This is a genomic window from Methylophilus sp. Leaf414 (assembly GCF_001425425.1).
Classification (GTDB): Bacteria; Pseudomonadota; Gammaproteobacteria; order Burkholderiales; family Methylophilaceae; genus Methylophilus.
In genome coordinates this window covers 230,686-288,356 of the sequence record NZ_LMQQ01000002.1, presented here as the reverse complement: position 1 = coordinate 288,356, position 57,671 = coordinate 230,686, and the positions used below count along the sequence as shown (strand labels likewise).

General features: G+C 49.9%; 47 protein-coding genes and 1 riboswitch (1 of these 48 running past the window's edge). Of the genes, 20 read left to right on the top strand and 27 right to left on the bottom strand.

The genetic code is table 11. From position 1 onward, the window contains the following. Window positions 1-69 precede the first annotated feature (69 nt). A complete protein-coding gene (locus tag ASG24_RS05740; RefSeq protein ID WP_229008134.1) occupies window positions 70-2,508 on the top strand; it encodes a penicillin-binding protein 1A in 2,439 nt (812 codons plus the stop codon). Window positions 2,509-2,532: 24 nt separating this feature from the next. Then, the gene (locus ASG24_RS05735; RefSeq protein WP_055830433.1) at window positions 2,533-3,189 is read left to right on the top strand and encodes a hypothetical protein; all 657 of its coding nucleotides are present in this window, start codon (window positions 2,533-2,535) and stop codon (window positions 3,187-3,189) included. Between the two features lies 1 nt (window position 3,190). Here the strand turns inward: ASG24_RS05735 and ASG24_RS05730 are convergent, their stop codons facing one another. From ASG24_RS05730 to ASG24_RS05705, 6 genes are all read right to left on the bottom strand, one after another. Next, window positions 3,191-4,927 (bottom strand): TolC family protein, encoded by a 1,737-nt coding sequence (locus ASG24_RS05730; RefSeq protein ID WP_235562323.1) that lies wholly within the window; start codon window positions 4,925-4,927, stop codon window positions 3,191-3,193. After that, window positions 4,924-6,231 carry an HlyD family secretion protein gene (locus ASG24_RS05725; RefSeq protein ID WP_055868833.1) on the bottom strand — a complete coding sequence of 436 codons (1,308 nt, stop codon included), beginning with the start codon at window positions 6,229-6,231 and terminating at the stop codon, window positions 4,924-4,926. Before ASG24_RS05725 ends, ASG24_RS05730 begins: the two co-directional genes overlap by 4 nt. Then, complete coding sequence (locus ASG24_RS05720) at window positions 6,221-7,915, bottom strand: peptidase domain-containing ABC transporter (RefSeq protein WP_055868831.1); 1,695 nt, start codon at window positions 7,913-7,915, stop codon at window positions 6,221-6,223. The genes ASG24_RS05725 and ASG24_RS05720 overlap by 11 nt, the downstream gene beginning before the upstream one ends. Before the next feature lie 144 nt (window positions 7,916-8,059). Next, window positions 8,060-9,460 (bottom strand): ammonium transporter, encoded by a 1,401-nt coding sequence (locus ASG24_RS05715; RefSeq protein ID WP_055868829.1) that lies wholly within the window; start codon window positions 9,458-9,460, stop codon window positions 8,060-8,062. A gap of 15 nt (window positions 9,461-9,475) precedes the next feature. Next, window positions 9,476-9,814, bottom strand: a complete 339-nt coding sequence (gene glnK / locus ASG24_RS05710) for a P-II family nitrogen regulator (protein WP_018986930.1) — start codon at window positions 9,812-9,814, stop codon at window positions 9,476-9,478. A gap of 76 nt (window positions 9,815-9,890) precedes the next feature. Further along, window positions 9,891-10,862 carry a TorF family putative porin gene (locus ASG24_RS05705; protein WP_055868828.1) on the bottom strand — a complete coding sequence of 324 codons (972 nt, stop codon included), beginning with the start codon at window positions 10,860-10,862 and terminating at the stop codon, window positions 9,891-9,893. A 254-nt stretch (window positions 10,863-11,116) separates the two neighbouring features. On the opposite strand from ASG24_RS05705, the gene ASG24_RS05700 reads away from it, so the two are divergent. The 3 genes from ASG24_RS05700 to ASG24_RS05690 are packed head-to-tail and all read left to right on the top strand — an operon-like array spanning window position 11,117 to window position 13,425. Further along, window positions 11,117-11,365 (top strand): accessory factor UbiK family protein, encoded by a 249-nt coding sequence (locus ASG24_RS05700; protein ID WP_055868826.1) that lies wholly within the window; start codon window positions 11,117-11,119, stop codon window positions 11,363-11,365. Window positions 11,366-11,410: 45 nt separating this feature from the next. After that, on the top strand, window positions 11,411-12,910 hold the full coding sequence (locus ASG24_RS05695) for a YifB family Mg chelatase-like AAA ATPase (RefSeq protein ID WP_055868824.1): 1,500 nt from the start codon (window positions 11,411-11,413) through the stop codon (window positions 12,908-12,910). 11 nt (window positions 12,911-12,921) lie between these two features. Beyond that, window positions 12,922-13,425, top strand: a complete 504-nt coding sequence (locus ASG24_RS05690; RefSeq protein WP_055868822.1) for a DUF1993 family protein — start codon at window positions 12,922-12,924, stop codon at window positions 13,423-13,425. A gap of 4 nt (window positions 13,426-13,429) precedes the next feature. Here the strand turns inward: ASG24_RS05690 and ASG24_RS05685 are convergent, their stop codons facing one another. Continuing rightward, a complete protein-coding gene (locus ASG24_RS05685; RefSeq protein WP_235562322.1) occupies window positions 13,430-13,783 on the bottom strand; it encodes a hypothetical protein in 354 nt (117 codons plus the stop codon). Window positions 13,784-14,097: 314 nt separating this feature from the next. Between ASG24_RS05685 and ASG24_RS14745 the strand changes: the two genes are divergently transcribed. Then, the gene (locus ASG24_RS14745) at window positions 14,098-14,253 is read left to right on the top strand and encodes a hypothetical protein (RefSeq protein ID WP_200934447.1); all 156 of its coding nucleotides are present in this window, start codon (window positions 14,098-14,100) and stop codon (window positions 14,251-14,253) included. 352 nt (window positions 14,254-14,605) lie between these two features. Here ASG24_RS14745 and ASG24_RS05680 read toward each other — a convergent pair whose 3' ends face one another. From ASG24_RS05680 to ASG24_RS05655, 6 genes are read right to left on the bottom strand one after another with little or no spacing between them, the layout of a single operon-like run. Beyond that, window positions 14,606-18,709 carry a PilC/PilY family type IV pilus protein gene (locus tag ASG24_RS05680; protein ID WP_235562321.1) on the bottom strand — a complete coding sequence of 1,368 codons (4,104 nt, stop codon included), beginning with the start codon at window positions 18,707-18,709 and terminating at the stop codon, window positions 14,606-14,608. 10 nt (window positions 18,710-18,719) lie between these two features. Beyond that, window positions 18,720-19,409, bottom strand: coding sequence for a hypothetical protein (locus ASG24_RS05675; RefSeq protein ID WP_055868818.1), 690 nt, complete (start codon window positions 19,407-19,409; stop codon window positions 18,720-18,722). Further along, complete coding sequence (locus tag ASG24_RS05670; RefSeq protein WP_055868816.1) at window positions 19,399-20,547, bottom strand: PilW family protein; 1,149 nt, start codon at window positions 20,545-20,547, stop codon at window positions 19,399-19,401. The genes ASG24_RS05675 and ASG24_RS05670 overlap by 11 nt, the downstream gene beginning before the upstream one ends. Before the next feature lie 13 nt (window positions 20,548-20,560). After that, window positions 20,561-20,965, bottom strand: a complete 405-nt coding sequence (locus tag ASG24_RS05665) for a hypothetical protein (protein WP_055868814.1) — start codon at window positions 20,963-20,965, stop codon at window positions 20,561-20,563. Further along, window positions 20,959-21,489: a GspH/FimT family pseudopilin gene (locus ASG24_RS05660; RefSeq protein ID WP_055868813.1), complete on the bottom strand. Its 531-nt coding sequence runs from the start codon at window positions 21,487-21,489 to the stop codon at window positions 20,959-20,961. Before ASG24_RS05660 ends, ASG24_RS05665 begins: the two co-directional genes overlap by 7 nt. Window positions 21,490-21,491: 2 nt before the next feature. Continuing rightward, entirely contained in the window at window positions 21,492-21,905 is a 414-nt protein-coding gene (locus ASG24_RS05655) for a type IV pilin protein (protein ID WP_055868811.1), read from the bottom strand. A gap of 167 nt (window positions 21,906-22,072) precedes the next feature. Here ASG24_RS05655 and ASG24_RS14935 point away from each other — a divergent pair, with 167 nt between their 5' ends. Then, complete coding sequence (locus tag ASG24_RS14935; protein WP_156376524.1) at window positions 22,073-22,210, top strand: lipoprotein; 138 nt, start codon at window positions 22,073-22,075, stop codon at window positions 22,208-22,210. Further along, a complete protein-coding gene (gene lysA, locus ASG24_RS05650; RefSeq protein WP_055868810.1) occupies window positions 22,207-23,451 on the top strand; it encodes a diaminopimelate decarboxylase in 1,245 nt (414 codons plus the stop codon). The genes ASG24_RS14935 and lysA overlap by 4 nt, the downstream gene beginning before the upstream one ends. A gap of 112 nt (window positions 23,452-23,563) precedes the next feature. On the opposite strand, the gene purU is transcribed toward lysA, so the two are convergent. After that, window positions 23,564-24,418 carry a formyltetrahydrofolate deformylase gene (gene purU, locus ASG24_RS05645; protein WP_055868808.1) on the bottom strand — a complete coding sequence of 285 codons (855 nt, stop codon included), beginning with the start codon at window positions 24,416-24,418 and terminating at the stop codon, window positions 23,564-23,566. 104 nt (window positions 24,419-24,522) lie between these two features. On the opposite strand from purU, the gene ispH reads away from it, so the two are divergent. Continuing rightward, a complete protein-coding gene (ispH, locus tag ASG24_RS05640) occupies window positions 24,523-25,494 on the top strand; it encodes a 4-hydroxy-3-methylbut-2-enyl diphosphate reductase (protein WP_055868806.1) in 972 nt (323 codons plus the stop codon). A gap of 418 nt (window positions 25,495-25,912) precedes the next feature. On the opposite strand, the gene ASG24_RS05635 is transcribed toward ispH, so the two are convergent. Genes ASG24_RS05635 through ASG24_RS05625 form a run of 3 tightly spaced genes read right to left on the bottom strand, consistent with a single transcriptional unit; the run spans window position 25,913 to window position 31,543 of the window. Beyond that, the gene (locus tag ASG24_RS05635; protein ID WP_055868805.1) at window positions 25,913-28,999 is read right to left on the bottom strand and encodes an efflux RND transporter permease subunit; all 3,087 of its coding nucleotides are present in this window, start codon (window positions 28,997-28,999) and stop codon (window positions 25,913-25,915) included. Between the two features lie 46 nt (window positions 29,000-29,045). Continuing rightward, on the bottom strand, window positions 29,046-30,212 hold the full coding sequence (locus tag ASG24_RS05630; RefSeq protein WP_235562320.1) for an efflux RND transporter periplasmic adaptor subunit: 1,167 nt from the start codon (window positions 30,210-30,212) through the stop codon (window positions 29,046-29,048). A 2-nt stretch (window positions 30,213-30,214) separates the two neighbouring features. Next, on the bottom strand, window positions 30,215-31,543 hold the full coding sequence (locus tag ASG24_RS05625) for a TolC family protein (RefSeq protein WP_055868804.1): 1,329 nt from the start codon (window positions 31,541-31,543) through the stop codon (window positions 30,215-30,217). Between the two features lie 148 nt (window positions 31,544-31,691). Here ASG24_RS05625 and nudB point away from each other — a divergent pair, with 148 nt between their 5' ends. From nudB to ASG24_RS05610, 3 genes are all read left to right on the top strand, one after another. Next, complete coding sequence (gene nudB / locus ASG24_RS05620) at window positions 31,692-32,147, top strand: dihydroneopterin triphosphate diphosphatase (protein ID WP_055868803.1); 456 nt, start codon at window positions 31,692-31,694, stop codon at window positions 32,145-32,147. 116 nt (window positions 32,148-32,263) lie between these two features. Then, window positions 32,264-33,361: a quinolinate synthase NadA gene (gene nadA, locus ASG24_RS05615; RefSeq protein WP_055830473.1), complete on the top strand. Its 1,098-nt coding sequence runs from the start codon at window positions 32,264-32,266 to the stop codon at window positions 33,359-33,361. After that, window positions 33,361-33,789: an HIT family protein gene (locus tag ASG24_RS05610; protein ID WP_055868802.1), complete on the top strand. Its 429-nt coding sequence runs from the start codon at window positions 33,361-33,363 to the stop codon at window positions 33,787-33,789. The genes nadA and ASG24_RS05610 overlap by 1 nt, the downstream gene beginning before the upstream one ends. Window positions 33,790-34,149: 360 nt before the next feature. On the opposite strand, the gene ASG24_RS05605 is transcribed toward ASG24_RS05610, so the two are convergent. Genes ASG24_RS05605 through ASG24_RS05590 form a run of 4 tightly spaced genes read right to left on the bottom strand, consistent with a single transcriptional unit; the run spans window position 34,150 to window position 40,477 of the window. Further along, the gene (locus ASG24_RS05605; RefSeq protein WP_055868801.1) at window positions 34,150-37,221 is read right to left on the bottom strand and encodes an efflux RND transporter permease subunit; all 3,072 of its coding nucleotides are present in this window, start codon (window positions 37,219-37,221) and stop codon (window positions 34,150-34,152) included. Window positions 37,222-37,223: 2 nt separating this feature from the next. After that, window positions 37,224-38,384, bottom strand: coding sequence for an efflux RND transporter periplasmic adaptor subunit (locus tag ASG24_RS05600; RefSeq protein WP_055868800.1), 1,161 nt, complete (start codon window positions 38,382-38,384; stop codon window positions 37,224-37,226). Window position 38,385: 1 nt separating this feature from the next. Continuing rightward, window positions 38,386-39,828 carry an efflux transporter outer membrane subunit gene (locus ASG24_RS05595; RefSeq protein WP_055868798.1) on the bottom strand — a complete coding sequence of 481 codons (1,443 nt, stop codon included), beginning with the start codon at window positions 39,826-39,828 and terminating at the stop codon, window positions 38,386-38,388. Next, window positions 39,815-40,477, bottom strand: a complete 663-nt coding sequence (locus ASG24_RS05590; RefSeq protein WP_055869367.1) for a TetR/AcrR family transcriptional regulator — start codon at window positions 40,475-40,477, stop codon at window positions 39,815-39,817. Before ASG24_RS05590 ends, ASG24_RS05595 begins: the two co-directional genes overlap by 14 nt. A gap of 194 nt (window positions 40,478-40,671) precedes the next feature. Between ASG24_RS05590 and ASG24_RS05585 the strand changes: the two genes are divergently transcribed. Then, a complete protein-coding gene (locus ASG24_RS05585) occupies window positions 40,672-41,211 on the top strand; it encodes a YaeQ family protein (protein ID WP_055869362.1) in 540 nt (179 codons plus the stop codon). Window positions 41,212-41,258: 47 nt separating this feature from the next. On the opposite strand, the gene ASG24_RS05580 is transcribed toward ASG24_RS05585, so the two are convergent. The 3 genes from ASG24_RS05580 to thiC all read right to left on the bottom strand — a co-directional run bounded on the left by ASG24_RS05580 (window position 41,259) and on the right by thiC (window position 45,667). Next, a complete protein-coding gene (locus tag ASG24_RS05580; protein WP_055868796.1) occupies window positions 41,259-41,774 on the bottom strand; it encodes a hypothetical protein in 516 nt (171 codons plus the stop codon). A gap of 147 nt (window positions 41,775-41,921) precedes the next feature. Then, complete coding sequence (locus tag ASG24_RS05575) at window positions 41,922-43,577, bottom strand: hypothetical protein (protein WP_235562319.1); 1,656 nt, start codon at window positions 43,575-43,577, stop codon at window positions 41,922-41,924. A 164-nt stretch (window positions 43,578-43,741) separates the two neighbouring features. Continuing rightward, window positions 43,742-45,667, bottom strand: coding sequence for a phosphomethylpyrimidine synthase ThiC (gene thiC, locus ASG24_RS05570; protein WP_055868791.1), 1,926 nt, complete (start codon window positions 45,665-45,667; stop codon window positions 43,742-43,744). Between the two features lie 29 nt (window positions 45,668-45,696). Beyond that, a riboswitch (TPP riboswitch) is annotated at window positions 45,697-45,811 on the bottom strand. 149 nt (window positions 45,812-45,960) lie between these two features. Here thiC and ASG24_RS05565 point away from each other — a divergent pair. The 3 genes from ASG24_RS05565 to ASG24_RS05555 all read left to right on the top strand — a co-directional run bounded on the left by ASG24_RS05565 (window position 45,961) and on the right by ASG24_RS05555 (window position 51,276). Further along, window positions 45,961-46,368 (top strand): hypothetical protein, encoded by a 408-nt coding sequence (locus ASG24_RS05565; RefSeq protein WP_055868789.1) that lies wholly within the window; start codon window positions 45,961-45,963, stop codon window positions 46,366-46,368. 211 nt (window positions 46,369-46,579) lie between these two features. Beyond that, window positions 46,580-50,284, top strand: a complete 3,705-nt coding sequence (locus ASG24_RS05560) for a PAS domain S-box protein (protein ID WP_055868786.1) — start codon at window positions 46,580-46,582, stop codon at window positions 50,282-50,284. Next, window positions 50,281-51,276, top strand: a complete 996-nt coding sequence (locus ASG24_RS05555; protein ID WP_055868784.1) for a two-component system response regulator — start codon at window positions 50,281-50,283, stop codon at window positions 51,274-51,276. Before ASG24_RS05560 ends, ASG24_RS05555 begins: the two co-directional genes overlap by 4 nt. Before the next feature lie 70 nt (window positions 51,277-51,346). Here the strand turns inward: ASG24_RS05555 and gatB are convergent, their stop codons facing one another. Genes gatB through gatC form a run of 3 tightly spaced genes read right to left on the bottom strand, consistent with a single transcriptional unit; the run spans window position 51,347 to window position 54,630 of the window. Then, window positions 51,347-52,792 carry an Asp-tRNA(Asn)/Glu-tRNA(Gln) amidotransferase subunit GatB gene (gatB, locus tag ASG24_RS05550; protein WP_055868782.1) on the bottom strand — a complete coding sequence of 482 codons (1,446 nt, stop codon included), beginning with the start codon at window positions 52,790-52,792 and terminating at the stop codon, window positions 51,347-51,349. Then, window positions 52,793-54,283: an Asp-tRNA(Asn)/Glu-tRNA(Gln) amidotransferase subunit GatA gene (gene gatA / locus ASG24_RS05545; RefSeq protein WP_055869359.1), complete on the bottom strand. Its 1,491-nt coding sequence runs from the start codon at window positions 54,281-54,283 to the stop codon at window positions 52,793-52,795. 59 nt (window positions 54,284-54,342) lie between these two features. Further along, window positions 54,343-54,630: an Asp-tRNA(Asn)/Glu-tRNA(Gln) amidotransferase subunit GatC gene (gatC, locus tag ASG24_RS05540; RefSeq protein ID WP_055868779.1), complete on the bottom strand. Its 288-nt coding sequence runs from the start codon at window positions 54,628-54,630 to the stop codon at window positions 54,343-54,345. Between the two features lie 124 nt (window positions 54,631-54,754). Here gatC and ASG24_RS05535 point away from each other — a divergent pair, with 124 nt between their 5' ends. The 4 genes in view from ASG24_RS05535 to mrdA are tightly spaced (at most 29 nt apart) and all read left to right on the top strand, a layout consistent with a single transcriptional unit that may run on beyond the window. Continuing rightward, window positions 54,755-55,798 (top strand): rod shape-determining protein, encoded by a 1,044-nt coding sequence (locus tag ASG24_RS05535; protein WP_055830500.1) that lies wholly within the window; start codon window positions 54,755-54,757, stop codon window positions 55,796-55,798. Between the two features lie 29 nt (window positions 55,799-55,827). Beyond that, window positions 55,828-56,976 (top strand): rod shape-determining protein MreC, encoded by a 1,149-nt coding sequence (mreC, locus tag ASG24_RS05530; protein ID WP_082488001.1) that lies wholly within the window; start codon window positions 55,828-55,830, stop codon window positions 56,974-56,976. Beyond that, entirely contained in the window at window positions 56,973-57,449 is a 477-nt protein-coding gene (gene mreD, locus ASG24_RS05525; protein WP_055868777.1) for a rod shape-determining protein MreD, read from the top strand. The genes mreC and mreD overlap by 4 nt, the downstream gene beginning before the upstream one ends. A gap of 4 nt (window positions 57,450-57,453) precedes the next feature. Beyond that, window positions 57,454-57,671: the beginning of a penicillin-binding protein 2 gene (mrdA, locus tag ASG24_RS05520; protein ID WP_055830506.1), read on the top strand. It continues 1,714 nt past the right edge of the window; only the first 218 of its 1,932 coding nucleotides appear in the window; its start codon is at window positions 57,454-57,456; the stop codon falls past the right edge of the window.

The following is a 57,671-nucleotide window of genomic DNA, read 5'->3' as shown; positions in this document are numbered from 1 at the left end:
TGCATGATTCCATAATTAACTGCCAATGCATCGGCAAAAAAAGATTACAATTCAGGGGTAATTCTCACGATGGCAACACTAGGCATGAATTCAAAACGCTGGCTACAGTCTTTTCTTTTTATCTCCATCATCGGCAGTTTGATCGTCGCAGCACTACTGGTATTGATGATTAGTATCCTTTACCCTTCGCTGCCGTCGCTTGAAGCGCTGACCGATTACCACCCCAAATTACCGCTGCGGATTTACGATGCAGAAAGCAACCTGATTGGTGAGTTCGGCCAGGAAAGACGCGCGTTTGTGCCGATTGAACAAACACCCAAGGTCATGAAAGATGCCATCCTGGCGATTGAAGACCGACGCTTTTACCAGCACAACGGCATTGACACCACCGGCATTCTGCGGGCGATCCGCAACAATATGACTGGGCGTGGCCATGAAGGCGCCAGTACCATTACCATGCAGGTGGCGAAAAACTTTTTCAGCAGCCCGACCACCCCACGCAACATGTGGACCAAAATTAAAGAAGCACTGCTGGCAATTAAAATTGAAAATGCCATCAGCAAAGATAAAATCCTGGAGCTATACCTGAACCAGATTTACCTGGGCGAGCGTGCTTATGGCTTTGCTGCGGCTTCCAGGACTTATTTTGATAAGGATTTGCGGCAGCTTAATTTAGCTGAAGCCGCCTTGCTGGCAGGCTTGCCCAAAGCGCCAAGCAAGTATGACCCCTACATACACCCGGACTTTGCCATCAGACGCCAGCATGAGGTCCTGCGTGACATGCGCCGCTACAACATGATTTCGCAACACGAATTTGATGAGGCCATGCAGGCACCGCTCAAGTTCCAGTCTTCCAAGCGCATGGTGCCAGCACTGGGCGCAGAATATGTGGCTGAAATCGTCAGGACCAGCCTGTACAAACGTTATGGCGAAAAAGTCTATAGCAGCGGATTCAAGGTTTACACCACCATCCATAAACAGCATCAGGAAGCGGCAAATGCAGCCGTTATCCAGGGCATCATCAACTTTGAATTGCGCCATGGGTTCCGCGGCGCAGAAAAAGTAATTTCCCTGCCATCCGGCAAAATGAAGGCTTCGGAAGCCAGGGAATTACTGCGTGATTTTGTCACTTACAACCAGTTTGTGCCCGCCTTGGTCACCAAGGTAGAACCCAACTTGCTCACTTTGGTCACTCAGCGTGGCACGGTTCTCAAGTTGCAGGACAAAGCCATTTTGCTGGTTAAAAATCATATGCCGCCTGCCAAGCGTACCCCACTTACACTCACCGCAGGTTCAGTCATTCGCGTCTACCAGCAAAACGATAACTGGATGGTGGTGCAGTTACCCGAAGTGGAAAGCGGTTTCATTGCCCTCAATCCGGAAACTGGGCAGGTGAATGCATTGATCGGTGGATTTAGCTTCCAGCGCAATAAATATAACCATGTAACGCAAGGGCGTCGCCAACCAGGCTCGAGTTTCAAGCCGTTTATTTACTCTGCTGCGCTGGAAAAAGGGTATTCACCAGCCAGCGTATTTGAAGACGCGCCTATCAGCTTTGCCTCGACCGAAACCGGCAGCAACAGTAACTGGGAGCCACGCAACTATGATGAAAAATACGCAGGTCCTATGCGTCTGCGTGAAGCTTTGGCACAATCAAAGAATACGATTTCTATCCGCCTGATGAATGCCATCGGTGCGCGTTATGCGCAAAACTACCTGCGTAAATTCGGCTTTAATCCGAAGGACCATCCGCCGTATTTATCAACGGCGCTGGGTGCAGGTTCAACCACTTCCTGGCAGCTAGCCGCCGCGTATGCGACATTCGCCAACAGCGGTTACCAGGTGCACCCTTACCTGATTGAAAAAATCACGGATAGTCGTGACAAGGTTGTGATGGCTGTGCAACCAGGCAAGCATATTTCGCAAGAGCGCGTTATAGACCAGCGTAATGCATTCATCATGACAAGTATGCTGCAAGATGTGGTGCGTGACGGTACGGCACGAGCTGCATTATCCCTGCGCCGCCCTGATATTGCAGGTAAAACCGGCACCACCAATGACCAGTTTGATGCCTGGTTTGCCGGTTATCATCCGAAAGAAGTCGCGATAGCCTGGGTAGGTTATGACAACCCGCGTAACCTGGGGCGTGGTGAAACCGGGGGGCGTGCTGCCTTGCCAATCTGGATCAAGTATATGCAGGCTACACTGAAAGGCGTGCCGATTTATCAGTACAAAGTACCTGAAGGTATACTGCAACTGAAAGTAGATGCTTACACCGGCGCGCAAATCGACGAGGATGACCAGGGCATTTATGAGTACTTCTATGAAGAACACTTGCCACAATCGCAACCGGAAAACCTGCCCGGATTGTTTGACCCGGAGAGCGAGCAAGCCCCGGAACAGGATGAACCTTCATTTCTGGAGCGTTTAATTGGTGAACATTCCGGCGGTGATGAAGACAGAAAAGTACCGGTCAACCCTGCTGCAAAATTATTGAGTCCTAACTAGATACTGATTCGTAAAAGCGCGCTTATGTTTGACGATTTTCCAAGTGACCTGCGCCAGGAAATAGCGCAATCGGCAGCCAGGCTGATGTTTGAAGAAGGCATTAGCGACTATGGGCGCGCCAAGCGCAAAGCCGTGAAACTGCTGGGGATCCAGCAGGATGCCCCGTTGCCGACAAATGCAGAGATAGATACAGCTTTGCGGGAATACCATGCGCTTTATGCCGATGAGGCCGATGCCGCGCATTTGCATGATCTGAGGCAGGCAGCACTGCTGACCATGCAGTTATTGCAAAAGTTTAATCCCCACCTGACCGGCCCTGTACTAGACGGCACTGCCGGACCTTATGCAGATACAGATATCCATGTGTTCGCCGAAAGCGCGAAGGAGCTGGAAATATACTTGCTGAACCAGAATATCCCTTACCACGGCGACGAACAGCAATACCGGATGTCAGATCGCCCAGGCAAGCAGAAACATGACCTAGTGCGTAAACGTGTGCCTGTGGTGCTCGTAGAAACCCGGTTTGGTACGCAGCGTATCAGTATTTTTGAGGCGGATGATATCCGTTCAGCGCCGCGTAAAAATGGCGAGAAGTCCGGCATAAACCGGATGAATTTATCGCAGTTTAGCGAGATGGTGCGTTCGCAACAGTCATTGAATACACCATTGCCAAATCAATAGCTTATTGCAGGCTGATCTGGCCGTGACCTAATACCGTACCGGTCGCATACGCCACATCGACCAGCGATATCTGGTAATCACTGATGGCGCGGATTTCCTTCATTTGCGCCTCACCCAGTCGAGTCAGTGTTTCCAGCACTTCTGTCATGGTCCGCAGTCCCTCATTAAACTGTTTGAGCTCTGCTTCGTAGTTGATTCCCGCGACCAATACCTGCTGGCGTGCCGCGATAATCCGTTGCCAGTTCTGGTCTATCTTATCGAGTGCATCGTGAATCTCGCGCTTGACCGTCAATGTCTGCAGCGTCTTGGTGGTTAAACGCTGCATGCGCTGCGCAATCGCGCGGTCCAGCTTGGCTTTGCGCGCCTCATTGCTTACCGGCATCTCGAACTTTAAGCCTAATGACCAGTCGCGGTAACGGCCATCAAACAAATCCTGGCCGATATCACTGAAGCGCTCACCTGAGCCGGACAAAGCACCATATTGATAATCGAGCGAAAACATCGGCAAAGTCTGGTTTTGCAGATAATCAATTTGAATCAGGTCAGCACTTAACTTGAGTTCCTGATCCAGCAACTCGATACGACTGTCCAGTGCATCGCGGATCAAGTGCGCACGGTTAAATTCGAATTTCACCAGCTTTGGAGGACTGGCGGGCACCCAGGGCGATTGTTTTTCCTGATCATCCGGCAAATCATTCAATAAAAACTGTAATTGTCTATGGGCAAGCTTGAGATTGGTTTCAGCGACAATCAGTGCTTCCATGCGATCTGCCACGCCAATTTCAGCGCGGTTGATTTCGACCGCAGCCGTCAGGCCTTCCTGCACCCGGCGTTTGACCATAGCCATATTCTGGCTGGCATATTCAAACTGGTTTTTCCGGACATCCAGCGCCGCCCAGGCTTCGTATAACTCCCAATAAGCCTTATCCACCATCGCCACAATGCGGATCATCTGCAAACGGGTGCGCAATTGCACCCCATCCCGGTCCAGTTCGGCTATGCGGATACTGGCCTCATTCACATCACGCCCGGCATTGCGCAACAACGGCTGACTAAAGGAAAAACGCAGCGCACTACGGTATTGGTCGCTGGCAAATTTACCCAGACTTTGCCGGTTTTCCAGCGGCGCACTCAGGGTTACGGTACCACCGGTACGCAATGGCACCTTGATGCCAGCCTCCACATCCCAGTATTCTTTTTTCTGGGCATCGAGGTTTAATTTAGCCAATTCACCATCCAGCAACGGATTGTCGGATTTGAAAATCACTTTGTCACCAGACATCGGTGGCGTGTCTTTCTCGGCATATTTGGCATAAGCGAAAATCACCTGGTCAAATTTGGCCTGCTCTTCGCGCAATGACTGTTTGGCTAGTTCAGGATCCATCCGGGCGACTTTCACCTGTAAATTGTTTTGCAGTGCACGTTGGCGGATATCGGCAATGGTGACCTGCTGACCTGGCGCTTCGGGCAGCATACTGTCGTCTTCAGGGTTGTCAAACGGTTGCAATGCGCGCTTGAGATCGACCGCTACTGAAGGCCTTCGTTGCTGCTTCTTGATTGCGTCGTGCAAAGGTTGGGCGGGTTGTTGACTGTAGTTTTCCAACGTTCTGCCTTCAGGCTTTTCCAGTCGCTGGCGGGTGCGTGTATCACTCACTTCGTCTGCATATGCCATATTGCTCACCATGACCAATATGCACAACGTCGCAGACCATGGCCTGATGCCTGATACTCGCCTCATGCCGGTTTGCCCGTGCCAGTATTCAACGGTGTTACCTCATGCGGAATACGCGGAGGAAAGCCGTTCAACAAACGCCAGAGTTCATAACCGATAGTGACGCGCTCCAGCAACACCCAGCCCTTGGCACTAATACCCTGCCGCAGGAATCTCGGCGATGGCCATTCTGGCGAGCCGGGTTTGTGCACAACCATAATGCGGAAGTGACCGCTGCCATTATCGGTAGGGTCAACAAAAGAAATTTCCCCTTCAAAGGTACCGACGCCCACTTGTGCCCAGCCCGGCACCTGAATGGCAGGCCAACCTTCAAACTCCAGACGAACGACACTCTTCTGGGTAATCAAAGGCGCATCCCGGCCATCTACCCACAACTCGACGGCACGTTGTGACGTATGCGGCACGATGATCAATAAGGGGTCGCCCTGTTTGATGATTTGTGATTGCGAATTCACCGGCAAGCGGAAAATAGTGCCGTCACGCGGTGCAACGATCTTTTGCATGTTTTGCCGTGCTAACGAGATTTCGGAACTATGCAGGCTATTTTCACTATCGGCCATTTCACCTTTAATCTTATTGATGGTCGCAGAAGTGGAGTCCAGGTAAGCTTGGGTATCAGAACGGATCTGCTGAATATCGGCACCGGCAGAACTGGCTTCTGCCTTCGCGGATTGCAACTGTGCCTGCGCCGAATTCAAGTTACGGCTGGCAATAATATGGTCGCGTTCGGCTACTTCCAGGTCACGTTTGGACACAAGACCGTCATTAAATAAACGTTGCAGCCGCGCCACTTGCGAACTGGCTGCATCAAGTGTAGCCTGTGCAGAATTCACCGCCTCCTGACTGCTGCGGATTTTTTGGTTGGCGACATCAAGTTTGTATTGGGCAGCGGCGATTTTGGCATCGCGGGCGGAAGTCAGGCTTTGTTTTTGCAATTCATAAGCACTCAACTCATCCTGCTTAGCCATGAATTTGCTTTGCAGATTGTCCCTTTGTGCTTCCAGGCGCTGCTTGAAGTTAGGGTCGGTATCACTGATTTCCAGCAGCAAATCGCCTTCTTTGACTTGAGTACCTTCTTGCACATGCCAGCGATTGATCAAGCCACTTACCGGCGCATCTATGGTTTGCACACGCTCCGAAGGAGAATAAGCCGTGACTTTACCCAATGCCGTCACGTTTTGCTGCCACGGTAAAAACATAAAGATGGTCGGCAATACCAGCAACAGCCAGGCCATGCGCTTGATCCACAAGCGCAAGCGCTCTGGTGTTTCAACGCCGCGTACCAGAGGGGTGGGCAGCTTAATTTGCATGTTCAGCCCCTGACTTGCCGTTGCTGCCTGGCTTATTATTGGCAGATTCCAGGGTAATCACCTGCTGGAACTGCTCTGCAATATGCTTGAAGCGAGTAGTCACAATCAGCATCCAGTTTGCCTCGTAGCGTTTCAGCATTGCCAGCACCTGATCCAGTTCGTACTGGGCCAAGCCATCAAGCAACCCGTCGATAATCATCAAATCCGGAGCGCCGATAATTGCCCTCGCCATCATCAACCGCTGAAGTTGCGTGTAAGACATGGGGGCGCCATAGTCGGTCAGTTCGGTTTCTATCCCATTCTCAAGCTTACTGATGTCTTCCCATAACCCCAGTATCTGCAATACATCGACAATGACGTCAATCTCAATATCATTTCGGGTCAAGCGCAAATTATCGAGGATAGTACCTTGCTGCCATTCGACCTTGCCCGCCACACCGATACGGTCACGCAAATGATCCAGATCCAGTTGGCGCAGATCAATGCCGTTGTAGGTCAAATGCCCTTGGGCCGGTTGACGCAATCCTGTGATCAGCTCAAGCAAAGTGCTCTTGCCGGTCCCCAATGCCCCAAGAATCGCCAGGCTCTGTCCGCGCCGCAGGGTAAAGTTAAGGTTGTTCACCAGCACCGTTTGCTGCTGGTGCTGATAACATAAATCGACCACCTGCAATTCGCGGTAGCCATTTTCGTTTGATTGATGCTCGCCTGACACTTCTACCGGCAAGGTTTCCAGCACACCGAGCTTGTCTACCGCGGCAAGCAGATCATAAAAGTATTCCAGCTTGGTGATAAAGCGTACAAAAGCTGACAGCACGCCAAAAATGATCAACTCGGCAGCCACAAACTGGCCGAGGTTGATTTGGCCCTGGATCACCAGCGTACCACCCAGAACCAGCATGCCAGTACCTATCAGCGCATACATGCTGACAGCGCTGATGAGCTGCGTCATTAACACGCGAAAATGATCAGTCCTTGCGTTAAGGTAATACTCGGCCAGATGCTCGGTAGTTTTAAGGGTACGTTGCCGGGCGCCATAAAATTTGGATAACCACTTGTTTCTGGCAATGTTCTCCAGCCAGGCAGCCATGGTGTATTTGGTTTTGGATTCTTGTATTGCAGTCAGTTCGGCCTGCTTGCCGAGCCAGAAAATCACTGCCCACAGAACGACCAGCATAATGATGACCAGGATGCCAAAATACAGGCTATAAAAAAGTAGCACAATGCTGCCTATCAAGCCTTGCAATAAGGCTGTAAGGCCAATGGTAAGCAGTGTCGCAACGGATTTCTGGACCGTCTGGATATCAAAATAGCGGTTGACCAGCTCAACTGGGTTGTTTTTATCGTAAACAGATATATGGATTTGCTGGGTGTTATGCGCTATCAATAAACTATTACGCACAAAAATCCGCCGCTGGATCAGTTCAACCAGGAAGCTTTCAATGACGTAGATGGCGCCGGAAAGACCGAGCAGGCAAAATAGGATAAATCCGACGACGTAGAGCGGTTGCAATACGCCACCCATGGTCACCAGATTGACCATGGTTTGCACCGCGACAGGGGTCGCGATGCCCAACAGGCCATAGCCCATGGTCAGGTAAACCAATAACAGGATATCCTGTTTTTCAAAACTGATTAACTGGGAAACTCGTTGAAGAGGTGTTAATTCGGACTGTGCTTTTGCCATAATAAAGTTATTGTAATTCAGGCCCAGTGCATTGGGGTGTGACAGTATGGATTAAGTTCCAAAAAAAACGGCTCAAGAAGAGCCGTTTTTCCTATCTTGCCTGCAATCCAGGTTCGAAATTAATTACTTCGATCTATCACTATATTAGAGGCTGTACGCACGCTCACCGTGCTCAGTGGTATCTAAGCCTTCGCGCTCGTACTCTTCACTAACACGCAGACCCACTACGACATCAACCACTTTGTAAAGAATCACGCTCACAACACCAGTCCAGATCAGCGTTACGACTACAGCGATGATTTGAGTAGTTACTTGACCGCCCATGGTAACGCCTTCAGCGTAGCCTACACCACCCAGACCAGGTGCCATCAGTACGCCAGTGCCTACTGCGCCCCAGATACCAGCCAGGCCGTGCACACCGAATACATCCAGTGAATCGTCGTAACCCAATGCGCCTTTCAGCTTGGTCACACCCCACAAGCTTACGAAGCTGGCAGTGAAACCGAGGATGATAGAACCCATAGGGCCGATGAAACCACATGCCGGTGTAATTGCTACCAGGCCAGCAACCGCACCTGAAGCAGCACCCAACATGCTTGGCTTGCCTCTGAACAGCCACTCAGCAAAGATCCAGCCGATGACAGCTGCAGCTGTTGCCAATTGGGTATTAATCAATACCATACCGGCAGTCGCATCTGCAGCCAGTTCGCTACCTACGTTAAAGCCGAACCAACCCACCCACAGCAATGAAGCACCAATCATGGTCATCACCAGGTTGTGCGGAGGCATTGCTTCTTTACCGTAACCGATACGCTTGCCTAACATCAATGCGCCGACTAATGCAGCCACACCAGCGTTGATATGTACGACAGTACCACCGGCAAAGTCTTTGGCACCCAATTCAGCCAGGTAACCACCACCCCACACCATATGCGCGATTGGGATATAAGCAAATGTCACCCATAAAGCAGTAAATAGCAGCACGGCAGAGAACTTGATGCGCTCAGCAAAACCACCGACGATCAAGCCAGGTGTTAACGCAGCAAAAATCATCTGGAAGGTCAGGAACACATATTCAGGGATCGTGCCGGACAAACTGTCAGTCGTGATACCAGACAAAAATGCCTTGCTCAAGCCGCCGACAATCATATTGCCCTCAGTGAATGTCAGGCTGTAGCCATAAGCCGCCCACAACACAGAGATCAGCGAGAACACCACAAAAACCTGCATCAATACTGACAACATGTTTTTCTGGCGTACCAAACCACCATAGAACAGTGCCAGGCCAGGAATCGTCATCAGGATCACCAGCACAGTCGCGATAATCATGAATGCGGTATTACCGACATCCAGTGTCGCAGGTGCAGCGGCGGCCTCAGCGGGTGCGGCTTCTGCTGCTGGCGCTTCGGCTGCAGGTGCAGCATCAGGCGTCACTGTTTCCGTCACCGTAACAGTTTCTGTCACGGTTTCTTCAGCATAGGTGACTGGAGTTGCTGCCAAACCCATCAGGGCGACCAGCGATAATACAGAAAGAATTTTCTTCATAGCTGAAGCCCTCTCCTATAACGCATCCGGACCGGTTTCACCGGTGCGGATACGATAAACTTGTTCCAAATCGAAGACAAATACTTTGCCATCGCCAATCTTGCCAGTCGCCGCCGCTTTCTCGATGGCATCCACCACCTGGTCCAGCATATCGTCTTTAATGGCTACTTCGAGTTTTACTTTTGGTAAAAAGTCTACGACATATTCAGCGCCACGATACAACTCGGTATGCCCCTTTTGGCGTCCAAACCCCTTTACTTCAGTGACGGTGATGCCTTGTACCCCGATGTTGGACAAAGCTTCACGCACTTCATCAAGCTTGAACGGCTTGATTATTGCGGACACAAATTTCATTTGCTTCTCCTGTTGTTAACTCTGGCAGGCACCGTGCCCGCCAGATGTGTTTACAGCACTTATGTTTTTACAACACTTAGAACGTACGCGTCAGAGTAAATACCAAACGACCTTCGTTCAAATCTTTACTTTGGGCACGAGTTGCATCGCCTTTGCCGTTAAAACTTGTACCGCCGTAGCCATTCTCACCCCAGTATTGCTTGTTGCTGGCGCCTACGTAGTAGATACCACCGTTCCAGCCTTCAGAGGCACCGATTTTAAACGCTTTGCTCAACCCGATTTTGTAGTCAGTGTAATCAGGGCTGGAAGCACCTGAAAAGCTTGTACTTGGACCGTTAATACCACCATCACTTGTAAACGTAGTATCCAGTTTACCATTGACATTCAATTGGCCCACGTGACCCACCAGTGTCAGGTCCCACCATGGCAATGGATAGTTTGCGTTCACTTCAAAATAAGTACTGCCTTTTGTACTACCATCCCAGCCGGTTGCGCGCTCAGCACCAAACCAGTCAGTCAATGTTACAGAAAGCTTGGTACTTAACCAGCCATACGCCAGGCCAAAGTTGACTTCAGCAGTGTCCCAGCGGCCACCACGTGGTGTCAATACAGTGTTTGCACCATCTGGTCCAAGGGCAGCAGAGCTTCTGTATTTTTTCCATGAACCACCTGGATACAGGTAACCGATCAAACCAACGCTGTAGCCCAAACCTTCAACGCCAGGTACGGACCCATTATAACCACCGTAGACATCAATTTCAGCCGTGGCATCAGGGAAAGTGTTTGGTGTGACGTTAGAACCCCATGCGCCGACGTAAAAGCCGCTGTCATGCGTAATATCCAGGCCACCTTGTACAGAAGGTTTGTGCCAGTTTTGTGAAATACCACGTGCGTAGTAATCAGACACGAAGCCAATGTTGGCTGTCGCTGCCCAAGGAGATTTTGCTTCTACAGCCGCGGGCGCTTTTTCTTCAGCTTCAGCTGCATAAGAAACTTGTGCGAGTGACAAGGTGCCTAATACTGCTGTAAGTAAAATAGATTGACGCATTTATGAGTCCTCTCTCTATAAAGTCTTGATCGAATTGTTGTAAACGAGAATGAAACAACATTGACCACTAAGCAAGGCATGTGCCAATCAACATAATTGTTTAAAATCATATATTTAAGTTATTATTTAAAATTTTAATTTCTTATACTTTCATAACCATTTGATTTTTATAGTTTTTATATAAAAATTAGGCGTTAAATTTAGATTTTCTGTTGCTTTACATGCTAGAATTCCAGAAAAAGGAGCAATAAATTATGCTATTTTCAAATGAGAAAATCAGAGAATTATCTTTTAAAATCAAACAATTAATTGATTCAAGCCCAATTTCAGAGCTTGAATCAAATATTCATGCACTAATTCAGGGCATGCTCACCAAAATGGAACTTGTTTCCCGTGAAGAATTCGATATCCAGTCGGCTTTACTCGCCCGTACCCAGCAACAATTACGAGTACTGGAAGAAAAAATCAGCACCTTGGAACAAGCTCAAACCTCAGAAAAGTAAAAAATAATTTACAATTGTTAGCATTCCGTTAAGCAGGAGTGCAGCATGAGTCTGGCAGTGTTATATAGTCGCGCTTTAAGCGGGATGGAAGCACCAGAAGTGGTCGTAGAAGTACATTTAGCTAATGGCTTGCCCAGCTTTACCATAGTTGGATTACCGGAAACCGAGGTCAAAGAGAGCAAGGATCGGGTTCGCGCCGCTATCCAGACCGCGCAATTCGAATTTCCGGCCAGAAGGATAACCGTCAACCTGGCCCCTGCAGATTTACCTAAAGAAGGTGGTCGCTACGACTTGCCTATCGCTCTAGGCATTCTGGCCGCCTCCGGCCAGCTTCCCAAAAAGCATTTAGGCAATTATGTGATTGCCGGCGAGCTGGCCCTTACGGGTGCATTGCGTCCGATTCGCGGCGCACTCGCCATGACTTATCAATTACAACAGGATACCGAAAATATGCGGGCGGCGATTCTGCCCCAAGAGAGTGCATACGAGGCCAGTTTGGTCGAAGGCTCAACGATTTATGCCGCCGACAGCCTGCTGGCCGTTTGTGCGCACTTGTCTGAAAAACAGGCGTTGTCACAGCAACCCGCCATGGCTCATAGCGAAACACCCATATTGGCGGACTACCGGGAAGTGAAAGGGCAGCTGCGCGCCAAGCGTGCGCTTGAGCTCGCCGCTGCCGGACAACATAGTCTGTTGATGAGCGGCCCGCCCGGTACCGGAAAAAGCATGCTGGCGCACCGGTTTATGAGCATCTTGCCGGCGATGTCTACACAGGAAGCGCTGGAGAGCGCGGCCATCTTGTCGCTCAATAGCCAATTCCCCGCTTCAAGCTGGAGACAGCGATCTTTTCGCGCACCACACCATACTGCCTCAGCAGTCGCACTAGTCGGCGGTGGCAGCGTACCGCGTCCAGGAGAGATCAGTCTTGCCCATCATGGCGTGTTATTCCTCGATGAGCTGCCCGAGTTTGACAGAAAAGTATTGGAGGTTCTGCGCGAACCCCTAGAAAGCGGCACGATTACGATCTCGCGCGCGGCCAGGCAAGCCACCTTCCCGGCACAGTTTCAGTTACTAGCAGCCATGAACCCCTGCCCATGCGGGTATTATGGCCACTATAACCAGCGCTGCCGCTGTACGCCGGAACAGATAGCGCGTTACAAAAACAAGCTTTCCGGCCCGCTGCTGGATCGCATCGATATGAACATTGAAGTCCCCGCGCTCAAACCGGAAGAGTTAAGCCATAGCCAGGTGGGCGAAGCCAGCGTCAATATACGGGAGCGTGTGATGCTGGCAAGGCAGCGGCAGATGCAGCGACAAAACAAACCGAATGCCGCGCTGGGGCCACTGGAAATCGAAGCACACTGTCAGCTAAATGATAAAAGCCATGTGTTGCTACAGGCGGCGATGAAGAAATTCTCGCTGTCTGCGCGTAGTTATCACCGCATCCTGAAACTGGCGCGCACGATTGCAGATTTAGCTGAGAGCCCCACGATTAGTGATACACATATCGCTGAAGCGTTACAATATCGACGTTATGAATATTGAAAGCGCTCTCCATGAATTTATATGATGTCAGCATCGCGCCCTTGGTGCGCAACCTGCAAAACCTGAAACACATCCTGCAACAAGGTGAACTGTATGCCGAGCAGAAAAAAGTGGAGCCAGAGGTGATACTCAATAGCCGACTGTCTATCGACATGTATCCGCTGACGCGACAAGTACAACTGGTTAGTGATATGAGCAAAGGTGCTGGCGCCAGGCTGGCCGGTCTCGAAATCCCGCAATATGCAGACGATGAAACCAGTTTTGAGATGCTGTATGCGAGAATCGATAAAACAATCGATTTTTTATCTCAGATTCAGCCCGCACAGTTAGAAGGCGCAGAGAGTAAAGAAGTTGTGCTGACAATCCGAAAAATCGACCTGACTTTTACCGGGCTAGATTACCTGCAGAAATGGGCAATGCCGAATGTCTATTTTCACATCACCACGGCTTACAACATTTTGCGTCACATCGGCGTGCCTTTAGGCAAAACGGATTACCTGGGGCAAAAACGCTAATCTTTCATGAACGCTTGCGCCAATAACTGGTACCAGCCCCTGCTTCTTTTAACATGGACTGCCTGCGCAGGGTTTCAAAAGCTTCATCCTGGGAAATATTTTGCGCATGTGCAATTTCGCCAGCGCGTGTATTCGCCTTGGCAATCCATGCTGGATTTTGCTGATAGCCTCTATCCTGCATACACCTATCCAGCACGCGAGATTGCCTGGCAAACTTTTCCTGTTTCTGGAATGGTAGCGCCTCAGGCAACTCAGCCGCCGCCTTACTGGCGATTAAATCGCATTGATTGATCGTTTGCGCCAACTCACCATTTACGACTTCCGGCGCATCTTCATGCATATTTTGCCAGTAAAGCACGCCTGCGCTTATAACCAATATCACAGCTATTAGACCTATTACTTTTAGCGTTTTCATTATGTAAAGCTCTCATCTTAAACAGTCCATATCGCTTATTTTGCGCGCATTAAAAGCTTTATACCAGCCATCAAAAAACAATCTTTTGACACATACCTTGCATATTTGCTTCATTAAATTTTCATACTAGGCCAGTAAGCTAAGCATCATTAAAGATCAATCACAGTAGCGGCAATGAATGATTACGTGACTGCTATCAAGATTTGATCTGACATGTCGTTATTAACTTATACAGAAGTGCATCTAAAGGAAATATCATGAACAACTGGCAGGAAGAACCACTGACTTATACCGCTAGCATGCCTGAACTGATGACGGCACAGGATATTATGTATCTGGCTGAAGACATTGTTGCTGACAATAATATACTGGCTATTTACAAGCCAGCTGAACTGTCACTCGAAGTCGTTTAATCAACCCTCTTTTCTTTCACAGATTGTTGCGATGCAATCTGTGTCACAAAGGCGTTAAGCCTTTTTAAATTTGCTATTGCCGATACAGTTTCGGCCATCATTCGCTCATGTAAAGTCACCTAGTTGTAGGACTCAAACGCATAGACAGCCGAAAGATGTTTGCCTAGAATAAAATTTCCTCAACTATCACGACAGGAGGCAGGTATGTTTCAAGGCGCCATTGGAATCTATGCACTGATTGGTATTGTTGTAGTGATTTGTGCGATTTTGTATGTGTTCGCAAAAAATGTGAAGTAACGCATTAGATATAAAAAAGCCCCTGACTGGGGCTTTTTTATTGTGCTTGATACTGTTATTGAATCAGCTCATGCCAGCTTTGCTTGGTGCCGTAGCTGCCGTTTTCTCTTCGTTTAAAAATATTATCAATTACTCCCGGTCCGCCACTCGTTTTACCAAATACCTGTTCATCCATATTGACTTGCCTTGGGGTAGGGTCGTCACTGCCTGTCACCAACACATGCGGCACATTATTCTGATCATAAACCAGGTTAAAACCGACTGCAGGGGTAGTCAGTCGTTCTGACACAAGTCCGCTGGGCAACATACTGCCGCCCTTTTCATAATTGAAATAATTTAAAAACCCGTAACCAGCACCGCTGCAGGCTTCACTATTAGGCACTAAGGTTGACAGCAGCATCACCCCGCTCACGGCTTTGGGATCCAGATTCACACGCTCACCTGCCGGAAAATCCAGATACCAGCCATATCCTGTATTGAAGTTGACAGCTGTGCTCGCGGCAACTGTGCGGTCTCCACTCAACACCAGTGGTACCAGCTGACTGCGCCCAATCGCCGTCGTCTGCCCACCATCCTTAAATGTATAGATGGAATTTTGCGGTGTATTGGTCAAATCCGCCACTTCAAGGAATTTTCCGGTGCCAACAATAGCGGCGATATTTTTACCCACCCTGACCATGACAGGTTGGGTTGTCAATTTTTGTGCATTGCCACTGGCATCTCGTAAAGTGGCTATCTTGGTAACGGCGTTGGTATTGATATCAAAGCGCCAGATATTTCCATTCAGATCTCCGGCATAAGCTTTGACTGCGGTATTGTTTTCAAACAACTGGTCAGCATAAGCGGTGATTTTTGCCAACCCGCTTGGATTAGCCGAACTACCCTCTCCTGTAGCTAGCACTTTCAACACAGTACCACTGCTTGCATCCACTACATACAGATACCCGCCACCATCACCCACAGGACTGTTATTTACAAAACTGCCATCATTCAGTTTACGGGCATATGTCCCATTGTTATAGCCGGAGGTCAACAAAACCACCCAGCGCCCATCCTGCATTTTCGTGATCACCGGATTACCGAATGTATAGCCCAGGTTAACACCTGCGCCGAGGTTTTGCGCATTAAATTCCCACAGCAAGGTTGGAGAAGAAGGGTTAGTAACGTCCAGTGCAAAATAGCCCCGACCACCCGCATTCAAGCCAGACACTAGAATGGTTCGCCATACAGCACCGCTCCCACTGCAGCCAGAAACACAGACATCTGCGACTGTTGGACTCCCATTCACATAATTTGTGTGGTAGTTAGCACCGTACTCCTTGTCTGCAAGATTTGCCAGGTTACCGATGACCGGCGTAGGGATAAAGGCCCAAAGCTCATCGCCGGTATTGGCATTAAAAGCATGCAGCATACCGTCATTAGCTCCTACGAATACTGCAGGTGTTCTATTGGCAACGGCTGAATCACGATAAGCTTTATACCCAGCATCGAGATAGGTCATATTTGACGCTTTAAAATAAGCGGGGCGTGACTGCGAAATATCCCCCAAAGTCGCCTGGCGCTCTCGGAACAGGCGGTTTGCAGCAACTGTATTCAGACTTGTATCTTCGTAAGTTTTGTTACCACGCAAATAATCCACCAGTTTGTTGACTTTATTCGCGTCCGAAATTCTAGGATCAGAAGCAGGCAATCCCTGCATCTGGCTTAATGCCAGATAACCATTTGTTAATGCAGTTTTTTGCGAGGCAGGCAAATTATCACCAGTAAACGAGACAAGGGCATTATTAGCGTTGAAGTAAATTTTCCGACTATTATTTGCCACTTGGGTCTGCAACCTGCCGGTACAATTGCCCGAAATTTGCACATAGCAGGATGAGGTTTCATTCGTGCCTAGCTGACTCCCCAATACCCCACCCGAACCATCGCAATTTGCTTGATTGGAGTTAGTACTTTTACAATAAATAGCAGTACTCCCATTTCCGGTAATCCTGGTTTCCACAGCGGGGGATGTACATGAAGTCGCAGACACGTTTTCTGCACACCATACTGCACTTTCAGAAGTCTCTAGAGATTTCACATTTACAGTGCGTGCCTCCAGATTACCTGTCCACTTTACCGTTTGATAACTGGCAACATATTGAAAATTGTCGCCATCAGTAGGTGCAAGGCTGCTGGCTGCGGCTGCGGCTGCGGCGCCCTGAACTGACTTAATTTCTGACAATCCCTTGACTAGAGACTCTCGTAATAACTTAGGATTACTTGCACTGTAATAGGTACCTCCCGCATTTACTGCAGCATGCCAAAGATCGTCAATCCGAGTACCATCCTCTCGAATAGTAGGATCTGGCCAGTTTTTTGAATTCGTTTTTATATCTTTAAAGTCACCTGTTAATTGATTTTTGTAGTCTTCCGTATAAACTAAAGTCCCATCTATACCTAAACCCAAAGTCATCGTTATCATGTTTTGTTTGGGATAATCATCAGGTTTTCCGCAAACGGAGCTGCCTAATGCACCATTACAATTTGAAAAGTTGCTATCTCTTATATCAGTATCGAAATAATATTTGGCAACATCAGCGAGAGTATTTGCTTTTTCGCTAGCATCTAGTTGTGGGCGAGGAGTACCAGCCCCATCCAAGTTGCCGATAGCACGATTATTTATGTCTTTACCACCATCTCCATTCCAATAACCATCTGTAGTTAGCAGTGTAAAGTTCTGCTGACAAGCGTATTCCATTGGGTCATTGTTACCAAGTTCAGAAGGTTTTTTTCCTGCATAATGACGCCCAATAATCGAAAGAGCATTCCGAAGTGGAGTGCCATCATCTGCGCCGGTCGCAAATAATTTGTTATACCAATTTTCTTTTTGTTTTGAGTTAAAAGGCGCAATAGGTAAATAATTTTGTGAAGTGTCATTAATAGTCATGAACCCCACTCGATACCTGGAATCGAGGGATTTAAAAGCTTGGCTCGCAGCTGTTTTCATCGACAGTAGTCTTGTTCGGTAATACGTGACCCAATTCGCATAATTTGTATACTCTTCAACATCGGTACAAACACTACCCGCACAGTCAGAGCGTTCAGGACTTTTCGTTGTTGAACCTGGAGCGGTGTATGTTTTTTGAGCTGCTGTAATTTCCTGATATACCAGGCTGCCTGGTATATCGTTTGCACCTAGACTTAAAGCGGTTGCCGTATAGCTTCCTCCTGATGCTGAAAAAGTTACTTGAATAGGATTTGAGGGATTAACAGGCTCTCCCGCGAACGTAGTGATTTCAAAAGTACTTCCACTAGCATTAGTTATGATGTTGCCGGCGAGTTTACAGTTACCAGAAATGGAGGTTTTACAAATATTCGCGCTTATACTATTTGCTAAACTTGTAGAGTTACTTTCTCTCGTTGTTTGTCCCGACAAGATTTCAATATTGTTGATCTTTACACTGGTTACTCTAAGTGAATTGTTGTTCGTATTAATAGTCAGTCTGTACCGTGCCTTTGGCTCTCTTAGATACCGAAAAGTATCACTGCTATTATTTACATTTGTATACGGCGTCCTAATAGATTGACACACATCTGAACTTCCCAAGTCTTTTTTATTGGAGGCGCTCAAGCTATTACACCACCTTATGGTTGATGGGTATTTATATACATTATTAGGACTTTTTAAAATACTGCAACTTTTAAGGCCTGGAGTCGTGCAATACTCCCCTGGTATGTATGCAAAATAATAAGCAGAAGTTCCACGATAAATAGTGCCGTAAAACGTATCTGCTTGCGTAGAAAACCCACTATATGATGTTTTATTCGCTTGACTAACACCTAGATAATTGAACGGGGGCGAATAAGTAACCTCTGGATTATAAAATTGTGTATTGTAGGAAGCATTGCTGAATAACCAATCGGGGGCATCATCTGCGGTTTTGGCCTCTACTTTCGCAGGATTGCTATCTGAGGGATCATACGTAGCCCAATCCGGTGCATAACTCCATGCCATACTTCCTGAGTTGTCCAATATAAACATTAAGTTTGGCTTTACATCAGAATTCCCAGAAGTCTGCAACGGCATGGTAGCCAAATCGAGAAATTCCGCCTGTACAAAACACGGGATTATCGCACCCAACCAAATCAGTTTTCGTACCCAGGAATTATTTTTCATCATGTCACCTGTGCTAGTTGGAGATAAATGACTGCATAAACGTCAGCGTGTTTTTAGGTCCACTGATACGTAACGTGAGGCGATAAATCGGCGAAGTAGCCTGATTCGGGCATGGCGGCTGCTCTGGCCCTCCCGGAATATCTATCGGAGGTCTACAGGCTGTAGAACTGGCCATCAGGCAGCGTGCCCCATCCATGGCAGCATTCCCGGCGTTAATTTCAGCCTCGTTGAAATTGCACATACGCTCAATCACATACCTGATTTGATTCCCCTGCCGGTCTACACCATTACGGATCTCCGCGTTGCCGTCTACCTGGTCAGGGACCAAGCGGCTGTTTGTATTATCCCAAGGGGTGGTCGTCAACCGGCTTCCATCGCAAACCGATGCATTCGGTTGTGCATCGAATCTGCTGCAATTAGCGTAGTACCCTAAACCGGGTGAGTGCCGGACACTATTAGCCAAACTGATATTTTGAGTGATACTCTGGGCAACCCCTTCCAGTGCCACATTAGAGGCTGCACTGGCTGACTGCCTGAATACCATATTGCCGGATAGCAGCGCATTGGTATCCACACTCCGAATCAATGCAACCGCGGCAATAGACATCACTGCAAGTGCCAGCAAGGCAAAAAAAAGCACGATTCCAGCCTGGGCACGATCAGGCGTATGTCCAACAAATGCTTGAATGGCTTTACAAGGCATCGCGATTCCAGAGTATGTTTCTGAGCGGCACAGTTACTTCATAAGTCCGATACCGATATCTTTGCCAATCCGCAATATGATTCAAACTGACATTGGCTGGCGTAGCATCATTGGTCCAGATGCACACTCTGCTGATGCCGACGGCATTACCGTTACAAGCCTGGCTGACTATATTTCTTTGTATCCCGCCATCTCTGGCTACGACGGCAATACGCACCGCCCGTATCCGGTTCCTATCAAACAATTCCATTGCCGGACCAAAAGCTTCTGTCGCATCCGTCCATTGATCCACCCGGTTCAGAAAACGCGATGCAGTAGGCGAAGCTGCCCACACAGGATCAGGATGCAGTGTATTGGCCACGCCATACTGCGCTTGCAAGGAGACAATATCACTGACCACCGGAATTGCAGCGCTATTCGGAAAAGGATTGGTACCTGGCGTTCCACCCGTCCTGGTAAGTTCCTGATTGGGATTCACAGTGTACTCATACTGGTTCCAAGCTCCCAGGCACGAAAACCTCACCCATTCTGTACCATTCAAATTAGTCACAGGGCGATCCGTAGGTGCGGTATCGATCTCAGTCAATGTATTAATCACCCGGTCAGCATTCAGTCGCTGGATACGGGCCAGGCTGCAATTAGGATTGTCTTGCGTCTGGTGGAATAACACCACATCCCCTTCCTGGCAACCAAGCAAAGGGCCATCAAGTGCCGGAGCAGCCAGGTTACCAGTGGCCCGCACAGAAGCACCACCGCTAGACGGATTCCCGTAGCGGATGCGGACAATATCTTGACCTGCTCCCCCATCCACGATGACAATTGGCGAGAGATTAATGACTACCCCGCCTTGATTGATTGAAGTGTTGATAGGGCACAGCAACGGTGACGGGTCCTGGCTATTGTATAAAGGCAGCCCATATCCGGCATTTTGTGCGTCGCGCTGCAAAAAATACAGCGCCAGCACTCCGCTGGACTGCGCATCAGAACCACTGGAAATCATGCGCTTACGCGCTTCAAAACCACTGAACAAGTTCGCAATTGCCAACGTAGCTACCAGCCCGATCAAAATACCGACCAGCAGCTCAACCAGGCTCATTCCAGTTTGCTGCTCACGAGGTTGGTTTTGTCCATAAATCATATTAAAACCACTTTCAATCAGCCATTACATCAAACAGATAACTGGAAGCATTGATCTGGTGATGGTTGCCGCCAGGTAATTGCCAGCCGACAGTCACTGTAATCATGCTGTTAGTAATAGCAGAAAAAGTCAGAGTACCATTGGGTAGTTGTGTCTTGATTCTATTACGATCAACCTGACTGACATAAGTCGCAGCATCCCCCCCAAAAGCCATCATATTGGCCAGATGCGTTTGTGCAATCAGCTGTGCTTCGGCGCGGTAGCGGTTGTCATTGCTATTCTTTAGCATGGCACTCTGTAGACCGACAAGTGACAGTACCCCCATGCTGAATATCACTACTGCAACCAGCGATTCAATCAGTACAGAACCTTGTTGCAGGGATAAGCGACGAGGCATTGTTTTTTTTGCACTTAGCATTTCCGCACATCCCCCACTGTGTTAACAGCCGGATCACAGACTCTTGCATGGCCTCCGGCAGCCAATACAATCCGCAAAGTCCTGCGTTCAGCCTCAGCTACCTGTGTACTAGAAACATCAACGCGAGAGAGTCCATTGGCAACAGCAGGATCTCGTGTCCCAAAACTACTAAAAACAACGGATAGATTATCGGCAGTGATAGTGACGTTTGCAGAAGAACCCTCATAAGCATTTTTCTGACTGATAATAGATGGGCAAGCAGCATCCGCTGCTGCCGCATCTGCCGGTGGGACACATCCCAACTGCCAGGCACCATTTGCTTGAAGCGTAAATCTGATTCTGGCATTACGCTTGATTGCTTCTACCCTCGCCTGCTGCAACCCGTTTTTTATCGACTCGGTAACCGTACGGATTTGAGAGTTACCTATAGAAGTTTGAAATGCCGGGATGGCGAACATAGAGACCGTCATCAGTACGACCACGGTCACCACCAGTTCAATCAAGGAAAACCCCTGTTGCTGCATGCTTAACAGACACCTGAAGAACTGGTTAACCAGCAGGAAGCCCCGGTCGTACCGTCATATCTGGAGGTTTTAGCATTATCCTGGTTCACCGTGAACTCGAAATTCCCCATATTCTGGGCAGATCTTCCTGTTGCACGTAAGGTATAGGTTGTCGCAGTTTGGTTATCGATAAAGTAATCAAAAAACCGTGCGTCTGTCGGATTACAGGCAAATCCCACGTAGGTAAGGTTATCCTGGAAGAACTGCTCAGCCTGCACGCGGCAATTAGCAAGGTTAGAAGGTGCCTCAACCGCATTTCCGCTCCGGATATAGTCCTGGTAACCAGGAACAGCGATGCTGGCCAATATGCCCATGATGGCGACCACGATCATGATTTCAATCAGGCTGAACCCTTGTTGAATTGTGCTGCGCTTCATATTGAGACCTTTTTGACAACGCACCTATCATGCGAACTGTACAGCCCCATGTCCAGCATTGGCTGACCAGTGGCGATATTGAGCCGACAAGCGGTTAACCATCCCTGCCATCAAGCGTTTGCGGTTTAGTGATAAAATGCTGGTCTGTTTAAATCGGACTGTGGATTATGCTTTTCTTCTGGACGCGACTATTAGCGCTTGGCCTGTTACTGGCCCATTTAAGCGCATGTGGGCTTAAAGGCGATCTATATATCCCTGAACGCCAGTACCCTCAACCTCAACAACCAACACCTCCTGCCAAGTGACCGCTTTCAATACCAAAAATGGCGTGCTACATGCCGAAAATGTAGCGTTGCGCGATATCGCGGAACAACACCAGACGCCGACTTATGTGTATTCAAGAAGCGCGCTGACTGAAACTTTCAAGCGCTTCCAGGCTGGCCTTCTAGGCCATGAACATTTGATCTGCTTTGCAGTGAAAGCCAATCCCAGCCTGGCTATCCTCAACCTGTTTGCCCGCCTGGGTGCCGGGTTTGATATCGTCTCCGGCGGTGAGCTGGCCCGTGTCATTGCGGCGGGTGGCGACCCGAAAAAAGTGGTGTTCTCCGGTGTGGGCAAATCACACAGCGAGATTCAGTCTGCACTGGAAGCGGGCATTCTTTGCTTCAATGTAGAATCCATTAATGAATTGCACCGTATCCAGCAAGTGGCTGCCAAACTTGGCAAAATCGCACCGATTTCTTTACGGGTGAACCCAAATGTGGATGCCAAAACGCATCCTTACATTTCAACCGGCCTTAAAAACAACAAATTCGGCGTCGCGTTTGAAGACGCGCTGGATTTATATCAGCAAGCTGCCCAGATGCCGAATATCGCTGTGCATGGCGTGGATTGCCATATCGGTTCACAAATTACTGAGTTGTCGCCTTTCCTGGATGCACTGGATAAAGTGCTGGGCTTGGTGGATGCACTTACTGAACGCAATATTCATATCCAGCACATTGATGTCGGCGGCGGCGTGGGCATTACCTATAACGATGAAACCCCTCCCGAGTTTGCGACTTATACGGCAGCCATTATGCAAAAACTGGCAGGCCGTGGTGTGAAAGTACTATTCGAGCCTGGTCGCGCTTTGGTAGGTAATGCAGGTGTACTGCTCACCAAGGTTGAATATTTAAAGCTGGGTGAAAGCAAGAATTTTGCGATTGTCGATGCGGCGATGAACGACCTTATGCGCCCAGCGTTGTATGACGCTTATCACAACATCACAACAATTGCCGAATCTCCAACACAAGCACAAACTTACGAAGTTGTGGGACCCGTCTGTGAAAGTGGCGACTTCCTGGGTCACGATCGCAGCCTGGCGATTGCAGAAGGCGACTACCTTGCAATTCACTCTGCCGGCGCTTACGGTATGAGTATGTCCAGCAACTACAACACGCGTGCACGGGCGGCAGAAGTGCTGGTGGATGGTGACCAGGTGCATGTCATTCGCGAACGTGAGCAGATCGCGGACTTATTCAAACTGGAACGTACATTGCCATAACGCATTCGCAGCAGCCATAAACAAAAAACCGAAGCTAGAGGCTTCGGTTTTTATTGGGAATTAATTTAGATTAGAAAGCGCAGATTTCGCCGCTTAGCCGTTCAAGATAGGTTTAGTCGAAAATCACTGTTTTGTTCGCATATAGCAAAATGCGGTGTTCGATATGCCAGCGCACGGCTTTCGAAAGCACAATGCGCTCCAGGTCACGGCCTTTCTGGATCAGGTCTTCCACCTGATCGCGGTGCGAAATACGCGCCAGATCCTGCTCAATAATCGGCCCTTCATCCAGCACTTCGGTGACGTAATGGCTGGTGGCACCTATCAGCTTCACGCCACGCTCAAACGCGCGGTGGTAAGGACGCGCACCAATAAATGCCGGCAGAAATGAGTGGTGGATATTGATAATTTTTTGCGGAAAACGTGCCACAAATTCTGGCGACAGGATTTGCATGTAACGCGCCAGCACAATCAGATCTATCTGGTACTGATCGAACAAGGCAAATTGTTGCGCTTCAATATCCGCCTTGGTTTCCTTGGTCATCGGCAGATAATGGAAATCAATGCCATAAAAAGCCGCCAGCTTTTCAGTATCGCGATGGTTACTGATAATCAGTGGGATATCGCAAGCCAGCTCGCCGCTATGGTGTCTATGCAACAAATCCGCCAGGCAATGGTCGTATTGCGAAACCATGATCGCCATGCGTGTTTTTTGCTCGGAAAGCTTCAATTGCCAGGTCATCGCAAAACGCTGCGCAACCGGAGTAAAGGCTTGCTCAAAATCTGCCACCGCAACATTGAAATTGCTGAGGTCCCACTCCACCCGCATTAAAAACAGATTATTTTCCGCATCCTGATGCTGGTCTGCGTGTAAAATATTGGCATTGTGCTCATACAAAAATTGCGCAATCGCCGCCACAATCCCTTTGGTATCCGGGCAGGTAATCAGCAAGGTAGCAGTGTTTTTCATAACATTTAGCAGTTAACTGGCAACAAAACGCCGATTATACCTGATGCCGCCAGCCCTTGTGACACGCTGTGCAAATGCGGGAACCACCTTTACGGAATTGATTTATGCAAACAAATGACTCACCGAATATTGTCCTGGCTAATCCGCGCGGATTCTGCGCCGGGGTAGACCGTGCCATCATCATCGTCGAACAGGCGCTGGAAAAATTCGGTGCGCCTATTTATGTCCGTAATGAAGTCGTCCATAACAAATTCGTGGTCGGCCAACTGCGTGACAAAGGCGCTATTTTTGTCGATGAACTGGAAAAAATTCCGGCAGGCAATATTGTGATTTTCAGTGCGCATGGTGTTTCCAAAGCGGTGCGCGCAGAGGCAGAGTCCCGCGGATTAACCGCTTTTGATGCGACTTGCCCTTTAGTGACCAAGGTACACATTGAAGTCGCCAAGATGCGCAAAGATGGTCTTGAGATCATTATGATAGGCCATAAAGGCCATCCGGAAGTCGAAGGCACCATGGGTCAATCTGAGGCTGGTGGTATGTACCTGGTAGAGACACCGGAGGACGTCGCCACCCTGCAAGTCACTGATGCAGAAAAACTGGCGTATGTGACGCAAACGACGCTATCGGTAGACGATGCCACACAAGTAATCAATGCGCTTAAAACCCGCTTTCCTAGTATTAAAGCGCCTAAAAGCGACGACATTTGCTATGCCACACAAAACCGCCAGGATGCAGTAAAAATCATGGCGAAAGATTGCGATCTGGTCATTATTGTCGGCTCGCCAAACAGCTCCAATTCCAACCGCCTGCGCGAAGTGGCTAAAAACCAGGGCGTGGAAGCCTATATGGTTGACAACGCCACACTGCTGAACCCGGAGTGGTTAAAAGGCAAGAAGAAAGTAGGCATCTCTGCCGGTGCGTCAGCACCTGAAGTACTGGTGCAGGAAGTCATACAAGCTTTGCATGCGATGGGTGCTGCACAAGTGGAAGAACTACAAGGCGTGGTTGAAAATGTCGTCTTTCAACTACCTAAAAATCTGGTGAATGCAGAAAAGCGTCCTCAAAACAGCGCTTAAGTTGAAACAGCATTTAAAGATTAAGTTAACCTCAAGTTCTTAACCTCTTTTCAAAAGCGCTAGCCGACAATCATCCAATTCGAACAGTTGAGCGCATACTCTCAATAAGCAAAAAAAACCCAAGCGCTAGGCTTGGGCTCAAGCAATATCCTCGGGAAAGGATAATCGGGAAAACAATTGCTCGTTGTTGTTATTCAACATCACGACAACATTTACCACTTTGGAGATGACCACTACTAATGAAGATATGCAAAATGAGTAGTACATCTACAATAGAGCATCAAATATGCCAACCTTACCATCACTGTAAGGCATTGATTAAAAATGAAAAATTATTTCATTGGCAATGATTGAAGGCATAAATGGTTGCTTTAAACCACCAATTCGGTTTTAAAAAGCCAATTGTAGATTTTTAAACTTAACGCCTGCGCTCATCTGTAAACATAGGGAATAACAGCGGCAGCAGCAGCAAAGTGAAGAGCGTAGCGGTAATCAAGCCACCCACAATCACCACGGCGAAAGGCCTTTGCGTTTCTGAGCCTATGCCATGTGATAACGCCGCAGGCATCAACCCTATGCCTGCCATCAACGCAGTCATCAAAATCGGGCGCAACCGAGCTACAGCGCCTTCAATCACTGCTTCACTGGCGAGTTTACCTTCACGCATCAGGTGCTTCATCTGCTCAACCATAATCACGCCGTTTTGCACGGAGATTCCTGCGAGGGCGATGAAGCCTACCGCAGCAGATACAGAAAGATGCAGGCCCGCCACCGCCAGCCCAGCCAAGCCACCTACCAGCGCGAACGGAATCATCAACAAGACCAGCAACGCATTTTTGACTGATTTAAATGCCCAGAATAGCAGGATAAAAATCAACAGCACCGATAACGGCACAATCACCATCAGGCGCTTCATCGCCCGTTGCTGGTTTTCAAATTGCCCACCCCAGGTCATGGTGTAGCCTGGAGGCAGTTTGACTTTATCCTGCACGACTTGCATCGCCTCTTTAACGAAGCTGCCCTGATCGCGGTCCGTGATATTGGCCTTGATTGACACTATCCGTGACCCTGCTTCGCGGCTGACGCGCGACGCACCTTGCTTGATGGTCACCTCGGCCACTTCGCTCAGCGGAATACTGCCAGCCCCATTCGGCAAGGCAATCGGCAACTCGTCAATATCATCGACCGAATCTCGGTAAGAGCGCTCCAGCCGCAACGTCACATCAAAGTGCCGGTCACCATCATAAAAAGTGTTTGCCGCATTACCTGCCAGCGCGGTCTGCACCGTATTATTAACATCATCCACCAGTAGGCCATAGCGGGCCAGCTGACTACGATTCAGCGTGATATCCAGTTCGGAGTTACCAGAAATTCTCACCGCCGCCACATCAGTCGCACCACGTACACTATTGATAGCATCCACGACTTCTCCCGCTTTTTGCTCAAGGATAGTCAGGTCACGGCCAAAAATCTTGACCGCAATTTCACCTTTAACGCCCGATAAAGCTTCTTCAACACTATCCTGGATCACCTGGGAAAAATTGGTCGGCACACCTGGAATTTCATGGATACGCCGCGAAATATCCTTGATCAGGCTCTCTTTATCGGCGAAATGCCATTCACTATGCGGCTTCAGATCAGCCAGGATTTCCATATGATAGGGGCCTTTAGGGTCGGTTCCATCATCCGGCCGCCCGACATGGGCGACAACCAGCCTGACTTCCTTATAACTATTTAGAATCTTCCTGATATGGCGTTCAATTTCCTTGGTTTTCTCGAGACTGGCAGATGGCGGCAAATCAACCGTCAGCCAGATGTTGCCTTCATCAAGTTTGGGTAAAAACTCAGAACCCAGCATCGGCGCACAAAACATCGCCAGTACTAATACCGCTACTGAAACAAGCACCACCAGCTTTCTGGCTTGGGCACTTTTGAGAAGTACTTTGCGATAAGCATCCTGGATACTTTGCATCCCGGCGCTGTGTTTTTCCGCCATATCCTCACGCTTCATGGTGTATGAAAGCAAGGCCGGCACCAGCGTCAGTGTGAGCAGAATCGCCCCCAGTAACGCAAAACTAAGGGTAAAGGCCATGGGTGAAAAGATCTTGCCTTCTACGCGCTGGAAAGTAAAAATCGGCAGGAACGCGGTGATGATGATGGCTTTGGAAAACAATATCGGATGGCCCATATCAATCGCGGTATTTTTCAATGTTTGCATACGCCAGGCGATGCCGGCATGGGCCGGATTTTTGTCGGTTTCCGCCATCGCCAGCCGCACCATCAACGCTTCGACCAATACCACCGCACTATCGATGATAATCCCGAAATCCACTGCGCCCAGCGAGATCAGATTGGCAGATACGCCACGTAAATCCATGACGATAAAGGCAAACAATAATGATAACGGGATCACCGAAGCGACGATCAAAGCCGCGCGCCAGTTGCGCAGGAAAATAATCAGGATGGCGACCACCAGCAAAGCGCCGACAATCAGGTTTTCAGAAACGGTATGTACGGTGTGGTCTACCAGGCCGGTGCGGTCATAGAATGGCACAATCTTCACACCAGGCGGCAGTGTTTGATTGACCTGCTCCACTTTCTCACGCAATGCCTGAATGACCTTGGCAGCATTCTGTCCTTTGGTCATCAGGATAATGCCTTCAATAATGTCATCCTGCTGGTTGAATGACACGATGCCGGAGCGAGGGCGGTCACCAATGGTCACTTCGCCCAGATCACCAATCAGGATAGGTTTGCCATCCCGCGTATCTACTACCGATTGCGCAATGTCATCCACATTGCGGTACAAACCGATGCCGCGCACCACCAGCGACTCATCCCCCCTGTGCATCAGCCCGCCACCGGCATTGCTGCTGTTATGGCTAATCGCCTGGTTGATCTGGTCAATACTGACCGCGAATTTTTTAAGTAAATGCGGGTCCAGCTTGATCTGGTACTCCTTCACCGCGCCACCGAAACTGGTGATATCCGCCACACCTGGCACCATGCGCAACTGGGGGATGATTTTCCAGTCCTGTATCGCGCGCACCTCGCGTTGCGGCATATCCTTTGGCGCCTCCACCAGGTAACGATAAATTTCACCTACTGCAGTAGTTAATGGTGCCAGGGTCGGTTGCAAATCATTGGGCAAGCTGACGCCCTGCAAGCGCTCCAGCACTTGCTGCCTGGCAAAATAATCTGCAGTATTTTCGGCAAACGTCAGCGTGACCACAGATAAACCGGTAATGGAAACAGAGCGGATCTGGGTCAACCCTGGCACGCCGCTCATGCCATGTTCAATCGGCAATGAGACCACACGCTCAACCTCTTCCGGCGCCATGCCGGGTGACTGCGTCACGATGATGACGTGCACATCTTCTACATCCGGGAAAGATTCAATCGGCAGATTTTGTACCGCAAACCAGCCGAAAATCATCAGAACCACAGCGCCAATCAGCAAAAAAACGCGCTGTTGTAACGAGAAAGTGATTAACCCTTTTAACATGTTTGGCTTTCGATGATCCGGCGCATGGCAGACCGGTTATGTGTGATTATTTATTAACTGATAACTCTGAATTCAGCAAAATCGCACCGCCGGTGACAACACGCTCACCCGCTTTGAGTCCCTGCTTGACGGTGGCATATTCTCTGCGCTGCACATCCAGTGTGACTACCCGTTTTCTGAAATGTAGCGGTCGCTCTTCCACAAATACATAGCTATACAAACCTTCGGTAATCAGGGCGCTGTTAGGCAGGCGAATGACTTTGTGCTGGCTGTTGTCCAACGGCGTGATACGCGCATACATCTCGGGCTTGAGCTTGCCTTTGCTCTCAATCACGCAGCGCACAGGAATGCGTCGCGTGGTAGTATCCACCATCACGCCTATGGTTTTTACCTCGCCGCTAAACACTTCATCGGGATAGGCATCTACTTGCACACTGACTTTTTGCCCCTGCGTAATGCGGCTTAAATCTCGCTCCGGCAGATCAATGCTGGCCCACAAATTAGTTGGGTCTGTGACAATAAACAAAGGGTCGGCAGCATCTGGCCTGATTTCACTGCCAGGGTTAATTTTGCGATCTACCACCGTGCCGCTGATAGGCGAGCGCAAAGAGTAAGTATCGTTAGCCGAGGTCGTTACACCCAAATTCTTGAGGCGGGCTGAGGCGCGGGCCGTTTCAGCACGCGCCAGCGAAAAGTCAGCTTGTGAGGTCTCCACTTCTTTTTTGGCAAGCACGCCGCCTTCCATCAACATGCGGTTGCGCTCCAGCACCTGCTGCTTGAGTTGCAAATCAACCTGGGCTTTACGGGCATCCGCCACCGCACCACCGACATCAGGTGAATCCATGACCAGTAGTGCCTGGCCCGCTTTCACCTGGTCACCCACCTGCGCCTTGATTGCCATCGCCCGGCCAGCCACTGGTGAAAAAATCCGTGCTGTGCGGTTCTCATCCAGCATGATTTTGCCATTGAGGGGTTCTGTCACCGGCACCGGGATTTCAGTCACCGCTTCTACTTTTAAACTGGCGACCTGTGGCGATCCGGCAGTCAGCACAATCTCGTTCGCCATGCGTGGTGCAGCCATACTCTTCTCTGCTGCATGTAGCGGATGAATAGAGCACCATACCCCGGCCAGTAAAATTAGCCAGCCTGATAACTTCATGGCATGCGTATTCGGGATGAAGGCTAAGCGCATTTGATCAATGGTATTTTTCATAATTAGGGTGTATTAAAAACTTGATGGGTGGCCGCCCGCCAGGCAAAAAGAGACTTGGCATAATCGGCTCTCACACTGGCGGACTCCAGTTGCAGCGCACGTAAAATCCGTCTGGCATCCAGCAGGTCCATCACGCTCATGGCACCATGCTTGTAGGCAAATTCGGCGGCATCAGATGCTTTTTGCGCCTCCGTTAAAATACTCATGTCAAAGCGACGGTTTTTATCGATGGCCGCCTCCAGGTCAGCTTTCGCACTGCGCATTTCAGCCAGCGCAGCCGCTCTCACCTGCTCTTTGGCATCGGTGGCGGAGTTATAGTCAACCTCAGCCCGGGCAGCTTCACCTTCATAATTGTAATTAGTGAATAAAGGAATACTGACCGTTGCACCTACTGTATCAGGTCCGGAACCTGGTTCCTGACCTGGAAAATGCTGGTAAGCCAGCGACCAGGTCAGATCCCTGGTTTTCAAAGATTCCGCCAGTTTTCGCGCATCTTGTGCCTGTTGCATACGCACTTCGGCGGCCCTGATATCTGAACGCTCCGTCAACCAGGTCTCGCCTTCTTGCACTGCGGATTCTGCACTTGGCAAAGGCCATGGGTCAGCTACAAATAGCGAAGCGGCATCTTGGTCTTTACCAATCAGGTACGCCAGCTGCGCCTGCGCCTTTTGCAAAGTGGCTTGCGCCTGTCGCATATCATTTTTTGCGCGCAAGGCATCCACACGGATACGCGCCACATCGGCTGAAGCGACATCCCCCGCTTTCAGGCGAAACTCGGCTGCCTCTAAGGTTTTGTCATATAAATCAACATTCATCTGCTGGATTTGCAAGGTTTCTTGTGCCAGCTTGAGATCATAGTAAGCAGTGACCATCGCCAAGCCCTGTCGGCGATAAGTCTCTTTTAAATCAAATTCGGAAGCTTTGACGGCACTTTCAGCAACGGAAGTCCGTAACTCGCGTTTGTTGCCGCGTTCGTATAACTGGCTGACCTGAAGCGTGGAGTTGTAGGTTTTGTCCCATAAACTATTATTGCCATTTTGGTTCATATTACCCTGGCCACGGTTGAGGTTGAGGCTGGAAACGCCGACTGACAAGACCGGGTTAGGACGTTGCCCGGCAATCAGGGTATCTGCCTCTGCAGATTGCACCGAACGCTTGGCAGCCAGCAGCTCGCGACTGTACCCGGCAAACAACTGCTCTGCCTGCGGAAGTGTTAAATGATCGAGCGGGATATTTTGCAAATCGGGCAGTGCTGCATTCTCTGCATGCAGTGATGGCATCCAAACCGCTAACAATACACAGCAAACAAACCCTGATTGACGCCACCACATTGAAGATTCCCTTTATGCCCGCCGTTATTTTGCAATCATAATACCGCGTATCACTTACGACAATCTTTCAAAAAAGTGTTGTTTGCCATGGTAATCATGACGACAGCAACCGTAGACAATAGCGCCCTGTTTCAGGGACAATGCCCGGATGACCCAGCCTTACAAAACCCCGGTTTCTGCCCTGATTTTGATACACACCCCTGATCTGCAAGTATTGCTCCTCGAACGCGCGGACAAAGCCGGTTATTGGCAATCAGTCACCGGCAGTATTGAAGGCAATGAAACGCCAAGGGAAGCGGCGATCCGCGAAGTGAAAGAGGAAACCGGGCTGGATGCGCTGGCCTATGATTTCCAGGACTGGCAGGCCAGCAATATTTACGAGATTTACCCGCACTGGCGCCATCGCTATGCGCCCGGCGTGATTGAAAATACCGAACATTTATTTGGCTTGTGTTTACCCTCAGCATTGCCGGTCACGCTTGCGCCGGATGAGCATACACACTATGAATGGGTAAACTGGCGCGACGCTGCCAAAAAAGTATTTAGCTGGACCAACGTAGATGCCTTGAAAAAACTGGGTGAGCGCCACCATCTAGTGTTATGAATACCTTATATGATTGGAATTTATCTGATTCGGATTTATCCGATTGGGATAAATCATGATCGGCTGTAAAATACCATTTTTATGAAAGCCGGGCCTGGCCCGATATCTGGAAAAGCATGCAAACTGCCACCATCCAATTTGAGAAATTCCAAACTGCGCAAGACGACGACTGTCAGGCGCGCATCCTGGCTGCGCGAAAAAAACTGGGCAAGCGCCTGGTGATTTTAGGGCACCATTACCAGCATGAAAGCGTATACCGCCATGCCGATTTCTCAGGTGACTCACTAAAACTCTCCAAATATTGTGACAGCCTGGACGCTGAATTTATTGTGTTCCTGGGTGTGCACTTTATGGCCGAAGTGGCGGACATTCTGAGCCGTCCTGAACAAATTGTAGTATTACCTGATCTGGCGGCCGGTTGCTCCATGGCGGATATGGCCAATTTAGCCAAAGTGGAACGCAGCTATCGCGAGCTGAGCAAAGTGCTTAACTTTGATGAAACCATCACACCGGTGACCTACATTAATTCCGCCGCTGACCTGAAAGCGTTTTGTGGCGAGCATGGCGGCATTGTCTGTACCAGCACCAACGCACCAAAAATACTGGAATGGGGTTTCAGCCAACGCGAAAAAATCCTGTTCTTCCCTGACCAGCATCTGGGTCGCTGGAGCGGCTACAAAATGGGCATCCCACTGGAACAAATGCCGGTGTGGGATCCAGACTTGCCGATGGGTGGTTTAACTGAACAGCAAATCAAAGATGCGAAAATCCTGTTGTGGAAAGGTCACTGCTCAGTGCACCAGATGTTCCGCAAACAGAACATCGACCAGTTCCGCGCCCAGCATCCGGATGGAAAAGTGATTTCCCACCCGGAGACCGCTTTTGAAGTATGTATCAACTCTGATTATGTCGGTTCCACAGAATATATCCTGCGCACCGTTAGCGAAGCAGAGCCAGGCACAAAATGGCTGGTCGGCACAGAGCTGAACTTGGTCACCCGCCTGGCAGAAGAAATGAAACCCCAAAACAAGCTGGTGCAGTTTATGAGTCATGTGGTGTGTGAGTGCTCCACCATGGCGCGTATCGACCCGCAGCATCTGGCCTGGTGTCTGGAAAACCTGGCAGAAGGCAATGTCGTTAATCAGATCAAAGTGCCAGAGCATGAAGCCAAACTGGCTAAGTTGTCATTGGACAGAATGCTGGCGGTCTCCTGATGGCAAACTGTGCGCTTTGCGAACCAACTTCACAAGATGTGTTATGGCAGGATGACTTTTGCCGGGTAGTGCTGCTGAATGATGCTGATTATCCGGCTTACTGCCGGGTTGAATTATTAGCACATGTCAAGGAAATGACTGATCTGCCTCCCGCAGACCGTGCTCGCACCATGAGAGTGGTGTTTGGGGTAGAAGCGGCCCTGCGGGAAATCATGCAGCCAGATAAAATCAATCTGGCCAGTTTGGGTAATAAAACACCGCATATGCATTGGCATGTGATTCCTCGTTTCGAGAGTGATAAACACTTTCCGAATAGTCACTGGGGAGAAGCGGTAAGGGATTCCCAAGTACAGCCGCTGAGCAAGGCAGTGAGGGATCAGTTGCAAAGAGTGGTGGCTGAGCGGGTGGAATGTGCGCTTGAGAGTTAAGCATTAGTTATTAGTAAATACCTTTCTTTTCGTAGTGCTCAGGCTAGAAAGCTTTTGTCTGATGCAGTATTCTTTTTCGCCTCTAGGCGACCCTCTTTCTTATGCTTGTCCATAAGAAAGAAGGCAAGAAAAGTAACTCGCCTAAAGGCGAAAAGGAACGATTAAGTACCCGAAGAAAAACTAATTAGACCTTCAAACTAGTGCGACATTATTCCCTACTGCAACAAGCCTAGCATTAACCTTGCCTGGATTCTGGCCTACGCCAGAATGACGGACTGATGGAGTGGCTGAACACGTAGCGCATCAGCCAGCAGTTGGGAAACTGCTCACTTTCCTCAAGCCTCAACATAAATGCCACAACTAGCTATGTCTCCTCACCAATCTGCCCACACCCCGCAACCACCCAAGCAAATCATCCACATAGGTATACAACACCGGAATTACCAGCAAACTCAGCACCGTTGAAGTAATCAACCCGCCTATCACAGTAATCGCCATTGGCGCACGGAAACTCGGATCGGCACTCCACCCCAGTGCAATTGGCATCATGCCAGCCGCCATCGCAATCGTCGTCATCACAATCGGCCGTGCCCGTTTATGGCAGCCATCAATAATTGCATCAAAGCGGCTGACTTTGGATTGCTTGCGCGCCATGATGGTGTATTCGACCAGCAGAATGGAGTTTTTAGTTACCACCCCCATTAGCATTAGCAAGCCAATCACGCTAGGCATTGAGAAGCTGTTATGCGTTACCAGCAGTGCAAAGAAAGCACCTCCCAGCGATAGCGGTAATGCCCCGAGGATGGTGACAGGTTGCAGGAAATCACCAAACAGCAATACCAGCACCACATAAATGCACATAATGCCGATAATCATCGCACCACCAAAACTGGCAAACAACTCATTCATACGCTTGGCATCGCCAGCCTCAAGCTGTTTCACGCTAGGGGGTAAATTTTGCATGGCAGATAATTGCTGTACCTCTTTCATGACTTCACCAATCTGGCGTTTATTCAACTCAATATCAAAAGTCACATTGCGCATGCGGTCCATGCGGTCTATTTGCTGTGGACCACTGCCCATACGCACGGTGGCGACGGTTTCCAGGCTGACGCTGCCATTTCTGGCGGGCACGCGTAACTGCGCGATTTCCTGCAGACTGCTACGTACGCTAGGTCCCAGGCGTACGCGGATTGGCACCTGGCGTTGCGGCAAATTGAGCTTGGGCATGCTGTTGGAGAAGTCCCCAGAAGTGGCCACGCGGATTACTTGCGCAATCGCTTCTACCGTGACGCCCAGCTCAGCCGCTTTATCTACGTCGGGGATAATCTGTACTTCCGGCCGTTGCAGACTGGCGCTGGAGGTAATATTTCCCAGACCGTTAATGCTGCGCAACTGATGCGCCACTTGCTGGCTGGCGCTTAATAATGCCACCGGGTCATCGCTGGCCAGCGTCACCTGCAAGCGTTCGCCGGTTTCGCCGGAACCTACCGAAATGCGTGCACCTGGCAGGCTTTTCAAACGCTCACGCAAGTCGGCTTCAATTTCGGATTGTTTTTGTTTACGGTCGCTACGTTCCGTCAGGCTGATGATTAGGCTGCCTTTGCGCACATCGGTAGTATTTTCAGCCGCGTGTGGCCCGCCGCCGCCAGTACTGGCTGCGCCCGCAGCACTGAATACGGCTTTCACTTCCGGATGCTGCCTCACAATGCGTTCAGCCTCATCGACCAGGCGCCGGGTTTGCGATAGCGGCGTGCCTGGCTGCAACTCGATATTGATTTTGGTCTGGCTGCTGTCCGAAGAAGGCACAAAGCCTTTGGGCAGTAAGGGCATCAGGCTCATGGAACCAATGATAAACAGCACAAAACCTAACACCACCGTTTTCCGGTGACCCAGACACCAGGTTACCCAGCGCAGATATATGCGCATGGTGGTTGAAGTTTGCTCTTCTTTGACCGGATGTGGTTTGAGCAGGTAGGCCGACATCATGGGCGTCAGCAAGCGCGCCACAATCAGTGAGCAGGTAATGGCAATCGCGGCGGTGATGCCGAACTGTTTGAAGAACTTGCCGGGAATCCCGCTCATGAATGCCGTCGGCAGGAAAATCGCTACCAGCGTAAAGGTGGTGGCAATCACGGCAAAACCGATTTCGTCAGCAGCTTCCATCGCGGCCTGGTAAGGAGTTTTGCCCATGCGCAAATGACGGACAATATTCTCGATTTCCACGATCGCGTCATCCACCAGTATCCCGACTACCAGCGCCAGCGCCAGCAAGGTTAGCAGGTTGAGCGAGAAGCCGAAATACTGCATAAAGGCAAAAGTCGGGATCATGGATAACGGCAATGCTACGGAAGCGATGATGGTCGCGCGCCAGTCACGCAGGAACCACCACACCACCAGCACGGCCAGCAAGGCGCCTTCATACAATAGCTGCATGGAACCGTTGTAATTATCCTCCACCGGTTTAACCATATTAAACGCTTCAATAATCTTGACCTGCGGATGCAGTTGCCTGAATTTATCCAGCGCTTCACGCACGTGCTTCGCCACTGTGACTTCACTGGTGCCTTTGCTGCGAGTGATTTCAAAGCGCACCACTTCCTTGCCATCGTAGCTGGCATAAGTGCTGCGCTCGGCGTAAGTATCCAGCACCTCTGCCACCTGTGACAGTTTGATATGGCGGCCATCACTGATAGGGATATCCAGGTTGCGTACTTCATCGGCACTATGCAATGCGCCCAGCGTTCGTACCGACTGGATATTGTCACCAATATCGCCACGCCCACCGGAGGCATCCTGCTGCACGCGCTTGAGTTGTGCCGACACATCGCTGACGTTCACGCCCAGGCCTGACATCAGGGTCGGCTCCAGGTTGACCTGGACTTCGCGGTCTACGCCGCCGGTACGGCTGATCTTGCCGACGCCGGTCACTGACAGCATGGCTTTACTGATCTCGTTATCGACAAACCACGACAACTCGCCTTCATCCATATTATCGGCCGAAACGACATAGGTGAGAATCGCACTGCCGGTGGTGGTGAGTTTGGAGACGGTCGGTGTAGTCACTGCGGCCGGTAACTCTGAGCGCGCACTATCCACTGCATTGCGCACCAGGTTGAGCGCTTCTTCACTATTGGTATCAATGGTAAATTGCACGCTGATGTTGACGCCACCATCGGTGATGACGCTGGACATATGTTCAATGCCACCGATAGTCGCGATCTTGTCTTCAAGCTTGCGCGCGACCTCTGTTTCCAGCTGCGGTGGCGCTGCGCCTTCCAGCGTCGCGCTCACCATAATCACCGGTAGTTCAATATCAGGGAAGTTTTGTTTGCCTAACTGGTTAAGTGACCTGACACCCAAAAAGGTCAGCACTACAAACAGCAGGATTGCCGGAACCGGATTACGGATCGACCAGGCCGAAAAATTCATGCTTAAGCTCCGGCCTTGGCAATAGTCACCACTTTTACGGTGTCGCCATCATTCAGGAAAGCGCCGCCGCTGAGGACCAGTTTTTCTGCGGCATCTACACCACTTAACACTTCGATCTGCTCGCCCAGCGTGCGGCCGGTTTTTACCTTGCGTTGCGTGATTCTACTCATGCCATCCGCATTCGCATTACCCAATACAAACACATAGGCAAAACCATCGCGGTATGTCACTGCACTTAAAGGGATCGCCAGGCCTTGTTGCTGGCCGATATCGATTTTTCCTTGTACGTACATCCCAGGCTTGGCGCTATTTTTAGGGATATCGACATACACCAGCGCATTACGCGTATTGTTATCCACCACCGGCGAAATCAGGCGCACCTTGCCGGCCACGGTTTTGCCACCGGCCAGGTTAAGCGTGACGGTTTGCCCGGTATGCAACGCGGCTTGCTGGTCAGCATTGACTTCCCCGCGCCATTCGATACGATTCTGGCGGATCAGCTTGAACAATTCGGTACCGGCAGAAACGACATTACCCAGATTGGCGGACCGTTCAGAAACCACGCCATCATCCGGCGCCACCACTTTAGTCTGGCGAATACGAATACGCTGGTTTTCCAGTTCTGCTTCAGATAATGCCAGATTGGCTTTGGCAGTTTGCAGGGCAATCACATACTCATTAATTTTCTGGGCAGACAATGCGCCACTGTCTTTAATTTCATTGGCGCGGTCGGCATTACTTTTAGCTTCTGCCAGGGCTGCCTTATCTTTTTCTACTGTGGCGAGTTGTTTCTGTAAATCTGCTTTTACGGTTTCATCCGCCAGCAGTACCAGCGGTTGACCCTTGCTGACCTGCGCACCCACATCGACTAACACCTGCTGAATACGCAAACCGGCAATTTCGGCACTCACCAGCGCTTCTTGCCAAGGGTAAATACTGCCATTCAACACCAGCCTCATCGGCCATTGCACTGCCGCCGGGCGGGTCGCCTCTACACTTAATGTTGCTTTGCTTAAACCGTTAGCGCCGTCTTTTGTAGCACGATTGCCGCGCTTTTCCGCCAGTTCAGCCTTATGTGATGGATGCTGGAAAAACCATATACTTATGCCGACCAGCAAGGCGGCGATGACCAGAAATATTCCTTTTTTTGAGCGTCTAGCCATGCTATTTACCTTTTCCTGTCGTGTCTTTTGTTGTGTCCTGCTTTGCCTGCTGCTGCACCTCATACCAATCACCACCAAAGGCTTTGTAAAGGGCAATCCACTGTAAAACTCTGTTCTTTTGCTGCGTCACTACATTCAGCTCGGCATTGATTTTCTGACGGCGCGCATCTTCCAGTGACAGCAAGTCGATACCACCGGATTTCCAGTTCAACTCAGCCGCCTCGAAATAGCGGGCATACTGTTGCGCACTGGCCTGCTCGGACTGCGCACGCCGGTTGGCGCTATCCAGATTGACCAGCGCCTGTTCCACCTCTTTGAGTGCCTTGCGCACATCCTGTTTGTAAGTAGCCATCAGGCTATCAAAATTGGCGCGCGCTTCGGCTAGGTCGGCACGTAAAGTACCGCCATCAAAAATCGGCAATTTAATTGAAGGTCCATATGACCAGGTGTCAGCGCGGGTGACCGTACCGCCAAAGTTGGTGCGGCGATAACCTATCGAACCGCTCAATGTCAAACTTGGATAAAGTTGTGCTTTGGCTACGCCTGCATTAGCGCTTGCTTCAGCGAGGTTACGCTCATCAATTGCCAGATCCGGGCGTCGTGTCAGCAAGCTTGCCGGCAATGCATTGACTTCAAACATTGCTGGTTGCGGCATGCCTTTGCCTTTGGCGAGTAAAGCTTTAAGCTCAGCTTCAGGGTAGTTGGTTAATTCAACCAACGCTTTTACCAAACCTTCACATTCTGCCTGCTGACCATCCAGTGTAGATTCACTCGCATGTGTCGCTGCCTCTGCCAACGCAAGGTCAGATGGAGCAGTAAAGCCGGCCTTGGCAGAAATGCCTGTCAAACGCGCGGTTTCTTTCCGCGAGTTAAATGCGCCTTGCAATGCATTCACCGAAGCCTGGCAGGCACGATAATTCACGTAGTTGTTGGCGACTTCTGCCGCTACCGTCAGGCGTGCATCGTGCCACGCGATTTTTTTCGCTTCCAGTTGTGCTTTGGCTGCTTGTTTAGCTGCCTTGATTTTGCCAAACAGATCGACTTCCCAGCTGGCATCCAGCGTAATCGAATCAATCTCAATCGTAGTAGCAGGGAACGCTCCACCGCCACCACCGCCTTTACTGCGGTTCATACTACCGGTGCTGGTTAAATCAGGAATCCCCTGCGCGCGTGCGGAAAGTACGTTAGCTCGCGCGGTACGGATATTAGCCAACGCAATTTCCAGCGAAGGGCTTTCTTTTTGTGCCTGTGCCAGTAATTGGTCCAGCACCGGATCTTTGAATTGCCCCCACCAGTTGGTTAATGAACTGACGTTGCCGTTATGTGGTAACGGTGCTTGCCACTCCTGAACCGTGATCGGGTTGGGGCGGATATATTCATCAATGACCGAACATCCGGCCAGCGGCAGTATGCATAGCCAAATCCAATGTTTACTTAACCGCATTGGCTGGCTCCATTCCCTGTAATCCGTGCAAAAACAAATTCACCACAAAAGTGAGGTGCGCTTCGGCATCCCAGTCTGGACCTAGCACACCAAACAAAGCCTTCTGACGCGGTGAGGCAATCAGCAGCTCACAATAAGACTCGGCAGCGCGCTTGAAATCCAGGGTCGGCAACATGTTTTTTGCGGCATAGAAACTAAAGATATCAGACAGCATTTGATGAATCCGCTCCGGTCCCACCGCTTTCATCGCGCGGGCTAATTCCGGTAAATGCGAGGCTTCGGCCACCCCAATTTTAAAGAAGGACAACATGCGCGGTTCCAGTACTCGATTGAGCATAAAGCGGCCAATATCGGTCAGCACCTGCTGCAGCGTCTGGTTAGATAGATTATCGATTTGCACCATGGCAGAGACATCTTTTTCCACCATATGTTTGATCGCTGCAATTAGCAGCGCATATTTATTATCAAAGCGCTCATAAATGGTTCGCGTCGAAACCCCGCACACGTTCGCAATGCGTGCAACGCTGGTTTGTGAAACACCTTCAACCATAAACAGCTCTAATGCCTGCTCGAGCATCAACGCATGGCGTTCGTGCTCGGTGCCCGCTTTGGGGCGGCCAGCTTTAACTTTATGGGGTGAAATGTCCATTGCGGATAAAAATGTAGGATTCTGCATAAATAAAAATAAAACGTTTCATTTTTATTTTAAGCATTTTCTCTAACCACGCAAGTAGTTTGTTGTATCCGCCCTGATACTTGAGTGTGCCGATGATGATTACCGGTGCTTGTCATGCAGGGTTTGCTATACTCGCATCACTTAAATTTAAACGAGATTGCTCAGGCATGGCGCTGAAATCCACCATCTATAAAATAGACCTCAACATTGCGGATATGGATAGGCATTACTATCAACAGCACAACCTTACGCTGGCCAAACATCCCTCGGAAACGGATGAGCGATTAATGGTCCGTTTGCTGGCGTTTGTGCTGTATGCCGATGAAAACCTGGCATTTGGGAATGGACTCAGCGAAGAAGATGAGCCAGACCTTTGGCAAAAAGACTTAACAGGCGCGATTGAACGCTGGATATGCGTTGGGCTACCGGAAGAGCGCGAAATCCGCAAAGCGTGCGGCAGATCCAGACATGTGGTGCAGGTGTTATATGGCGGCAGGACTGCCGATATGTGGTGGGCACAGAACAGTAAAGCGATACTTAAGCTCGACAATGTCACGGTAATTAATCTGCCTGATACCGAGCAACTGGCGGCAGCTGCGGCTAGAAGCCTCTCGATCAGCTTTACAATCCAGGACCAGCAAATACTGGTGAGTTATGAAGGCGGTAGTTTCGAGCTGGAAGTTGTCCGCTTGAAAGAAGTTGAGTGAGACAATCACTGCATTGATACTAAAAAGCCAGCACTGCTGGCTTTTTATTATGGAAACAAATGATGCTCGGCAGGCCATATCCCAGTGTAAATAGCCTCCGGATGGCGGCTGGCTAAACGGCGGCGAATCTCATTCAGCCTGCGCAATGGCACTGACACAATCATCAGTACATTACCCTGTTCCATCGCGCTTTTATACGACCTGATACGATAACTGGGCGCCGCTGTTGCCACCGCAGCTGCCCAGGCAGCACAAGCCAACGCGCCTAATATGATGCAGTAGGGGATCACGGTGAGCGAAACTTCGCCAAACCACCACGGCACCATATAAGCCAATACGCCACCAAGCAAACCAAATAAAGCGCCGAACAAAAAACCGCCCATGGCGCTATAAATAACATCGGATTTTTCCATGGCGACTGCTTTAGGCAAATTACCCAATTCCTGCTCTTTTTCGGCATGAAAATGGATGTGGTTTTCGTCAATTCTATCCAACAGCAACTCATCCATCATGATGTGGGCAGTGTTGATATTAGGCAAAACAAAATAGAGCTTTCGTCTCATTACGTTCTCGTCATCGATTCACATCATGTTGTAATTTTTGATAAGGTATCAGCCCAAAGATTCACTTTTTAACACATGTGAAAGTGCAACTCACTTTTCGATTCAAACCAAGGAATCACGTACTAACTGCTTAATTTATCGATATTTTTAATCTTCGAGCCTACCCATCCACACACTCTTAAGCTTGCTCAACTTGTAGCGCAGCCCTGCACCTTCGTTAGAAAGCGCGTCCAGGAATAGCGATAACCTTCTGGATTTAATCACTGTGTAAAACGTAAGCAGGCTAACCGGGATAAACACCAGTGCAAAATAAGCCACCTTTTCCATCAAATTGCTTTGGGTAAGATCTATCAGGTTCATGCCCAGCAGTCCGCTGGTCATGGTGCCGATCAGGCCCAGAATGGTGACTACTGTAAGTCGCACCACGGTATCGGCCTGGCGTTTGATTTCTTCGCCTTCCAGATATTCCGCCATATCCATAATGCGGCGGCGGGTTTTTTCAAACAGGCTCACAGAATCCAGCTGTTTCAGCATCAGGGTAAACAGGTCTTTGGCGACTGCCTGGTCTGACACATTCTCAAACCAGTAGCGGTGCGTAAATCTTAAAAATACTGCCGTTGCATGGCGGATGCGCGCGCGGAACGCCTTGACCGAGTCTTCTCGTTGGATATCCAGCCGGCTGATGGCTTGCACCATGCGGTCAGACAGCATCAGCAGGGCCGCTTTCTGGAAATGCGCAATCAGGAACAGCAGGAAATACTGGTTTTGGTAATGGCGCTTGATACCGGTTTTCTCATTGGTAAAAACACGGTGCTGATGGCTCCCAACCACCACAAAATTTTGCCCGGTGCACATGATGCGCGTTGTGCTCCATGGGTCTACGCGTGACTCATCCCAGTAGCGGTCATAGCAGTTGTTTTTTTCAAACTCCTGCAAAAAGTGTTCGGTAAAGGGCAAAGTTTCTGAATGCCAGGGCTGGCATACCAGGCCCAGGCGGATCATATCACCGCGGCTGAGCTGGCTGACATCATCAAAAGACAGGTAAGCCATCAGCGGCATGCGCTGATACTCTATTTCACGGTAGCGTAGCGCGCCCTGCTGCCCGGAATAATGCGGCACCAATGGATGCAGCAACGCCAGCCAATGTAAAGACACGCACGGCACATGGTTTTCTTTCACATAAGCAAGGTAGCGCCCCTTGTCTTCATAATCCGAGCGGGCAATGACCCCACCCTGTTTATCCAGCCATTCAATGCGCTCTGCGCAGTGTCCGCCTTCGCCGGTATCATCCCAATAGTTGGGATAGGTTCGGCCCAGACGGTAAAGAATCTCCATGGCAGATTTTAATGGCAAGTCGTTGCCGGTAACTTCGAAAGCCAGCATCGCGACATCGATGTCAAAAAAGAAATAAAGCTCTACATGCGAAACCCGTAGTAGCAGGCTTTCGGGTTCGTCATGCAATTTAATGCGGACATGGCTGATATCGCTGCGGGTAAAAATATGGATAGGCGACTCGCCATAGCCACCCGCTTCGCGACCGTGGCGGCCTTCGCCGTATAAAAAACGCTGCGCAAATGGCAAGAAGGTGACGAACTCCTGATAGCGTGCTTCGCTTAAGTGAGGCGAATCCTGTAAAAATTCGTCCTTTATTTCCACCCATTTCGACTCAGGGTCGGCGCTTAAGGTCTTCCACGGGCAATGCATGGCATAGGGATCGCTGTTTTCCGTCATCAGCTGTATCGGCCACAACAATGTTTGCCGGAAGTCTCTTACGATGCTGCTTTGCAGGTTATCTGCCATCATGCAACCCTATATGCGCTGTGTAGACTGTAGACTATATCGCGTAAACACTGATTTGAATGTTGAGAAAAAGCCTAGCTTTGCTCATTAAATAAGCAAATTTAAAGCAATAAAAAACCGGCGGTTAGCCGGTTTTATTTACAGGGTTTGTACAACCTTTTGGGCAATCAAACTTTCTGGTAAACCTCGCTGCCTTTTTTCACGAACTCTATCGCTTTTTCCTGCATGCCTTTTTGCAAAGCGGCCTGCTCATCCACGCCCAGTTTATCCGCATAGTCGCGTACATCCTGCGTGATCTTCATCGAGCAGAAATGCGGGCCGCACATAGAGCAAAAGTGTGCTTGCTTCGCGCCCTCCTGCGGCAGGGTTTCATCATGGAATTCCTTGGCTTTTTCAGGGTCCAGGCCAAGGTTGAACTGGTCTTCCCAGCGGAATTCAAAACGTGCTTTGGATAAAGCATTGTCACGAATCTGCGCGCCCGGGTGGCCTTTGGCCAAATCGGCAGCATGGGCTGCAATCTTGTAAGTGATAATACCAACACGCACATCTTCTTTGTCCGGCAGGCCTAAATGCTCTTTCGGTGTCACATAACAGAGCATGGCACAGCCATACCAGCCTATCATCGCCGCACCAATCCCGGAAGTGATATGGTCATAGCCAGGCGCAATGTCAGTGGTCAATGGGCCCAAAGTGTAAAACGGGGCTTCACCACAATGCTCCAGTTGCAGATCCATGTTTTCCTTGATCAGGTGCATAGGTACGTGACCTGGGCCTTCGATCATGCACTGTACATCATGTTTCCAGGCGATCTGCGTCAGCTCACCCAGGGTTTTCAGCTCGGCAAATTGCGCTTCGTCGTTGGCGTCGTAGATAGAACCAGGACGCAGGCCATCGCCCAGCGAAAACGACACATCGTACTGCTTCATGATCTGGCAGATATCTTCAAAATGCTCATACAGGAATGACTCTTTATGATGCGCCAGGCACCATTTCGCCATGATAGAACCACCGCGCGATACGATGCCGGTCATACGCTTGGCCGTCATGGGGATATAAGCCAGGCGGACACCGGCATGGATCGTAAAGTAATCCACGCCCTGCTCTGCCTGCTCGATCAAGGTGTCGCGGAAGATTTCCCAGGTCAGGTCCTCAGCCTTGCCGTTCACTTTTTCCAGCGCCTGGTAGATAGGCACGGTACCGATAGGCACTGGTGAATTACGGATAATCCATTCGCGGGTTTCATGGATGTTTTTACCAGTGGACAGATCCATCACAGTATCACCGCCCCAACGCGTACCCCACACCATTTTCTCTACTTCTTCAGAGATGGAAGAACCCAGTGCGGAATTCCCGATATTGGCGTTGATTTTAACCAGGAAATTACGGCCAATGATCATGGGCTCGATTTCGGGGTGGTTGATATTGGAAGGGATAATCGCACGGCCACGTGCCACTTCGTCACGCACGAATTCAGGCGTGATTACAGATGGAATACTGGCACCGTAATTCTGGCCAGGATGCTGCGTTTGTAGCAATTCGCTCATGTTTTCACGACGCTGGTTTTCGCGGATGGCGATAAATTCCATCTCCGGCGTGATGATGCCCTTGCGTGCATAGTGCATCTGGCTGACATTCATGCCAGCTTTGGCACGCAGCGGTTTGCGATGCAGGTTGAAACGCATTTGCGACAACTCGGGATCAATCAGACGTTGCTGACCGAACTCAGAGGTCGGGCCATCCAGCTGCTCTACATCGCCACGTTCCATAATCCATTGCGCGCGCAAAGCAGGCAAACCGTTACGGATATCAATCTCTACTGCTGGGTCGGTATAAGGGCCGGAAGTGTCATATACCACTACCGGGGGGTTAACATCACCGCCAAAACTGGAAGGCGTATCACTCAGCGAGATTTCACGGAACGGCACCTGGATGTCCGGACGTGAACCTTGTATGTAGATTTTGCGTGACTTAGCGAAAGGTTTGGTAGCCCCTTCATCAACTTTGGCATCCGCGTTGACGAATTTGATATTTTTGCTTTGAGAAATCTGGGATTGCGGAGTCTGGGACTGAAGGTTTTTGTCTATGGCGTTCATTGGCATCCTTAAAAGATAAAGACGTAAGGATGCGCGGAGATATGCATTCCCTACGGCGGAATAACCCGCATCAGGTTCGAAGGGTAACTCTCACTGTAAAAACTTCGAATGAAATGAAGGATTTACAGACCCCTAGCAAGGAACGAATTGTGCGCGAAAACGCCGGAGAACGCAAGTTTTCATGCATTGAATAATGCCGCATATTGACAGACAGACAGATCTGTCTACAATCACATTTCCCCACACAATAACAATATGGGAAACCCTTTTAAATCAGAGCTCAGGAGAGAAAAATGGACGTCTTATTGATTGGCGCAGTCGCTTGTACTAGCGCTTTAATTTTATCCGCATGGTTGATGACTTTTGCACGCTGGTTTCCTATTCAGGGAATCGATGGCGGCTTTCTGGTCGATTACAAAACCATGATCCGTGCCCACGTGGATTACGCCTTGATGGCACTTTTCCAACTTGGCTTTTTTGCTGCATCCAAAACCGCTGGCATTGAATTACATCATTTTGCCTGTGTCTGTATGGCTATCGGCGGCTTTACCAACCCGACCATTTTCACCATTGCGGCATTTGATACCGATTTCTGGAGCAAAATGAAATGGAAGGTATTTTCTGCCATCAGTTTTATGCTGACCACCATCGGCTTTATGACGATTTGTTACCAGCTGATTTGTCACGTGCTGTGTCATTAACCACCTGAAAATCAGCACTGCCTGCCCCAGAAAAACCCTGCATCTGCGGGGTTTTCTGCTTTTCCGACACATGCAAAATACCGATGTATTTCAATCACCTAAATGGTGAAATAGCCTTTAAAAACAGCATTGTTCTCAATATTATTTATCGTGTGCACAAGATAAAATATCGCTAGCACGATTAACATTTTTTATTGAGGGCCATCACCGCATGGATTGGTACAGTATTTTCTTTTTCAGGGAAGGATCGCCCACCGCCCTGCTCTATGGAACTTATAATCCATGGCTAGTGATACTATCCGCGCTGGTAGCCATCGGCACCTCGGTGCTGGCGCTACAGCTAACCCGCATTTCACAAAAACAAACTTCGCTGGTGTCACAGAAGTTTTCCATTATCGCCAGCTCAATCTCGCTTGGAGCAGGCATTTGGGCCATGCATTTTATCGGCATGCTGGCCTACGAAATCTGCACAAAAGTCACTTACAACCCGGAAGTCACCATGATTTCGATGATGCCCGGCATCCTGGCATCCTATTACGCACTCAACCTGATGACAGAGAACCAGCTTGATTACAGTAAACTGATTAAAGGTGGACTCTCAGTCGGCACCGGCATCGGTGCCATGCATTACACCGGCATGCTGGCTATGAAAATGGAGCCTGTGCTCAAATTTGATCTGGCCTGGGTATTGATGTCTGTCTTTGTGGTGATCAGTTTGGCCACCCTTTCATTATGGACAGGTATTTTCCTTAACCAGACAGGCAAGCTGCCAGCCAAAGTAAGCATCTTGCTAGGCGGCGCGTTAATGGGCAGTGCCATTACCGCCATGCATTATACCGGCATGGCCTCTGCGCGCTTTATCGGGCAGGCACAATCCGGTTTCAATCCTGAGAATAACCAATCCATTTCACTGGCACTAGGCATTACGCTGGTCACCATATTGATAGGCATCATTGCCGCGGCAATCAATGTGCTGATCAGTTACCGACAGGCCCTGGCGAGTGTTCAGGTCAGCGAAACCAGATTATCGACTATTTTGAATACTGCGGTGGATGGCATTGTCACAATCGACACCAGCGGTCAGATTATTTCCTGCAACGAAGCGGTGGAGCGGCTGTTTGGTTGGCAAAAATCCGACATTGAGGGCCAAAACATTTCGATGTTAATGCCCGAACCCGACTTTAAAAATCGCTGGCGTTATTTTAAAACCAATGCTGTAAGTGCGCAGGCGCTAGGCGAAGGCCACGATCTAGATGCCATCAAAAAAGATGGTACGTTATTCCCCATTCGCCTGGCAATGGGCGAGGTCAAGCTGCCGAATGAAAGATTATTTGTTGGATTTATTACCGACCTCACGCAGCGTAAAACGATTGAAAAAGTAATCCGCGAAAAAGATCAGCAGATCCGCTCCATGATGAACAACATCCCCGGCGTGACGTTCCGCTGCAATCTGGATGAGAACTGGAGTATGCGTCTGATCAGCGATGCTGCGCTGGAAATGACCGGCTGGGCAGTTGAAGACTTCCTGAATGGGTCAGTTAACTTTGCGCAATTGATTCATCCCGACGATGCCCAGCGGATCCAACCAATCGTGGAAGCAGCGGTTGGCAACCGTACCAACTATGCGATTGAATACAGGATTACTGACCGCAATGGTAATGAAAAGTGGATATCGGAGTTTGCCTCCGCCATTTACAGCAACGATGGTAGGGCCGAGGCACTTGACGGGGTTATGCTAGACGTGACCGAATCCAAACACAAAAATGCGGAGTTTGAAGGGATTGCCAATGCCATTAATAACTCCACCAGCATGGCCGAGTTCAGCATTGATGGTTTCGTGCTGAACGCCAACCGCAGCTTTCTGGACTTGCTCGGTTATGAGCTGGTTGAAATCCGCGGCCGCCATCATTCCATCCTTTGTCCACCCGACTTTGTCTCCACAGACCGCTATAAACAAAAGTGGATTTCGCTTAAAAAAGGTGAGTTTGTGCATGGCGAATTCTTGCGCTATGGCAAACATGGTAAGCAAATCTGGATTCATGCCTCCTACAGCCCGATCCGCAATATAGATGGCAAGGTTATTAAAGTGGTGATGTTTATGATCGACATCAGTGAACGCAAACAGATGGAACAGGAAATGCTGCTGGCCAAGGATAAGGCCGAAGAGGCGGCCAATGTAAAAAGCACTTTCCTGGCCAATATGAGTCATGAAATCCGCACACCGATGAACTCGATTATCGGTTTCAGTGAATTGCTGCTCGACACCGCCATGCAGCAGGAGCAACGCAATTACTTGTCGACCATCAGCCAGTCGGCCAAGTCCCTGCTGCATTTGCTGAATGACATTCTCGATAGCGCCAAGCTGGAAAAAGGCATGCTGGAACTGGAAATACTGGATTTCTCCATGCGAGAACTGGTCGATAGCGTGATTTCATCGTTGTGGCTGCAAGCACGTAAAAAGCAGATCGAATTAAAGTTATCACTGGATCCGCAAGCCGCTGGTTATTACAAAGGTGCTGAACATCGCATCCGCCAGGTGTTAACCAATCTGCTCGGTAACGCGGTCAAGTTTACCGAATCCGGCTATGTCGAATTAAAAGTCTACCCCACGCCACATGGAGAAATACAGTTTGACCTGATAGATACTGGCATCGGCATTGATGCCGATCGTCTGGAAAGCATATTCGCGCCTTTCACCCAGGCGGATGCCACCATGAGTCGCCGTTTTGGCGGCACCGGACTAGGCACTACGATTAGTAAACAGCTGGTGGAACTGATGAATGGCCGTATCACGGCCGCCAGCACGCTGGGGCAAGGTAGTTGCTTTAGTGTCACCCTGCCTTTAGCAGAGGGCACGCGCAAAGAGAGCCCGATTGAGCTTAATCCCAGCCAGAATTTCCTGCCTTCACTGAATATTCTGGCAGCTGATGATATTGAACAAAATCGCAAACTGTTACATATCATGCTCGAGAAACAGGGCCATAGAGTCACACTGGCCACCAACGGCCAAGAAGTCATAGACGCCCTGCAAACACGGGCATTTGATATTATTTTGATGGATGTACAGATGCCGGTGGTCGATGGCTTAACCGCCAGCATCCGCATTCGCGAGATGGAACGCGAAGCAGGCTGGGATAGAACACCGATTATCGCCTTGACTGCCAGCGTTCTGGAGCAGGACCGTTTAGCAGCCAAACAGGCCGATATGGATGGATTCAGTTCCAAACCTATTGAATTACCGCTATTGCTGGCCGAAATGGCGCGGGTGCTGCATGGCGTGACGGTCTCACCACCCGCGACTCACATTGAGCAAACCATGACCCAGCAAGATATCGACCTCAATAAAGGCGTGATGTTGTGGGGCGACATACAGATTTATTTGCATGAGGTCGGCCAATATTTGCTGGAAACGCCAAGGCACATAGATAACTTAACCGACGCTATACAGGCGAATGACCCTGCAACATTAAAGCTCATCGCACATGCCAATAAAGGCGTGAGCGCCAATCTTGCGCTACCGAAAATGCAGTCTATTTATCATGCACTGGAACATATCACAGAAGAAACCTGGCAAGAATCTGGGGCATTGATTGAGAAGTTACAGACATTTGCCCAAGCATTGCAGCAGGCGTTTACTTCATTGCAAGACTTGCAACCAGCAATTGTTGAAAAACCGGCTGCCAGTGAAGAAACGGATATAAACCAGATCATCAGCTGGTTGAAAGCACTACGCACGTTGGCTGCCATGGCGGAACTGGATGATGCGCTGGCAAACAAACTGATGCGGCATGCCCCTGCCGACTGGCGCGAAGCAAGCAATGCCATTGTGCAATCTCTGAACGAGTTTGATTTTGAACAAGCAGTGATGCAGATCGACCAACTACTGGAGACCCAGACACAAGGAACACCTTCATGACGGATTATATTACTCAGCAACCGCGGATTCTGATTGTCGACGACGAACCGCTCAACCTGAAAGTACTCAAGCAAGTTTTGCAGGACGACTATCGCTTAAGCTTTGCCAAAAATGGTATGGATGCACTGGAGCTGGTGAAAAAAGAAAAGCCGCGGCTGATTTTGCTCGACGTCATGATGCCTGGCATGACCGGTTTTGAAGTCTGCAAACAGTTGAAAGATGACCCTGACACCCAGACCATCCCGGTGATTTTTGTCACCGCGCTGGCGGATGAAGCCGATGAGTCGCAAGGATTTAAAGCCGGTGGCGTTGATTATATTAACAAGCCGATTTCACCTGCTATTGTGCGGGCGCGCGTCAAAACCCATTTGTCACTGATTCATATCGACGAGTTGAAAAGCACGCACCTGGAACTGATCCAACGCCTGGGACGTGCAGCAGAATTCAAGGACAATGAAACCGGTATGCATGTGATACGCATGAGCCATGTCTCAGGCAGGATAGCGCTAGAAATGGGCATGGATGCAGGCTTTGCCGAACAACTGGTACATGCAGCGCCTATGCATGACATCGGCAAAATTGGTATCCCCGACCAGGTACTACTTAAACCCGGCAAACTGGATGAGGAGGAGCTAGCTACCATGCGTACCCATCCTCAACTGGGGGCAGATATCCTGGATAAATCCACTTCACCGCTGATCAAACTGGCCTATACCGTCGCCTTGTATCACCATGAAAAATGGGATGGTACCGGCTACCCATATGGTTTAAAAGGGGAAGAGATTCCGATTGAAGCCCGCATTGTGGCCATCGCCGATGTGTTTGATGCGCTCCTGAGCAAACGCCCTTACAAAGAGGCCTGGCCAATTGATAAGGTAGTAGAAGAAATCAAATCACAAAGCAACCGACACTTTGACCCGGCGGTGGTAGAAGCCCTGCTGAACTGTTTACCAGATTTGATCGCCATTAACGCAAAATGGCGCGAAGAGTAATCTTCACGCCATCTTTTTCCTGTTAAACCTCAACCCTCTCGCCAATCAGATGGCGTTAGGAAGATGGTCATTAACCCAGTTTGTTTTTCAGCAACTCATTGACCTGTGCCGGGTTAGCCTTACCTTTAGATGCTTTCATGCACTGACCCACCAGCGCATTAAAGGCTTTTTCTTTACCGGCTTTGTATTCTTCGACCATGGCCTGGTTTGCCGCCAGCACGTCATTAATAATCGCTTCAATCGCGCCGGTGTCAGAAACTTGTTTGAGGCCTTTGGCTTCGATGATGGCATCGACTTCGCCTTCACCTGCCCATAATCCCTCAAACACCTGTTTCGCAGCATTGTTAGAAATAGTGTTATCAGCAATCCGCTTGAGTAATGCTGCGAGCTGGTCAGCGGAAACCGGACTCTCGGCAACCGTTTTTTCTTCCGCATTGAGTTTGGCCGATAGTGCGCCCATCACCCAATTAGCAGCCTGTTTGGCGTCGCCACCCGCATTCACTACAGCAACGAAATAATCAGCCACCGCACGGGAACTGGTCAGGTTACTGGCATCATAACCGGAGAGTTGGTACTCACTGGTAAAACGCGCTTGTAACGCTTGCGGCAATTCCGGCATATCTGCCCTGACGCGTGTTTTATCAGCTTCTGTCACTTCAAGCGGCAGCAAATCGGGGTCCGGGAAATAACGGTAATCGTTGGCTTCTTCCTTGGAACGCATGGCGCGGGTTTCGCCGGTGTCCGGATTAAAGAGGATAGTGGCTTGTTGAATGGTACCGCCATCTTCCAGTGTTTCGATCTGCCACTGGGTTTCGTACTCAATCGCCTGCAGCATGAATTTGAACGAGTTGAGGTTCTTGATTTCGCGGCGGGTGCCCAGTTTTTCTGTGCCTTTAGGACGCACTGACACGTTAACGTCGCAACGGAACGAACCTTCCTGCATATTACCGTCGCAGATGCCTATCCATTGCACCAGTTCGTGCAGTTTTTTGGCATAGGCAACCGCTTCCGCCGCACTGCGCATATCCGGTTCCGTCACGATTTCCAGCAATGGCGTACCAGCGCGGTTTAAATCGATACCGGACATACCTTCAACCGCATCGTGCACGGATTTACCGGCATCTTCTTCCAGATGCGCACGGGTGATGTTGATGACTTTTTCGTAAGCTTCAGTATTTTTACCGGCAGGCACCTGGATAGTGATCTTGCCTTTGCCAACCACCGGCAATTCGAACTGGCTGATCTGGTAGCCCTTAGGCAAATCCGGATAAAAGTAATTCTTGCGGGCGAAAATGCTGCGGGGCGCAATGTCGGCATCGATAGCCAGGCCAAACTTGATCGCGCATTCCACGGATTGTTTATTGAGGACCGGCAACACACCCGGCAACGCAATGCTCACTTCACAAGCTTGCGTGTTTGGCTCAGCACCATAGGTGGTCGAAGCGCCACTGAATTGTTTGGACTTGGTTTGTAACTGCACATGGGTTTCCAACCCGATCACGACTTCCCACTGCATTTAGATGTTCTCCAATGCTACTGGCATTTGGGTATGCCAGTCTGTTACTTGTTGATAGGCGTGGCCGACATCCAGCATGCGCGCTTCATCAAAATAATTACCGATAATCTGCAAGCCGACTGGCAGCGGTTTACCATCACCATCTTGGGCAAAGCCGGCAGGAATACTCATGCCAGGCAAACCGGCCAGGTTGACGGCAATGGTATACAAATCTTCGAGGTACATGGCGACCGGGTCACTGGTCTTCTCCCCGGCCTTAAAGGCTGTCGAAGGGGCAGCGGGTCCCATGATCACATCACAGTGTTTGAATGCTTCCACAAAATCCTGCGCAATCAGGCGGCGGATTTGCTGGGCTTTCAGGTAGTAGGCATCGTAGTAACCGGCGCTCAATACATAGGTACCAATCAGGATACGGCGCTTAACCTCGGCACCAAAGCCTTCGGCGCGCGACTTCATGTACATTTCCTGCAGGTCATTGTATTCGGCAGCGCGGTGACCGTAGCGCACACCGTCATAGCGAGACAAATTACTGGAAGCTTCCGCAGGCGCCAGCACGTAGTAAACGGGGATAGACAGGTTGTTATTCGGCAGGCTGATATCCACGATTTCAGCGCCCAGTTTTTTGTATTCGGCAATCGCCGTTTCAATCACTTTGGCAACGTCGACACTCAGGCCTTCGGCAAAGTACTCTTTTGGCAGGCCGATACGAAGGCCTTTTAACGGTTGCTCGCCATGCATGTGGGCGAGGCCACGCGTGTAATCTTCTTTTTCGCGGTTGACGCTGGTGGAATCGCGCTCGTCGAAACCGGCCATTACGTTCAGCATCAGCGCACAGTCTTCAGCCGATTTAGCCATCGGGCCGGCCTGGTCCAGAGAAGAAGCAAACGCGATCATGCCGTAACGCGATACCAGGCCATAGGTTGGTTTCAGGCCAGTGAAGCCACATAGGGAGGCGGGTTGACGGATGGAACCACCAGTGTCAGTACCAGTCGCTGCTGCGCACAAGCGCGCCGCGACAGCAGCTGCGGAACCGCCCGAGCTACCGCCAGGTACGCGGTCAAAGTCCCAGGGATTTTTTACGCCACCAAAGTAACTGGTCTCGTTGGAGGAGCCCATGGCGAATTCGTCCATATTGGTTTTGCCAAGGTTCACGGCGCCAGCGGCATCAAACTGGCTGATCACATGCGCGTCATAAGGCGCAATAAAGGTTTCCAGCATTTTCGAGCTGCAAGTGGTGCGCCAGCCTTTGGCACAAAAAATGTCTTTTTGGGCGAGCGGAATACCCGTCAGCGGCCCGAAGTCACCGGCAGCAATTCGCGCATCAGCAGCCTTGGCCTGGGCTATGGTTTTTTCTTCATCCAGCGTGATAAAAGCATTGATGGTCGGATTGAGTTGCGTCACGCGCTGCAAATAGGCTTGCGTGAGCTCGACACTGGAAATTTGCTTGCTGGCCAACTGTTGGCCCAGCTGTTTAAGGCTACTGTTAATCATCATTAAAACCGTATAGGAGGTGGCGACTTAATTATTTGATCACTGGGTTTGATCAATGTTTATTCAATGACCTTGGGCACGAGATATAACCCATCTTGCGTGGCAGGGGCAATTGACTGGAACAGTTCGCGCTGATTGGTTTGGGTGACCACGTCTTCACGCAAGCGCTGCGTGACATCCTGGGAGTGCGACATAGGCGCAATTCCGGTGGTATCTACTGCTTGCATTTGCTCGATCAGCCCTAAAATGCCGGAAAGTTTATTTAAAGTTTCTTGCGCTTCAGTGTCACTGACTTCGATGCGAGCCAGATGCGCTATACGTTTGATGTCTTCAAGATTGAGTGCCATAGAGGATAAGTCTTCAAGAATTCGAAATCACATCTTAATTTCATGTGCGTTTTGCGCTATTATACCTTGATTTCAAGCCACACTCGGCTGGCGCTTCAAAAGTCGGAATTTTACAGGATAAAACATGTTCGGTGCACTTAACAGCTACTTCTCCAATGATCTCGCAATCGACCTTGGCACAGCCAACACCCTGATTTACGTGCGCGGTAAGGGTGTGGTGCTGGACGAGCCGTCTGTCGTTGCCATTCGTACCGAGGGCGGGCCCAACGGTAAAAAAGTGTTGCTGGCAGTGGGTTCCGATGCGAAAAGCATGCTGGGACGTGCGCCAGCCAACATCCAGGCGATCCGCCCGATGAAGGATGGTGTGATTGCCGACTTCACCATCACCGAGCAAATGCTCAAGTTTTTTATCCGTAAAGTACATGAATCCCGCTGGTTCTCACCCAGCCCACGCATCATCATCTGTGTACCGGTAGGTTCCACCCAGGTTGAACGCCGTGCGATTAAAGAGTCTGCCGAGCGCGCCGGCGCCAAACAGGTGTTCCTGATTGAAGAGCCGATGGCCGCGGCCATTGGTGCTGACATGCCGGTGGCTGAAGCGACTGGTTCCATGGTGGTGGATATTGGTGGCGGCACAACTGAAGTTGGCGTGATTTCACTGGGTGGTATTGTGTACGCCAAATCCGAACGCGTCGGTGGCGACAAATTTGACCAGGCGATTATTGACTACATCCGCCGCAACTACGGCATGCAGATTTCCGAACCTACCGCCGAAGCAATCAAGAAAAGAATCGGCTCCGCTTTCCCGGGTTCTGAAGTGCTGGAAATGGAAGTCACCGGTCGCAACCTGGCGGAAGGCCTGCCACGTAAATTCACCATTTCAAGCAACGAAATCCTGGAAGCACTTACCGAGCCTCTGAACTCTATCGTCGGTGCAGTGAAATCCGCACTTGAACAAACGCCGCCAGAACTGGGTGCCGATATTGCTGAAAAAGGCATGGTACTGACCGGTGGTGGCGCGTTACTGCGTGACTTGGATCGTTTGCTGGTGGAAGAAACCGGCTTGCCGGTCATCGTTGCTGAAGACCCATTGACTTGTGTGGCCCGTGGTTGTGGCCGTGCATTGGAAGAAATGGATAAATTGGGCAATGTGTTTGCCAGTGAGTAATGTAAGGCCCGGCTGGCGTTACCCTCATTATGCTCAAAGGCATACACCAACAGCTTGATCCGCACGAATCCCCGGCCTTTTTTATCCAGGGGCCGCGGCCTTTTTCACGCCTGATGTTTTTTTGCGCATTGTCACTGGTCATGATGGCCATCGATGCACGTTTTGACTATCTGAGCCAGGTACGGCAATGGTTTAGCGCCGCCCTGCATCCGCTGGAAATTGTTGCTAGCGCCCCGAATGAGTGGGGTCGCAACATTAATACCTACTTTACCTCGCATAACCAATTGATCCAGGAAAACTTCAAGCTCAAGCAACAAGGTTTGATTGATAACGCAGCGCTACAGCGCCTTGCAACCGTGGATGCAGAAAATGTGCACTTGCGCACACTGCTGTCAGGTGATGCGCCTATCATCCCTAAAGCGACACTGGGTGAAGTGATGCATATGGGACGCGACCCGTTCAGCAATATCATCACACTCAACCGTGGCAGCCGTCACGACATCACCCCCGGCCAGGCAGTGGTGGATGAGCAAGGCGTTGTTGGCCAGATCACCCGGGTTTACCCGTTCACCAGTGAAGTCACGCTGATTACCGATAAAAAACTGTCCATCCCTATTCAGATTGAACGCAATCAATTGCGCGCGATTGCTTTCGGCGAAGGCAAGCGCAACACGCTGGATATCCCTTACCTACCAACCAGCGTGGATATTAAAGTAGGCGATAAACTGGTCACCTCAGGCATTGATGGTGTATATCCAGCCGGCTTGGCCGTGGCGGTAGTGACACAGATTAAACAAAGCCAGGATTCACCGTTTGCCAAAATCGTCAGCCGCCCGATTGCCGGCGTCAACAACCATAAACATGTGCTGATTCTGAAAATCCCTGAGTCACCGGCGATTAATCCGGTGACAGACAACAAGCCGGTATTGCCGCGCAATAATGCACAACACCTCGATCAATCGGTGGTCGATGTACTGCAAAAAAATAATGCGGCGGTAGATCCGCATCCAGTCACCGAACTTCCCAGTTTGGATTCCACAGACACCGACCCCGCTGCCGTGAATGCGATAACGCCGCCAGCCAGCACGCAGACAAATAATGGCAGCCCTAATACTGCCACGCCTAACGTCACATCACCACCTAACAGCCAAGCGCCAGCTGCACCGGAGCGTCCATGAAACCGGTAAAATTCAGTACCTTCTTTTTTACCTTGCTGGTTGGCCTGGTGTTCCAGTTATATCCATGGTCAAACTCCGGCGTGATTATCCGCCCTGACTTCCTGCTGGTGATTGCGCTTTACTGGCTGCTGCAGGCGCCCTATCACTGCAATATCGGCTGGGTATGGTTTGCAGGGTTACTGGTAGACCTGGCGACCGGCAGCCTGCTCGGCCAGCACGCACTGACATTCTCGATTACTGCTTTTCTTGGTTTGATTTACCAACGCCGCCTGGTGCTTTTCAACCGCTGGCAGTTGTATCTATACCTGATCTTCCTGTTCGGCATGCAACGCATATTGATTATGCTGCTGAAGCTTTTTGCCGGTAGCGAGATGCCTGACTGGACCTATGGCTTGCCGATCATTTCTGACCTGATCCTCTGGCAAATCATGATTGTGTGGTTTGGCGAATTATCGCGCCCGAAAAAGTTATAAGCGCATGGGGTACAGCACCGAACTCAAGAACCACCAGAACGAACAGCACAAGTTCCGGGTTCGCCTGGTTTTCCTGGTATTAGCGGTCATTGCCGCTTTTTCGGCGTTAGCAGGCCGTTTTTATTTTTTACAGGTCTACCGCTACGACTACTACCAGACGCTGGCAGAAAACAACCGCATCTCGATTGTGCCAATCACGCCTAACCGCGGCCTGATTTCTGA

Excerpts from the sequence above, each read along its gene's own strand:
- ASG24_RS05740 (WP_229008134.1), top strand. The coding sequence starts at position 70 with ATGGCAACACTAGGCATGAATTCAAAACGCTGGCTACAGTCTTTTCTT.
- ASG24_RS05735 (WP_055830433.1), top strand. The coding sequence starts at position 2,533 with ATGTTTGACGATTTTCCAAGTGACCTGCGCCAGGAAATAGCGCAATCG.
- ASG24_RS05730 (WP_235562323.1), bottom strand. The coding sequence starts at position 4,927 with ATGAGGCGAGTATCAGGCATCAGGCCATGGTCTGCGACGTTGTGCATA.
- ASG24_RS05725 (WP_055868833.1), bottom strand. The coding sequence starts at position 6,231 with ATGCAAATTAAGCTGCCCACCCCTCTGGTACGCGGCGTTGAAACACCA.
- ASG24_RS05720 (WP_055868831.1), bottom strand. The coding sequence starts at position 7,915 with ATGGCAAAAGCACAGTCCGAATTAACACCTCTTCAACGAGTTTCCCAG.
- ASG24_RS05715 (WP_055868829.1), bottom strand. The coding sequence starts at position 9,460 with ATGAAGAAAATTCTTTCTGTATTATCGCTGGTCGCCCTGATGGGTTTG.
- glnK (WP_018986930.1), bottom strand. The coding sequence starts at position 9,814 with ATGAAATTTGTGTCCGCAATAATCAAGCCGTTCAAGCTTGATGAAGTG.
- ASG24_RS05705 (WP_055868828.1), bottom strand. The coding sequence starts at position 10,862 with ATGCGTCAATCTATTTTACTTACAGCAGTATTAGGCACCTTGTCACTC.
- ASG24_RS05700 (WP_055868826.1), top strand. The coding sequence starts at position 11,117 with ATGCTATTTTCAAATGAGAAAATCAGAGAATTATCTTTTAAAATCAAA.
- ASG24_RS05695 (WP_055868824.1), top strand. The coding sequence starts at position 11,411 with ATGAGTCTGGCAGTGTTATATAGTCGCGCTTTAAGCGGGATGGAAGCA.
- ASG24_RS05690 (WP_055868822.1), top strand. The coding sequence starts at position 12,922 with ATGAATTTATATGATGTCAGCATCGCGCCCTTGGTGCGCAACCTGCAA.
- ASG24_RS14745 (WP_200934447.1), top strand. The coding sequence starts at position 14,098 with ATGAACAACTGGCAGGAAGAACCACTGACTTATACCGCTAGCATGCCT.
- ASG24_RS05680 (WP_235562321.1), bottom strand. The coding sequence starts at position 18,709 with ATGATGAAAAATAATTCCTGGGTACGAAAACTGATTTGGTTGGGTGCG.
- ASG24_RS05675 (WP_055868818.1), bottom strand. The coding sequence starts at position 19,409 with ATGCCTTGTAAAGCCATTCAAGCATTTGTTGGACATACGCCTGATCGT.
- ASG24_RS05670 (WP_055868816.1), bottom strand. The coding sequence starts at position 20,547 with ATGATTTATGGACAAAACCAACCTCGTGAGCAGCAAACTGGAATGAGC.
- ASG24_RS05665 (WP_055868814.1), bottom strand. The coding sequence starts at position 20,965 with ATGCTAAGTGCAAAAAAAACAATGCCTCGTCGCTTATCCCTGCAACAA.
- ASG24_RS05660 (WP_055868813.1), bottom strand. The coding sequence starts at position 21,489 with ATGCAGCAACAGGGGTTTTCCTTGATTGAACTGGTGGTGACCGTGGTC.
- ASG24_RS05655 (WP_055868811.1), bottom strand. The coding sequence starts at position 21,905 with ATGAAGCGCAGCACAATTCAACAAGGGTTCAGCCTGATTGAAATCATG.
- ASG24_RS14935 (WP_156376524.1), top strand. The coding sequence starts at position 22,073 with ATGCTTTTCTTCTGGACGCGACTATTAGCGCTTGGCCTGTTACTGGCC.
- purU (WP_055868808.1), bottom strand. The coding sequence starts at position 24,418 with ATGAAAAACACTGCTACCTTGCTGATTACCTGCCCGGATACCAAAGGG.
- ispH (WP_055868806.1), top strand. The coding sequence starts at position 24,523 with ATGCAAACAAATGACTCACCGAATATTGTCCTGGCTAATCCGCGCGGA.
- ASG24_RS05635 (WP_055868805.1), bottom strand. The coding sequence starts at position 28,999 with ATGTTAAAAGGGTTAATCACTTTCTCGTTACAACAGCGCGTTTTTTTG.
- ASG24_RS05630 (WP_235562320.1), bottom strand. The coding sequence starts at position 30,212 with ATGAAAAATACCATTGATCAAATGCGCTTAGCCTTCATCCCGAATACG.
- ASG24_RS05625 (WP_055868804.1), bottom strand. The coding sequence starts at position 31,543 with ATGTGGTGGCGTCAATCAGGGTTTGTTTGCTGTGTATTGTTAGCGGTT.
- nudB (WP_055868803.1), top strand. The coding sequence starts at position 31,692 with ATGACCCAGCCTTACAAAACCCCGGTTTCTGCCCTGATTTTGATACAC.
- nadA (WP_055830473.1), top strand. The coding sequence starts at position 32,264 with ATGCAAACTGCCACCATCCAATTTGAGAAATTCCAAACTGCGCAAGAC.
- ASG24_RS05610 (WP_055868802.1), top strand. The coding sequence starts at position 33,361 with ATGGCAAACTGTGCGCTTTGCGAACCAACTTCACAAGATGTGTTATGG.
- ASG24_RS05605 (WP_055868801.1), bottom strand. The coding sequence starts at position 37,221 with ATGAATTTTTCGGCCTGGTCGATCCGTAATCCGGTTCCGGCAATCCTG.
- ASG24_RS05600 (WP_055868800.1), bottom strand. The coding sequence starts at position 38,384 with ATGGCTAGACGCTCAAAAAAAGGAATATTTCTGGTCATCGCCGCCTTG.
- ASG24_RS05595 (WP_055868798.1), bottom strand. The coding sequence starts at position 39,828 with ATGCGGTTAAGTAAACATTGGATTTGGCTATGCATACTGCCGCTGGCC.
- ASG24_RS05590 (WP_055869367.1), bottom strand. The coding sequence starts at position 40,477 with ATGGACATTTCACCCCATAAAGTTAAAGCTGGCCGCCCCAAAGCGGGC.
- ASG24_RS05585 (WP_055869362.1), top strand. The coding sequence starts at position 40,672 with ATGGCGCTGAAATCCACCATCTATAAAATAGACCTCAACATTGCGGAT.
- ASG24_RS05580 (WP_055868796.1), bottom strand. The coding sequence starts at position 41,774 with ATGAGACGAAAGCTCTATTTTGTTTTGCCTAATATCAACACTGCCCAC.
- ASG24_RS05575 (WP_235562319.1), bottom strand. The coding sequence starts at position 43,577 with ATGATGGCAGATAACCTGCAAAGCAGCATCGTAAGAGACTTCCGGCAA.
- thiC (WP_055868791.1), bottom strand. The coding sequence starts at position 45,667 with ATGAACGCCATAGACAAAAACCTTCAGTCCCAGACTCCGCAATCCCAG.
- ASG24_RS05565 (WP_055868789.1), top strand. The coding sequence starts at position 45,961 with ATGGACGTCTTATTGATTGGCGCAGTCGCTTGTACTAGCGCTTTAATT.
- ASG24_RS05560 (WP_055868786.1), top strand. The coding sequence starts at position 46,580 with ATGGATTGGTACAGTATTTTCTTTTTCAGGGAAGGATCGCCCACCGCC.
- ASG24_RS05555 (WP_055868784.1), top strand. The coding sequence starts at position 50,281 with ATGACGGATTATATTACTCAGCAACCGCGGATTCTGATTGTCGACGAC.
- gatB (WP_055868782.1), bottom strand. The coding sequence starts at position 52,792 with ATGCAGTGGGAAGTCGTGATCGGGTTGGAAACCCATGTGCAGTTACAA.
- gatA (WP_055869359.1), bottom strand. The coding sequence starts at position 54,283 with ATGATTAACAGTAGCCTTAAACAGCTGGGCCAACAGTTGGCCAGCAAG.
- gatC (WP_055868779.1), bottom strand. The coding sequence starts at position 54,630 with ATGGCACTCAATCTTGAAGACATCAAACGTATAGCGCATCTGGCTCGC.
- ASG24_RS05535 (WP_055830500.1), top strand. The coding sequence starts at position 54,755 with ATGTTCGGTGCACTTAACAGCTACTTCTCCAATGATCTCGCAATCGAC.
- mreC (WP_082488001.1), top strand. The coding sequence starts at position 55,828 with ATGCTCAAAGGCATACACCAACAGCTTGATCCGCACGAATCCCCGGCC.
- mreD (WP_055868777.1), top strand. The coding sequence starts at position 56,973 with ATGAAACCGGTAAAATTCAGTACCTTCTTTTTTACCTTGCTGGTTGGC.